The sequence below is a fragment of the Acinetobacter sp. MD2 genome (genome assembly GCF_035615575.1).
In the GTDB taxonomy this organism is placed as follows: domain Bacteria; phylum Pseudomonadota; class Gammaproteobacteria; order Pseudomonadales; family Moraxellaceae; genus Acinetobacter.
This window is the reverse complement of the sequence record NZ_VTDK01000006.1, coordinates 115,344-173,014: the sequence shown is the minus strand read 5'-3', so window position 1 is coordinate 173,014 and position 57,671 is coordinate 115,344. Positions and strand designations below refer to the sequence as shown.

Genomic DNA, 57,671 nt, shown 5'->3' with positions numbered 1-57,671 from the left:
TAAGTTCCAAAACCCATTGCATCAAAATTATAAACATATCAAAGTGCTAGAAAATTTATTGCAAGACGTTATAGCCGCGCAAGACTTGCATTCGATCGTTGTGTTTGTGGGAGAAAGCAGTTTTAAAACGCCCATGCCATATAATGTATTTGAGGGAAAGGCTTGGGTACAATTTGTCAAAACATTTCAAACACAGGTTTTGTCAGAGGTTAAAATGCGGCGGGTAAAACATATCATTGAAAAATATAGTTTAGAGCGTAATCGAGAAACTGAAAAACTACATCTAGCGAATTTGCAAAAGCGACATGGCGTAGATATTTCAAAACAAAACGAGTACTAAAATAGTACTCGGATCAGTTCATATTTTATTGTTGTTCATAACATGCATCTAGTGCTAAAGCATAATAAGCTAAACCTTCTTGTGCCGCCTCAAATGCTTTTTGTTGTAATTCGGGCTGACCATCGCAGAGGCGTTTGATGAGTTCCATCGCTTCATGTGGGTGTAAATCATCGTAGTGTGCATGTGCGCGTAACCAAGCTAACGAGCGTTTATTGATATTAATTTCTGGATGATTAGCATAGCTTTCAATACCTTTGTAGACTTGAATGCTCCAATCGCCTGTTGCCCATTCAATCGCGAGGTTAGTTGCAGCTATCCCTTCAGCGAGTGTACCGCGATAATTGATACTCCATAAGTAATGGTTGATTGCATTTACCGCAGCAGGTGGACGAGTTGTATCTAATGTTTCAACAGATAAGCCAAAACCACCGGCCCAATCTCGATACCAATCTAAATGACGTTCTTCAATTTTAATATTTTGAATGAGCCAATTACGTGCTTCAGTTACGCCAGGTGTTGCAAATTGTGTTGCTTTGGCAAGCGACATTGCCATATAAGAGGGAAAATGGGCCACTAAAGGATAAAAATTTAATAAGGTATTCCGAAAGCAATGTGCGCTGAGCTTTCCATTGGCCATGTCAGTAAATAATGGATGTGAACTGACTTTATCCTTTGCAGGAATTAAATCATCCCAAAATTTTTGTGACCATGTGGTATGTGGGGTCAGTTGTAAGTCAAGTTCATAGGTCTTTGTTTTTGAGTTCATATATCCCCATCCTAGTCCATTGGTTTTGTTGATGATGATTGCTAGATTATGTATATTGATTTTAAAAAAAGCGCGTGATTTTTCATCAAAATATCGTTATTTTGATATAGACACAAGCATTTTTAATTGCCAGTAGATTTTTGATATTTGGGTTAAAAATAGTTTAAATTGATTGTAAAGCTATCTCAAAAAGCTTTTTAAGTAAGGGGGCTTTGCTCTTATTATAATGATATAACGCAAGAGCTCTGACTTCTTTAAAAAATCCAAAATGTAAAACAATGAACTTATAAAAAAAGGGGTATGAAGTGAGATGAAGTTATATGGAACAACAATATTTGATAAAAAATACATCGAGCAAAATGCAAGCCGTTGGCTAGCTAATGTCAAATTTCCGAAACTTCTTGAAGCTGATTATCAAACTAAATACTGCAAAGCCGCAACTTATGAATTTCGCTATCGTGCGCCGATTATTTTGGTATTGTATTTATTTTTATGTGTTGGAATAGCGCAAGTTTTACCGAACGATCAAATGCAAAAATGGCTTTACTATTATGCATCGGTTGGAATAATTATTACATCGGCATGGTTACTATCTTTTATCGAACGATTTGAACAATATTTTGATTGGTATGTAGGCATTGGTTCAGGTCTTGGAATTGCGATTAGTTTTATTTTGGTGACACTAACAGACAATGGGCAAAGCAATATTTTATTTCATGTGGCGATGATGTATGCCGTCATTATTACCTATGCTTTTGTTGGTTTGCGTGTTTATACCATTACCTTTGCCGGTTGGTTTGGTGGTGCGATTGCAATTTTAGTTGTGCTTCATCTGCAACATTCAATTGAATGGACGGTACTCAATCGGACTTATACTTTTAGTAGTTTTTTAGGGATGGCAATTGCATATGCAATTGATCGCCAACATCGAGAAAGTTATCTACAAAATTGTATTATTGCTTTAAACAACTTAGAGTTGATTGAGCAGGCACAACGCTTATCTATTTTGTCACGGCAAGATGCACTTACTGGGCTTGCCAATCGCCGTTATCTTGATGAAGTGCTTGGTTTGGAGTGGAATCGTGCCCTTCGGACGCAAACGTCACTTTGTATTATGATGGTCGATATTGATTTTTTTAAGCGTTATAACGATAGTTTGGGTCATATTGAAGGCGATAAATGTTTAAAACGAATTGCCAATATTATTGCATTAATGACGTCTAGAACAGGTGAGTTGGCTGCACGTTATGGTGGTGAGGAATTTTTTCTATTGTTTCCTACCACAAGTGAAAAAGATGCCAAAGCCTTAATTGAACGTTTAATGAATGCGATTCGTGAACATCATATTGTACATCCTGATAGTGATATTGCTTCATATGTTACGATTAGTGCGGGGATTGCAATTACTACACCAAGCTTAAGTTGTAATATTAGTGATTTTATCTCACAAGCAGATAATGCCTTATATTTGGCGAAAATTAATGGTCGGAATCAATATAATTTAGTCATCAATCAAATAGGTGTAATGAAGCAAAGACGAATTATTTGATTCAACCGCACCTTTTTTAAATTAAAATTATGTTTTAAAAGCGTTTTGGAATTTTTTGTCCACCGCTGACTGGAGATTCAGCTTGCTTAAGTACCGTCCAAAGCCAAGTTTCAGCATGATTGACCGCTTGTTGAATACTATCATTTTGTGCCAAACGTCCAGCGATATAGCTTGCAAGTGAGCAACCTGAACCATGATACTCTCCATCTAAACGACTACAGGTGGTTTCTGAAACTAATTCAGCATGAATGTAGAGTGCATTGCGTATGTAATCGGGGGTAGCCTCATGCCCACCTTTGACCAAAACAGCATTTGCGCCTAGCTCAAAAAGCTTTTGGGTCGCTGCATCTAAGTCATTTATTCCTGTTAAAGCACGTAGTTCAACCGTATTGGGTGTAATGAGTGTTGCAAGCGGAATAAGTTGTTGAAAAGCTGCAACGAGAGTTGCTTGATCACCTAAGCTACCACCACTGTTTGCAACCAATACTGGGTCGAGTACATAGTGATAATCAGGATGGGCAGTTAAAAATTCTGCCAATGCTGTGATATTTTCAGTTGTTCCAAGCATCCCAGATTTAACACATTTAATGGGTAAGTCTTGTACCACAGCCTGTGCTTGTGCCAAAAGTAATTGGCTTGATGTTGCCTCAAAACCAAAAACTTGTTGCGAATTTTGAATGGTAAGTGCTGTGCATGCAATTGCCGCATGTGCGCCACTTTGCCCAATTGCCTCGATATCTGCTTGTAATCCTGCACCGCCAGAAGGGTCTAAACCAGAAAAACATAATACAGTGGCACGCATTCAACACATCCTTTGTTTAAACTCAATTGGCTTTAGTATAGGCAAGATTTATTTAACTTCCGAGTCAATTTTACTTTTCATCTGAGAATTTACCTTTTGGTTAAATACTTACACAGTGTTACCAGATTTAGGTGGAACTGACACACATAAGTTGTCATTTTGACGTATAACTAAAGTTCACAAAAATTTTTTTGTTTATTAAAAATAACGATGAGGAGAAAGGCATGGGTTTTTTTGATTTTATTAAAGGTGTTGGCAAGAAAAATGAAGCGCCAGTAGAACAACCTGCTACACCTAGTGAAACGCCTACAGAACCAAATGCACAACAAATTGCGAATCAACTTTTGTCACATATTCAAGCTTTAGGTTTGCCTGTTGCAGGATTATCGGTAAATTATAATAGTACAACCGATTTGGCTACGCTTAAAGGTCAAGTCAAAAGTCAGGCGGATAAAGAAAAAATTATTCTTGCAGTTGGAAATATTGACCATGTTGCACAGGTTGATGACCAAATGACAGTAGAAGAACCTGCACCTGAAAGTAAATTTTATACGGTTAAATCAGGTGATAATTTGTCAAAAATTGCCAAAGAATTTTATGCTGATGCCAATCAATATCCGAAAATTTTTGACGCCAATAAGCCGATGTTAAAATCTGCTGATGCAATTTTTCCGGGTCAAGTCTTACGTATTCCTGAATAACTTGCGCGATTTGTAAGTTAAAGCTAAATGCTTGCGTTTGAATTTTATCTTTATTAAGTAAAAATTCGTACGCAGGCTTTTTTTATTGTGTTTAAATTTGCACATGATTTATTCGGTTGTTTTGACCGCTTTAAGTCATTATTTATACAGATTCAGCGAAATTTAAACCGATAGGGCAAACTGTGCAAAACATTCAACATATTTTATTAGATTTAGATGGAACACTAACAGACCCTAAAGTAGGTATCCATACTTGTATACGTTATGCACTAGATAAATTAGGTCAGCCGTTGGCGGAAAATGTTGACCTAGATTGGACGATTGGCCCACCATTGAAAGCATCTTTTGCGACTTTATTAAGCAGTGATGATGATGTTTTGACAGAACAAGCTTTAGCTTATTATCGTGAGCGTTTTGCTAGTATTGGGCTGTATGAAAATAAAGTCTATGACACGGTTGCGCAAACTTTGGCGGAACTACAGCAACGTGGTTATCAATTATATTTAGCAACTGCAAAGCCACAGGTGTATGCCGTTAAAATTTTACAACATTTTGATTTATTAAAATATTTCACACAGGCTTATGGTAGTGAATTAACGGGTGAAAGAACCAATAAAGGCGATTTAATTGCTTATATTTTGCAGCAAGAACAGCTCAAAGCCGAAAATTGTGTCATGGTGGGTGATCGTAAATACGATATTTTAGGTGCGCGTCGTCATCATATGCAAAGTATTGCTGTAAACTATGGTTATGGTACAGTTGAGGAGTTATTAGCGGTTCAAGCTCCACAATATATTTCACAATTCTCTGAACTATTAAGCATATTTTTGAAGCGAATATGAGTCATAAAATTGGCGGTTCTCACAGCATATCGGTGTAGATATGCTGTTGCATAGCATTTTTATTTTTGAGTAGGTTTGAAGTTTAAAACCAATGCGACCACAATCCCAAGTAATAATCCCCAAAAAGCGGAACCAACACCAAACAATTGAATGCCTGAGGCACTCATTAAAAAAGTCAGTAACGCAGGCTCACGGTCAGATGGTTGTTGAAAGGCAATTGCAATATTGTGGCTAATGGTGCCAAATAAGGCGATGCCTGCCAATGTCATAATAAAGACTGATGGGAATGCCAGTAAAAGCTGAGTGAGCGTTGTAGCAAAAAGCCCCATTAAAATATAGAAAAGTCCACAACTCATGCCTGCAATATAACGGCGTTTCGGGTCGGGGTGAACTTGATCGTCTAGACTTACTGCCGCAGAAATTGCCGCTAAACAGACTGAAAATGCGCCAAAAGGGGCAAGCGCTGTTTGAGAAATCCCAATCCAACCCACTAAGCTATTGGTGTGTGGTTGGTAGCCATAGCTTTTAATCATGCCAATACCGGGCAAAAACTGTGACGACATGTTGATAATAAATAAGGGAAAGGCAAGTCCTAGACAGGCTGTCCATGAAAATTCAGGTGTGACCCAAACAGGTTTGCTAATACTCCAATTCAAGTTTGGAAATTGAAAGTTTAATAAAATTGGGCATAACAACATGGCAGCAATCACGGTAATGACAATGCTATAACGGGGTAGTAGTCTTTTTGCAACCAAGTAAATCGCCAAAAGGCTGACCACAAATGTCCATTGATGTTGTAATTGCACAAAAAGCTGTAGTCCAAATTTAAGCAAAATACCTGCTAGCATTGCACAGCTTAAACTTAAAGGAATTTTGGCAAGTAAGCGTTGAAAAAGTCCTGAAAAACCTACAATCGCGGTGAGAATTCCGCACAATATAAATGCACCAATCGCTTGCGCTAAGCTGTAATGGCTTCCTGTCGCAATAATGAGTGCAATACCGGGGGTTGACCATGCAGTTGCAACCGGATATTTGTACTTCCACGATAAAATCAGTCCCGTCAAACCAATTGCAAGCCCGAGTGCCCAAAACCACGATGCAATTTGCTCAGGATTCGCCCCTAAACTTTGTGCGCCTTGAATGACTAAAACCGCAGAGACGCTAATGCCAATTAAAAAAGTAATAAAACCTGCAAATACGGCAGGAATAGAAAAATCTTGCAGAAGTTTTGACATAAATCGCTGTTCTTCCATGAAAAATAAAAAAGCAGTGCTGTTGAGAATAGCTGCAATTTAGCAAGATTTTAAAAGAAGGTGCTTCTTAAATTTAATGAATAAATAGATATTTATTTTTTAAAATTTCAAAATTAAGGTAAATTGTTTTAAATATTAATCTATTTTAAGAAGAATATTTATGGGTGAAAATAAGCTTAGCGCCTTGGATTTAAAAATTATGCGTGCGCTGCAACAAGATGGACGTTTAAGCAATGCTGAACTGGCAAAATTGGTCGGTATTAGTAGCACATCGTGTTGGAATCACACCCAACGCTTGTTTAAAATTGGTGCCATTTTAAATATTCGTGCCAGTATTAATCCGCAAATGGTACAGCGCGACACCATTGTGTTGGTGGGGGTGGTGTTAGACCGTTCTACGCCAGAAAGTTTTGCGGCTTTTGAAGTGGCCGCGAAAGCCTTAAACCAAGTATTGGAGTGTTATTTGGTGGCAGGGGAGTTTGATTATTTTTTAAAAATCCGTATTCAAGATTTATCTGCATTTAATCAGTTACATAGTGAAAAATTGATTGCTTTGCCTGGGGTGCGCCAAGTGCGAACGTTCTTTGTCTTAAATGAAATTAAAAGCAATGGGATATTGGTTTTTTAGTCATAAAAAAACCTCAGTTAAAACTGAGGTTTGACCACCACTAAAATCACCACGGCTAATAAAATAATCGTGGGGAACTCATTAAAAAAGCGCCAAAATTTGTGGCTTTTATAATGTGCATTGGTGATGAGCTTTTTGCGGTAATAACCGCAGCTTAAATGATAAATGATTAATACACCAACCAAAGCTACTTTTAGGTAGAACCAATGTGCCTGATGATAATGTTGCGTTGCATCGCCTAAACTCACTAAAAAGTGTGCGCTCACGAGCGTTGCAATCATCGCAGGCCACATAATCCCTCGATACAGTTTACGCTCCATAATTTGAAAGCGTTGATGACTGATCTCATCTTCGCTCATGGCATGGTAAACGTACAGCCGCGGCAAATAAAATAATGCCGCGAACCAACAAATCACTGCAATTAAATGCAGTGCTTTGACCCAAAGAAATGCCTCAGATGGTGTTGTCATCTAAAATCCTAAAGCTTAGCTTGCCCATTTTTTGAAAATAAGACACGCATTCACGCCGCCAAAACCAAAGCTATTGCTCATAATCGCATTCAGTTTAGCATCACGTTTTTCAAGTACAAGATCAAAACCTTTTGCACCTTCATCAAGTTCAGTTACGTTGATGTTTGGTGCAATAAAGTCATTTTGCATCATTAATACAGAATAAATCGCTTCGTGTACACCCGCAGCACCTAAGCTGTGACCCGTCATTGACTTCGTCGAGCTAAATGCAGGTACTTGACCTTCACCAAAAGCACGTTCCATAGCTTTTAATTCGGTAATATCGCCAGCAGGGGTTGATGTACCGTGTGTATTTACGTAATCAATCGCATCTACGCCATGTTGTTTCGCTTCATCAAGCGCCATTAAAATACAACGTGTTGCGCCTTCGCCGCTTGGTGCAACCATGTCTGCACCGTCACTGTTTGCTGCATAACCCACCACTTCAGCTAAAATATTTGCACCACGTGCTTGCGCATGTTCTAGTGATTCTAATACTAAAAAGCCGCCGCCGCCTGCAATGACAAAACCGTCACGGTCTGCTGAATATGGACGAGATGCAGTTTCAGGCGAGTCGTTGTATTTAGAACAAAGCGCACCCATCGCATCAAACAATAAACTTTGTGACCAATGATCTTCTTCACCACCACCTGCAAGCATTAAATCTTGTTTGCCTAATTGAATCAGGTTATACGCATAACCAATCGCGTCCGCAGAGGTTGCACAAGCACTGGTAATTGAATGTGCTACACCTTGTAATTTAAATGCCACGCCCACGTTTGCAGTAATCGTATTGGTCATGTTGCGTGGAACAAAGAATGGCCCAACTTTACGTGCGCCTTTGTTTTCCAAAATGTCATTCATTTCAACGACAGACGCAGTTGAACCGCCACCGCTACCACCTGCGATACCGTAACGAGGGTTGCCTTCTAAGTCGGCAGCAGTTAAACCTGCGTGTTCAACAGCAGCAACGGCAGCGTTATAAGCATACATCGCACAAACGCCCATGAAGCGTTTTAATTTGCGGTCGATATTATCAAATTCTTGTTCTGCTGCGGCACTGACATGGCTTTTGAAGTTAAGGTCAGCATATGTTTGATTGAAGCGAGTGCCTGAAACGCCATTTTTTAATGATTCAGTGACTTGTTCTAAAGAGTTACCAATGCATGAGTTAATACCCATACCAGTGATTACAACACGTTTCATCTAAAGATCCCTTAATATGGTGATAATGTCGAGCCAGAGCAGATTAAAAATGCGGACAATCGCTTAAAATATAAGGATGAATGAGCGCACTACTCGTATCGAGAATGCGTTTTATCATAACAGAAAGCGCTTTTAAATCTTATGGCAAATCATATAAGGCTAAGCTGCTTGATAATAATCTCGGCAAAATGCCAATCACTTAACCAAATGATACACAATGCAGTTGAGATAAATGTCGGCTACTTCTAGTATCTACAATAGATTGAAGAAAAAATAACGGAGCGATGTGAATGCCAAAACAGCAGAATGAACATCCACACAGTATGCTAAACCAGACGTTTGGGGTGGCTAAAAAGCTCAGTGGTGCAGGGCAAAAATTTTTAAAGCAACTAAATGCGAGCCAAACTCGCCCAAACTTAAACCCACAAGTAATTGAGGGCTTTGCACAAACACCTGATGCAAATGCGATGTTTAGGCAGGCGGATATACAGCAAATTTTAGGATTATATCTACCGCAACTTTCTCAGCGAATGTTAGGTCGAAATTATGGTCGAGTTTCATTGCTTACAGCAAAATTTTCACCGATTTCAATTTCAGATATTACGGATTATTTGTCGCAGCGCTTAAGTCATTGTGCTGAACAGCTAAGTACGGTAGATCAAGTTTTAGCACAAGCAGGCGCGAAAAATTTAGATGAATTACGTCAAGATTTTGCTCGTTCAGGGCGTTTGAGTCAGGCGTTGCTTGAGCAAAATAAGTGGTTTGCGGCAACACAAGGCGCATTTGCAGCAGTGACGGGTGTGGTGGGTGTTGCGATTGATGTTCCAAGTGTTTTGTTGTTGGCGTTACGTGTAATCTATCAAACAGGGCGTGCCTATGGTTTTGAGCTAAATCAGCAAGAGCGTGACGTGGTGGATGCCATTTTTAAACAAGTCCGCTTCGATTTACTGGCAGAAAAGCAAACTTTATTATTGGGAATGAGCACTTTTGATAAAATGTTGCAACATAACGATATTGTTGAATTACAGCGATTAGCAGGTTCAAGTGCCAATAGTGAATGGCTGAAGAATCTGTTTATAAATGAAGATGGACAGGCAAAATGGTCATGGCTGAATCAACTCCCACGTGTTTCGGTGCTGTCACGGTTGACCCCGCTCATTGCTGCTGGTATTGGTGGCGGATATAATGGACGTTTCATTCAAGATGTTGGGCAAAAGTCACAACATATCTTTTCGGTGGCGCGGGATTATCTGACGCAACATCCTGAACAGAACTTATCAATTTTGGCGGCGTATCAACAAGCTGTGCATGCGGTTGAAGTGCAAACGCCTTTAATTGCCGTACAAACACTTGTACCTGAGCATGATGTAGCACACATAAACAAAGACGTGCCACAGCCAAATAGCGTGGATGATGCTGAAGGTGTAACGACTACATCTTTACGGCAGCTCACGGCAGAGGATGAAACCTTGCCAATGAGCTTGGATGCTGCGAATATTAATGTTGAAAAAGATATCGTCACTCCAACGCAAAAGGTAAAATCAAATAAGCCTCGGACACGTCGTGTTGCTGCGAAAACAACATTATCTAAGTCAAGTTTTACAAAAAATAAAGGGCAAACTGAATCTTAATTTTGTGGTGTGCGGTTGAGAAAACCAAAATTAAGCCCATCTAATCATTTATTCGGGCTATTTTGTTGGTAGAAAGCCGTTGAATATTGACCAATCAAGACTTTTTGCTTACAATTGTTTGCCCTCAAAAAGCGGTAATTTCTTTTTGAGGTTTTTTATTAACGGGAGAATTGCCAAATGGCAACAACGAATCAGTTGATCCGTAAGGGTCGTACAACTTTGATTGAAAAATCAAAAGTTCCTGCGTTGAAGGCTTGTCCACAACGTCGTGGTGTTTGTACACGTGTTTACACAACTACACCTAAAAAACCTAACTCAGCAATGCGTAAAGTTTGCCGTGTTCGCTTAACTTCTGGCTTTGAAGTATCAAGCTATATCGGTGGTGAAGGCCATAACTTACAAGAGCACAGTGTTGTTCTTATCCGTGGTGGTCGTGTTAAAGACTTACCAGGTGTACGTTACCATACCGTTCGTGGTTCATTAGACTGTGCTGGTGTTAAAGATCGTAACCAGTCACGTTCTAAATACGGTACTAAACGTCCTAAGAAATAACCTTAGCCGTTTAAACCAAGCAATCCTTTAGCGTTTCGCTTGTTTGAATTCGTAACAGATTTGTAATTCAAGCGACGTATAGTAAGGCCAGCGTACAGTACATGACACTTGTACAATCTGCTGGATTATCCTGAAGTGTCATATTATTAGGTGTATTAAAATGCCAAGACGTCGCGTAGTCGCTGCTCGTGAGATCCTTCCGGATCCAAAATTCAGTAGCCAAACAATCGCTAAATTCATGAACCACGTAATGCAAGATGGTAAAAAATCTGTTGCTGAAGGTATCGTTTACGGTGCTTTAGAACGTGTTCAAGAAAAAAATAAAGTAGACCCAGTTGAATTTTTCGAGACTACTCTTGAAAAAGTTCGTCCTATGGTCGAAGTAAAAGCACGCCGTGTTGGTGGTGCTACTTATCAAGTTCCTATGGAAGTACGCCCATCCCGTCGTACTGCTTTAGCGATGCGTTGGTTAGTAGATGCTGCTGCTAAGCGTTCTGAGAAAACTATGGCTTTACGTCTTGCTGGCGAGTTGCTTGATGCAGCTGAAGGCAAAGGCTCTGCGATCAAAAAACGTGAAGACGTGCATCGTATGGCTGAAGCGAACAAAGCCTTCTCTCATTACCGTTTCTAAGCGGATAAAACAGTCCCTGATCAGGAGAATACTCATGTGTACAGTTGTTCGATTTAATATCGCACTTTATCCCAACGGGGGCTGTGCGGGTATTTAACCCAGATCTGAGTATTCTTGCGCATCAATTTCATATTGGTGCGTCCTGTTTTAAACATCATATTTAGGAATGTAAGTCATCATGGCTCGTCAAACTCCGATTACTAGTTACCGTAACATCGGTATCTCTGCGCACATCGACGCAGGTAAAACGACAACAACTGAACGTATTTTGTTCTACACAGGTGTATCTCACAAAATTGGTGAAGTACACGATGGTGCAGCAACAATGGACTGGATGGAACAAGAGCAAGAACGTGGTATTACCATTACTTCTGCTGCTACAACTTGTTTCTGGTCTGGTATGGCGAATCAGTTTGGTCAACACCGTATCAACGTAATTGACACCCCAGGACACGTAGACTTCACAATCGAAGTTGAACGTTCTATGCGTGTTCTTGATGGTGCGTGCATGGTTTACTGTGCAGTTGGTGGTGTTCAACCGCAGTCAGAAACTGTATGGCGTCAAGCAAACAAATATAAAGTGCCTCGTTTAGCATTCGTAAACAAGATGGACCGTACTGGTGCCAACTTCTTCCGTGCTGTTGAACAAGTTAAAACTCGTTTAGGTGGTAACCCAGTTCCTATCGTTGTACCAATCGGTGCAGAAGATACTTTCGCTGGTGTTGTTGACTTAATCGAAATGAAAGCGATTATCTGGGATGAAGCATCTCAAGGTATGAAGTTTGAATACGGCGACATTCCTGCTGACCTAGTTGATACTGCTAACGAATGGCGTACTAACATGGTTGAAGCAGCGGCTGAAGCTTCAGAAGAGTTAATGGACAAGTACCTAGAAGAAGGTGATCTTTCTAAAGAAGACATCATCGCAGGTTTACGTGCGCGTACATTAGCATCTGAAATTCAAGTCATGCTTTGTGGTTCTGCGTTCAAAAACAAAGGTGTTCAACGTATGTTGGATGCTGTGATTGAATTCTTACCATCGCCTACAGAAGTTAAAGCAATCGAAGGTATTCTTGACGATAAAGATGAAACTAAAGCATCTCGTGAAGCATCTGACGAAGCTCCGTTCTCTGCGCTTGCGTTCAAAATCATGAACGACAAATTCGTAGGTAACTTAACTTTCGTACGTGTTTATTCTGGTGTACTTAAACAAGGTGACCCAGTATATAACCCTGTGAAATCTAAGCGTGAACGTATCGGCCGTATCGTGCAAATGCACGCGAACGAACGTCAAGATCTTGATGAAATCCGTGCAGGTGATATCGCAGCGTGTGTAGGTCTTAAAGACGTTACTACTGGTGATACATTGTGTGATGAGAAAAACATCATTACGCTTGAGCGTATGGAATTCCCAGAGCCAGTAATTTCATTGGCTGTTGAACCAAAAACTAAAGCTGACCAAGAAAAAATGTCAATCGCTTTAGGTCGTTTGGCGAAAGAAGATCCATCATTCCGCGTTCGTACAGATGAAGAATCTGGTCAAACGATTATTGCGGGTATGGGCGAGCTTCACCTTGACATCATCGTTGACCGTATGAAACGTGAATTCGGTGTTGAAGCGAACATTGGTAAACCAATGGTTGCTTACCGCGAAACAATCAAAAAGACTGTTGAGCAAGAAGGTAAATTCGTACGTCAAACTGGTGGTAAAGGTAAGTTTGGTCACGTATACGTTCGCCTTGAGCCTATGGATGTTGACGAATCTGGTAAAGAATACCAATTCGCTGAAGAAGTTGTTGGTGGTGTTGTACCAAAAGAATTCTTCGGTGCGGTTGATAAGGGTATTCAAGAACGTATGAAGAATGGTGTCTTGGCTGGTTACCCTGTTGTGGGTATCAAAGCGACATTATTCGACGGTTCTTACCACGATGTCGACTCTGACGAATTATCGTTCAAAATGGCAGGTTCTTACGCGTTCCGTGATGGTTTCATGAAAGCAGATCCAATCTTGCTTGAACCAATCATGAAAGTTGAAGTAGAAACTCCAGAAGACTACATGGGCGATATCATGGGTGACTTAAACCGTCGTCGTGGTATGGTTCAAGGTATGGACGATTTACCTGGTGGTACTAAAGCAATTAAAGCAGAAGTTCCATTGGCTGAGATGTTTGGTTACGCGACTCAAATGCGTTCTATGTCTCAAGGTCGTGCGACATACTCTATGGAATTTGCTAAATATGCTGAAACTCCACGTAACGTGGCTGAAGGCATCATTTCTAAGTTCCAGTCTGGCGGTAAAAAAGGTGACGACGAGTAATCTTTCGATTACTATATTGCCTAACTAATTTTTAGTTTAAAACCTATTGCTCATGAGCGATCCTCATGAGCAGTTTAAAAAGGAAGATCTCATGGCTAAGGCTAAGTTTGAACGTAATAAACCACACGTAAACGTGGGCACAATTGGTCACGTTGACCATGGTAAAACAACTTTAACAGCTGCAATTGCAACAATCTGTGCAAAACACCACGGTGGTGAAGCGAAAGATTACTCGCAAATCGACTCAGCTCCAGAAGAAAAAGCACGTGGTATTACAATTAATACTTCACACGTAGAATACGATTCTCCAATCCGTCACTACGCTCACGTAGACTGCCCGGGCCACGCCGATTATGTTAAAAACATGATTACTGGTGCTGCTCAAATGGACGGCGCGATCCTTGTATGTGCTGCGACCGATGGTCCAATGCCACAAACTCGTGAACACATCCTACTTTCTCGTCAGGTTGGTGTACCGTACATCGTTGTATTCTTAAACAAATGTGACCTTGTAGACGACGAAGAATTACTTGAATTAGTAGAAATGGAAGTTCGTGAACTTCTTTCTACTTATGACTTCCCAGGTGATGACACTCCAATCATCCGTGGTTCAGCTTTACAAGCATTGAACGGCAGCGCTGACCAATATGGCGAGCCAGCAGTTCTTGCACTTGTAGAAGCGCTTGACTCTTACATTCCAGAGCCAGAACGTGCAATCGACAAAGCATTCTTAATGCCAATCGAAGACGTATTCTCTATTTCTGGTCGTGGTACAGTTGTAACTGGCCGTGTAGAATCAGGTATCGTTAAAGTTGGTGAATCAGTTGAAATCGTGGGTATCCGTGATACTCAAACTACAACTGTTACTGGCGTTGAAATGTTCCGTAAACTTCTTGACGAAGGTCGTGCGGGCGAGAACTGTGGTGTTCTTCTTCGTGGTACTAAGCGTGAAGACGTACAACGTGGTCAAGTACTTGCTAAACCAGGTACAATCAAGCCGCATACTAAATTCGACGCAGAAGTATATGTACTTTCTAAAGACGAAGGTGGTCGTCATACTCCGTTCCTTAACGGTTACCGTCCACAATTCTATTTCCGTACAACTGACGTAACTGGTGCGATCCAGTTGAAAGAAGGCGTTGAAATGGTAATGCCAGGTGACAACGTTGAAATGTCAGTAGAATTAATCCACCCAATCGCAATGGACCCAGGTCTACGTTTTGCGATCCGTGAAGGTGGTCGTACTGTAGGTGCTGGTGTTGTTGCGAAAGTAATTGCATAATCACTGAAAAGTAAAAAAACGCTCCTTACGGGGCGTTTTTTTATAGCAAAAATTATTTTTTGAATGAAACTAGGTAAGTAATTTATGTCTCTTATTCGTTTGATGCAAAATGCAGATGTCCAGCGAGTACATCAAATTGAAGTACAGGCACAGACGCACCCATGGACTTATCAGCAATTTGCTGATGCTGTTGAAAGCTATCAAAGTACAGTGGTTGAAATGGCGGGTCAGGTGGTGGGCTTTTGTATTTTACAGCCTGTTGTAGACGAAGCAAATTTATTATTGATGGCAATTGATCCGAGTCAGCAGGGCAAAGGCTTAGGTTTTTTATTATTAGAACAATCGATTGCATTGCTCAAAAATAATCCCGTACAGATTTTTTTAGAAGTCCGTGAAAGTAATCTTGCTGCAATTGCGTTGTATGAAAAGTCGGGTTTTCATCAAATTGATGTGCGTAAAAATTATTACCCACAGCAAAATGGTGGTCGTGAGCACGCCATTATTATGGTGAAAGCTTGTAGTGATGATTTTGCAGCATTATTTGCCAAGTAAATGCTGCAAAACTTATTTAATAATGTTTTTCCATTCCGTAGGTAAAATAGTCATAAACGATTCACCCAATTGTTGAATTTGTGTTGTTGATAGTGCTTGATTGAGTCGTCGCCATTGCCCATCAATAAGTAATTCAAATGGAATGTATTGGCATTTGTAATTCATTTTTTTAGCATGGGGAACCCAATAGCCTAAATAAACAAAATCTAGACCAAGTTCTTGAGCATATTCAATTTGTTTGAGTACCGCAAATACACCTAAAGAACGGCGCTCGAAGTCGGGATCGAAAAAGGTATAAACGGCAGATAAGCCATCATCTAAATGGTCGCAAGTGGAAACACAAATCAGTTGATCCTCTTGCCAAAGTTCTAAAAAGAAACTGTCAGTGCAGCTATGCATTAAAAACTTTTCGAACTGTTCTTGGCTTGGTGGATACATATCGCCATCATGGTGGCGTAAGCAAATATAGCGCTCGTAGAGTTGGTAATGTATAGCACTTGCATCTTCTGGGCGGGTGATTTTAACCGTGAGGTTTTGATTACGCTTCCATGCTTTTTTTTGCTGACTATTCATTTTGAAATGATCAACAGGAACACGGCAGGATAAACATTGGCGACATAAATGACATTCGGGGCGATAAACAAAATCACCACTACGTCGAAAACCATTGCGTGATAATTCTGACAAGGTGAGTACATCAATTCGCTGTGCGGGGTCTAAAAAGACCATTCGTGCAGAACGATGATCAAGATAACTACAATTGTGTGGTGGGGTAATATAGTATTGCAAGTCGTTCAAAAGGGGTGCTGGACGATATGAATTCATGTTTTTCCCTCCTGAATTTTAGATTTATGCGAAAATTTGTTGATTTATTGCAAGCTGTTTAGAAAAAAATACACTGTCTTGATACTTTTTCCAATCTATATTTGGCTGTTTTATTACATTAGATAAAGAATTTAAGTATTCGGCACGGGAAATGCAGCTTGCACCAAGACTAAGTAAATGATCGTTTTCAAGCTGACAGTCAATCCATGGCAATTTTTCATGTTGCGCCAGTAGCATAAGCGTATAAAAAGCCATTTTAGAAACATCAGTAGCATGACTAAACATAGACTCGCCAAAGCAACCGTGTCCAAGACTTACCCCATATAAGCCACCAATCAAGTTTTGCTGATGATCCCAAACTTCAACACTATAAGCATAACCTTGCTTAAATAACTGTGTATAACCTTGAATGATATCTTCGCTAATCCATGTTTCATCTGCATAAACACGGGGCAAAGCACAATTGCGAATAACTTTTTCAAAAGCATGATTAATCGTGATTCTATAATCGTGCTTTTTCATATTTCGGACTAATGACTTACTCGGCTGAAATTGTTCAGGGTAAATCACACAGCGCGGTTCGGGACACCACCAACAAATGGGTTCACCTTCGTTAAACCATGGAAATAAGCCTTGGCTATAGGCTTGAAGTAAGGTCGAGGGCTGTAAATCTCCACCGATGCAAATCAGCCCTTGTCCGTCAGGATCTGTAAGTTTGGGGTTAGGGAAATCATAATGACTTAAAAACATAAAGATACACATGTTGATTTAACATTTAAATCTATCATAACTGAAAAAAAACCAATGCAGACAATCGTTTGTTGTTTAAAAAAGAGTCGGTTATGGCATGTATTCTGCATAACAAAACCAAGTTCTCCCAGTCTTAGGTTTTTTATCATGCATGTCATCAAAAAATCATTATTTTTACAGGTCGTCATTGCACTCATTTTGGGTGGTTTGGTTGGTTTTTTCTTTCCGCAGTTTGCTAAAGATTTCCAAATTTTGGGCGATGCCTTTGTTAAATTAGTCAAAATGTTGATTGCGCCATTGGTTTTTTGTGTGGTGGTATTGGGTATTTATGGGGCAGGCGACTTAAAAAAAGCAGGCAAAGTGGGGTTAAAAACCATCATTTATTTTGAAGTGATGACATCTATTGCACTGTTGCTGGGCATTGCAGTGGCTTATATTTTTAAACCAGGCGAAGGTATGCATATTGATGTGCACAGTTTAGATGCAGCAAGTTTAAGTAAATATAATGAAAATACCCATATTATTACCAGTTTTTCTGATTTCTTATTAAATTTGATTCCTCAGACCGCTGTTGGTGCATTTACGGGGGCGGAAGTTCTGCAGGTGGTGGTATTTGCGATTATTTTTGGTATTGCGTTATCGCATTTGCCAAAAGAAGTCAAAGACCCTGTTGCATCAGCCATTGATAAAGTTTCACAAGTAATTTTCAAGATGATGGGGCTAATTGTGAAGCTTGCACCGATTGGCGTGTTTGGTGCAGTGGCATTTACCGTGGGTAAATATGGTGTCGCATCGTTAATGAACCTCGGTTATTTGGTGGTGTTGTATTATGCCTGTGTGATTTTCTTTGTCGTGGTCATTTTAGGCGGCATTTTACGCTTATTTGGTTTTAATATTTTTAAACTGATGCGTTATTTAAAAGAAGAAGTTTTAGTGGTGTGTGGCACAGCATCATCAGATTCAGTTTTGCCACAAGTGATGGAGAAATTGACCAAACTTGGCATTAAAAATACCACAGTTAGCTTGGTTGTGCCATCTGGTTATTCATTTAACTTAGATGGTTTTTCTATTTATTTAACTCTTGCTGTGGTGTTTATTGCACAGGCAACGGGTACACCATTATCTTTTCACGATTTGATTGTGATTTTGCTGATTACTTTATTTACTTCAAAAGGGGCACATGGCATTCCTGCATCGGCGATTGTGGTCTTAGCTGCGACTTTAAATAGTTTCCCTGCAATTCCTGCGGTGGGTTTGGTACTTATTTTGTCGATTGATTGGATTATTGGGATTATTCGTGCCGTGAGTAATCTCATTGGTAACTGTGTTGCAGCAGTGGTAATTGGTGCATGGGAAAAAGATTTAGACATTGAGCAAGCACATCAAATGTTAAATCATCCTGAATTGGCTAAACAATCGGCTGTTTTAGATTCTGAGCTAGTTTTGCCTTTTCCTGTGGCAAAAGATTTAAACTAATGCTGAAAAATTGAATAAAAAAAGCAGCCAAAGCTGCTTTTTTTATGGTTTAAAATAAACTTATTTTTTAAGGTCTAAATAAGCATCGGCATCTAATGCTGCCATACAGCCTGCGGCGGCTGATGTAATGGCTTGACGGTAAACTTGGTCGGCAACGTCACCGGCGGCAAATACACCTTCAATAGAAGTTGCGGTTGCATTGCCTTTAATGCCACTGTTTACCACAATGTAGCCATCTTTAAGTTCAAGTTGACCTTGGAAAATTTCAGTATTTGGTTTGTGGCCAATTGCAATAAATAAACCTTGGGCATCAATTTGTTGAGTTGAATCATCTTGGGTTGATTTTAAGCGAACGCCTGTAACACCAGTAGTGTCACCCAAAACTTCATCGACCTGATGATTCCAAACAATTGAAATTTTGCCTTCTTTTTCTTTGGCAAATAAATGGTCTTGCAAGATTTTTTCAGAACGTAGGCTGTCGCGGCGATGTACTAAAGTTACATGTGCAGCAATGTTTGAAAGATATAGTGCTTCTTCAACTGCGGTGTTACCACCACCGACAACGACTACATTTTGGTTCTTATAGAAGAAGCCATCACAGGTTGCGCAGGCACTTACGCCTTGACCCATAAATTTTTGTTCAGACTCAAGCCCTAAATATTGTGCTGTTGCACCTGTTGCAATAATCAGCGCATCACAGCTATATTCGCCCATGTCGCCTTTTAGCACAAATGGACGCGTGTTTAAATCAACGGCATTAATATAGTCATAAACCAATTCTGTGCCAAAACGTTCTGCATGGGCTTGCATTTGCTCCATAAGTGCAGGGCCAGTTAAACCTTCCGCACCGCCTGGCCAGTTGTCGACTTCTGTGGTGGTGGTGAGCTGGCCACCTAATTGTAAGCCTGCAATTAAGGTTGGCTTTAAATTGGCACGTGCTGCGTAAACTGCTGCACTATAACCCGCAGGGCCAGAACCTAAAATAATTAAACGTGAATGACGCGCAGTCATACAGATTTCCTTTTATAATCGAAATTGAGAAAAATTATACGTGAAATAGGGAGAGTTTTGGATAGATTCGATGTCGGTATTATTGATCATCTAAATCGAATTCAACTATATAAAACACTAACAAACATTCAGCATTCTACTGCATCTTTTTTTATAGAACAGGTGCATAATATAAAGATTTATTGATTGAAAGAAGTAAATGTGCTTATTTCAATATTTTCCATTGGTTAAATTAAGACAGGACAGTATATGACTGCGGTGTCGAGTGTATATGCACAGCGCTTACTCATCACATTATTTTTGGTGTCGTTCGGAATTTATCTGTTTTTAGCGACAGTGACGTATACACCATTTGATCCGGGTTGGATGCATATTTCAAGTGATACCCAACAAGTCTCGAATGCCAGTGGTGTTGCCGGTGCATGGATTGCCGATCTATTATTTGGCTTTTTAGGCTGGGCAAGTTTGTTATTGCCGCTGTTCTTTTTTATTGAAGCGATTCAAGTATGGTGGCCACGTAGTTTTTTAAGTCGTCCGTTTCGTTATGCCGCACAATTTTTTATTGTTTTGGCGACTGCAAGCATTCTGTATTTATTTTGGAACGTCCCTAGTGATGCGTTAGAGAATGCTTCAGGGGGGATTATTGGCTATGAACTTGGCGGTAGTCTTGCCGCTTTAGCCACAATCTATGGTGCAAGTGCATTTTTATTGTTGCTACTTGTGACGTTGGTTACCCTTGCATTTGGGATCCAATGGAATAAAACATGGGCAACCTTAAAAGTTACGCCTAAATATTTACAAGATTTATTTTATAAAAATGTGCCTGAAAGCGAGGCAGATTACGATTTAACCACAAAATCATCAACACCACAGGTGGTCGTTGAACAGGTTGCAACTGCGCCAACACAAACAGAGCCGACAACTGAAACGCAGAAAACCAATACCAAAGCACCACAAAATTCGGCAGCCGCAGAACATTTATTTGATCGCTTGGTCAATGAATCATCCGGTCAAGCTCAAGCTGTTACGCCATTAAGAGCAATTGATGATGCTGAATTTGAAAAGACCTTAGAAAAAGCCCATCGTTTAACGCAAACACCGCCACAAACACAAAATATTGCGACAGGTGAGGTGTGGCGTGCGCTTGACCATCAAAAGGTTGAATTACAAGAACAAGAAATTGATGCTTTATTAAAAGCTGCGCAAGATCAGCAATTAGAATCTAATACACCACATCATGTGAAAACGGTACAAGACTTATCTCACGCTGAAGCAAATGGCACATATAAGTCCGATTTAGATTGGGATGATGATCAAGTTTTTGACGACTTATTGGCTGCTGTTCCGAATACGAAAATTGCAACCGATGTGCATCAGCCTTTTGTTACCGAAGCTGAAGAAATTAGCAAAGCATCTCGCACAACGACTGTACATGACGAGCCAATTGCTGATATTGAAAAGTTATTGGCGATGGACCGAAATACGCCTGAACCATCGCAGGGATTAGAGATTGAACTTGAGCCTGAGCAGAATCAAGCTACAGCACCACGTGTTGCGAGCAGTTATGCGCAGTCGAGTTCTTTTGTGAATGCGCAAATTCAAACTAATATTGTAAAACCTGAATTATCTAAAGAACAATTTATTGAAGCTTGGCAGGAAACTGCAGGTAAGCCAGAGCCAGAAGATGAATTTGATTTTGATGCACCTTTAACCGATGCCTCAGGTCGACCAATGTCACGCGCGATGCAAATTGCAAATAAGCGCCGTGATTTACCGACTCTACCTTCAACCGATTTGCTCGATAACGTTGATCCAAATAAAAAGGTTAACTTTACCGCAGAACAATTGTCCCGCCTGTCAGAATTACTTGAAATTAAACTACAAGAATTTAATGTGAAAGCCAAAGTTGTTGAGGCACAGCCGGGGCCTGTGGTAACGCGTTTTGAACTTGATTTGGCACCAGGGGTAAAAGCCTCAAAAGTCACCAATATTTCTCGTGATTTAGCCCGTTCAATGTCGATGGCATCGGTGCGTGTGGTTGAGGTTATTCCGGGTAAACCCTATATTGGTATTGAAGTCCCAAATAGTTCGCGTGAAATGGTGCGCTTAATTGAATTGTTAGATACACCAAGTTACCGTGACCCGAATAATTTAATTAGCATGGCGATGGGTAAAGACATTTCGGGGAATCCTGTATTAACTGATCTTGCCAAAGCACCGCATATGTTGGTGGCAGGAACCACAGGTTCGGGTAAGTCGGTTGCAGTAAACTCGATGATTCTGTCGATGTTACTTAAATATACCCCCGACCAATTACGTTTAATCTTAATTGATCCTAAACAGCTTGAATTGGCAAACTATAACGATATTCCTCATCTATTGACACCTGTCGTAACCGACATGAAAGATGCTGTGAGCGCATTAAATTGGTGTGTGAACGAAATGGAACGCCGTTATAAGCTGATGTCTTTTTTAAAAATTCGTAAACTGAGCGATTACAACCGTAAAGTTGAAGAAGCACAGGCCAATGGCGAGGACTTAATTGATCCAACATGGAAGCCAAGCGATTCTGCGGTGCAAGAACGTGCACCACGCTTGCAGCCATTACCATCGATTGTGATTGTGGCAGATGAATTTGCCGATATGATCATGCAAGTGGGCAAAAAAGCCGAAGAAATGATTACCCGTTTGGCACAAAAATCGCGTGCGGCGGGCATTCATTTGTTACTTGCTACCCAACGTCCATCGGTCGATGTCATCACAGGTTTAATTAAAGCCAATATTCCAACTCGTGTGGCATTACGCGTAAACAGTAAAATTGATTCGCGGACGATTTTAGATGCGGGCGGGGCAGAGGACTTACTGGGTCATGGTGATATGCTGTTTTTAGGCCCAGGTAAAATTGAACCTGAACGTGTGCATGGCGCATTTATTGGCGATGACGAAGTCAATCGTATTTGTGACGCATGGCGTGAACGTGGTGAACCCAATTATGTCGATGAAATTTTAACGCCGTATGATGAAGAACCGACATCGCGTGGTTTCGAAGAAGGCGATGCCGATCCAAGTCGCGATGCACTGTATGACCAATGTGTCTCTTTTGTGCTTGATACACGAAAAGTTTCAGTATCATCTTTACAACGTAAATTTAGTTTGGGCTATAACCGTGCTGCGCGAATTGTTGACCAAATGGAAGAAAATGGCATTGTGAGTAGTATGGGTGCAAATGGTAAACGTGATATTTTAGTTTAACTCATACTGATTTGAAAAAGCCTGATGAATGATCAGGCTTTTTCAAATTGACTTAAAGCTTAAAATGAATTTTTGTTATAAGAATAGCAGAGGGAAAAATGATTACTGCATTGTTAACATTGGTTTTTATCCATTTTTGTGCCTTGATTACCCCTGGGCCAGATTTTTTTCTGGTATCACAAACGGCAATTAGTCGTTCACGTCGTCAGGCTGTATTGGTTGTGATTGGTATTACCGTTGCTGTGATGACATGGGCAACGTTGGCATTGTTAGGTTTGAATATCATTTTTGAAAAAATGGTATGGCTTAAACAAGTGCTATTGGTTGTTGGTGGGCTTTATTTATGTTGGTTAGGTCTACAAATGTTACGTTCTGCTTTTGCTAAAAAAACCGAAGCAACTGAAGTGGTAGTGCTTGAACTACCACAAAGCGATATGAAATTTTTCTTAAAAGGCTTGTTAACGAACTTATCTAATCCGAAAGCTGTGATTTATTTTGGTAGCGTATTTTCATTATTTTTAGCGAATCCTGCTTTAGATCATTTACATTGGTTATTGTTTATTATCATATCCGTTGAAACCTTGTTGTGGTTTTTGTTTGTGGTTTTTATTTTTTCATTACCAAGTTTCAAAATGGCATATCAGAATGCAGCCAAATGGATTGATGGTATTTCAGGTGGGATTTTTACCACATTTGGCTTGTATTTAATTACTCATCGTTAAAAATAATCCAATTAAAATAGCCTGCAATTGCAGGCTATTTAAAAATTTGATGCATGTTCAAATATATTTAAGCCAACTTTTGTAGCACCGCTAAAAATTCAGTACTTTGTCGAGGATATTCAGCAATCACATCAGTGATCGTTTGACCTTCTACATTTTTTGCATTGATGTCACGTCCATCTGCTTTAAATTGTGTGAGTAGACGTTCAAAATCGAAAGCACGCATGTGTTTAAAGGCATTATAAAGAACGTGAAAATCGGTATTTACGCCTTGTGGTGGTAAATGATTCAAGTAGGCAAATACACGCTCATCTGACCATTCTTCATTGAAAGTTGCAGGTTGTGATACAGCCATTGCTTGATCCTCACGGGCGATAATAAAATGGGGGAAATCTTAGCGATTTCAATTTACGTAGCTAGATGCTTTGTCGTATGACGAAGTAAAGCTTTATTGCTAAATGAGCTGACTTTAAATATGGCGATGCATCTTGAAGTTGAGCAAAGCATTATGTCGATTTTCAGTCATTCAAAGCACAGCTTATGATCTTGCGGCTGGATAAAGCATTAAGTTTATTCCAGCCACTCGAAGCATAGCTTCTCATCTTGCGGCTGGGCAAAGCGTTGCTTTGCTGATCCAGCCTCATATTTTGCCTTGAATTATGTCTGTTGGCTAATCAGAATTGAAATTAATGCTCTTCAGGTAAATTGATATTCATTTCAAGCATTTCAATATTTGCTTCAGAACGAACTTGCATTTGAATATGCTTTTCATCAACACCACTCACGTAGCGCCCAACAACCTGCATAATTTCTGTTTTCATTTGATTAATTTTGTCTTGGCTTAAACGACGACCAAGTCCTTGTTCCGAGGCAACAATAACTTTTAAACGGTCTTTTGCAACCTGTGCGCTTGATGTTTTATCATCGCTACCAAAGAGTTTGCTCCAGAATCCTGCCATGATTATGCTCCAAATAAACGGGCTAGCCAGCCTTTTTGTTTGACCGTAATGTGACGATAAGGACGATCTTCACCTAAGAAACGCGCAACAAGGTCATCATATGCCTGACCTGCATTTGTTTCTGTATATAAAACAACAGGCTTACCTTCATTTGATGCTTGTAATACGCTTGGGCATTCAGGAATAACGCCGAGTGTTGGAATCCTTAAAATATCTTTCGAGATATCATCAATCGTCAACATTTCTTGTTTATCGGCACGTTCAGGGTTGAAACGAGTAATACACAAATGTTTGCGAATGCGACCTTCATTTTGTTCTACTTTTTTGGTTTTGCTATCAAGCATACCAATAATACGGTCTGAGTCACGTACAGATGAAATTTCAGGGTTAGTCACAATAATGGCTTCATCAGCATGGTACATGGCTAAAATTGCACCACGCTCAATCCCTGCAGGTGAGTCACAAACAATATAATCAAACTCTTGTGCAAGTTCATTCATAACCCGTTCTACACCTTCATCGCTTAACGCATCTTTGTCGCGTGTTTGCGAAGCAGGTAGAATGTATAAGTTTTCAATATCTTTATCGCGAATTAATGCTTGTTGCAAACGTGCTTCGTTATTAATCACATTCACAAAATCATAAACTACGCGGCGTTCACAGCCCATGATTAAATCTAGGTTACGTAAACCCACATCAAAATCAATGACCACAGTTTTGTGGCCACGTAAGGCTAAGCCTGTAGCAAACGATGCACTTGTTGTAGTTTTACCTACACCACCTTTGCCTGAAGTTACGACAACAATTTTGGCCACCGAATCCGCTCCTATTTGGTCATCTGTTTTTCAAAATATTTAACGACATTTAAAATTTAGAGTGTTGTGTGCGCTTAAATTTCTAATGTTTCAAATTTGAGTTCATGCTGTTCATTTAAGTAAATTTGCACGGGTTTTTTTAGTACATGTGTTGGAATATCATCTGCCACACAATATGTACCTGCAATAGAAACAAGCTCTGCATTTAACACTTGGCAAAAAATACGTGCAGAAGTGTCACCGCTTGCGCCTGCAATCATTCGTCCACTACTTGCACCATAAACGTGAATATTCCCTGATGCAATAATTTCTGCGCCGCTATTCATGCTTGCATTTAAAATTACATCGCCATTATCTTGTACTAGGCACTGACCCGTACGCAACATCTCATTATGATAGGAGGTTGCATGGCTTACAGCGTTTGATTTTTGTTTATGGTCGCTTGTATTTTGAGCATCATCTTCAACTTTTTCAACTCTTTGTTCAGTTGTTGGCTTAATTCGTTGTAAAGGACGGTCGGCTGCTAAAACAGGAAATTGAATCGCACGGGCTTTATCGCCTAAAAGCCCATCAACAACTGCCATGGGCTGTAAATCTAAGCTGACCAAAAGTTGAATCAGTGCAATCAGTTCTTGTTCTACGCTACTGTCTAAAATCACCAATGCACCATGAAAAGCGGTGTCATCTAACATTTGGGTGAGCTGTTGGCGAATAGCATCATGATCATTTGTGTCGAAGGTTAAACGGGAAAAATTAACCATTCTGCCTGTAATGCGTATATCAGCCATAATGCTTCCTTAAAAGGCGCTTGCCCTGTGACTTCAGCTGAAGTCAACGATTATCGAATAAAGTGTAAATGTCATGACACGAATAGCTCGAACATGGCATTAAGCGTAAAATAGAATGTGGCTTAGGGTGGCACAATTTTGCAGAAAAATTCAAGCCAATTTAACGCTTATCTTCTCGAGACTTCGCTAAAATTTGTTGCCACTGTTTCACTTTCACTTGTTTGCGGATCGATTCTAAACTTTCATAAACTGTAGATTCAATAAAAGATTCAAGAGATGGTTGCGCAATGTCCACTTGGCTTAGCTTTAAAGCAATTTGTTGATAAATTACATTCGGTTGTCCTGAATTTTCAGTAGTAAAAGGTTCAAGTAGACCCTGACTAATATTTTCACCAAGCCGCTTACCAATGTTTTTGAGTTGATTTTCAATATGACTACCTACAATTGGAAAGGGGCGTAGCAATTGATGAATTTCTGGTGTATCTGTAACGGCTTGTTGTACCACACGCCCAACATGTTGAACTAAATATTGTTGTTGCTGCTGTAATGCAGTAGCTAAGTTTTCTTGCAAGAGTTCGGCTAATGCTTTGGCAAAAGCATCGCGATGATGATCGACCAAATCATGAATAATTTTTTTGTGGCTCGAACTGGTGTTCAGTTCGTGTCGAATGCCATCAATCACGGTAATGACCACACGATCCGATAATTCTTCCATTAAGACTTGATAATAAAAATAACCTCGTTTTTGCCAAGCGTCCGGAATGACTTGATAACCAATTTCATGTAAACGATAAGCAATAATTCCTGCACGAAATAAACGTAAAAAACGCAACATCGGAATGATGGCTAAAATTTCATACCAATGCACAAAAGGAAAGAAAAACCAACGCTGATGATGGCGCTGTATAATGGCAATCGCCCAGCGAATTAAAAGCTCGGCAATAAGAAAACTGATGAACCAACCTTCAGTTTTATTCACCCATGGGTGTAAATGTTGCTTATAAAATTCAAGCAAGGTAACGATATGCAGGTGTTCAGTCAGCCATGTGGCAAAGTTGCTCATTAACAGGGCATTTGCCCCTAAGCAAAATAAATTAACGACAATTAAAATCATCATTAAAATGTCATACAGCAAATACAGTTTCCAACGCAGCGAATTATGATGCACTTGATTAAACTTATTGGCACGTTTTTCGGCATTTCGACTCATGCAATAGACTCTTGGGTGATAGGCTGAGCAAGACGCGTTTTGATTTGGGTAATTAACTGATCTTTTTCATGCCAAATTTGGCTAAGCCATTGATGGAATTGCACCCGATATTCACGGTCAGTTTCATAGTCGCCTTGTAGTATCCATGTTGGCAATTCTATTTTTCTTAAATGGACTGCAACTCGTGGTACTTCGCCTAGCCAAAAATTGCCATATTTAGGAACACCATCAGGATAAACAATAGTCATATCTACCAATGCGTCAACTTGGTCACCCAAAATATTCAGTGCTAATGCTAATCCACCCGATTTGGGTTTGAGTAAATGCTGATAAGACGATTTTTGTTGTCGATGTTTTTCGGGGGTAAAGCGTGTGCCTTCAACGTAATTAAGCAAAGTAAAAGGCTGACTCAGCAATTGTTCACAGGCTTTACGTGCTTCGGCAATATCCCGATTTTTAAGTTCAGGACGCTTAGCAATTTGTGACTTACTGTGCCGCTTCATCATCGGGAAGCCCAAAATTTTAAAGGCTTGCCCAATAAATGGAATAAAGATAAGTTCCCATTTCGTGAAAAAGCGGGTCAGTGGCATACGACTAACCCCAAAATATTGATTGACGGTGGTATCGACCCAACTTTGATGATTACAGGTTAGAATATAACGGCCCTGTAAGTTTAAATTGAGCTGTTCATCAACCTGAATATCCCATTGGGTTTGTGGTAAAACATGGTCTATCAGCCAATTGTTGATGCTAAGCCAACGGTTAGTCAGTTCAATATTGGTTTGATCGACTTTGGCCGATTTCTTAAAGAGTTTGGTTAAACCCAAAGCGAGTACAGGTGGGCCAAACAATAAAGTACTGCCTGTAACCACTGAAGCAACGGTTAAGCCTGTGCTCACTTTTTTGAAGAGACCTTGTTTTTTATCTGTACTCATTGTGATTCCTCAAACCCGTCTTGCAGAGTAAAGATAACGATGTCAGCGACAAAAATCAAAAAAATTAACGATTAAAATTATCTAAAATGGCATAGATAAATCTGAGAGAAAAATTGAATTTATTATTGCTCAAATGTTAATAAGTCAGCTTTTTTTAACAAAAAACGTATGTTAAGCCAGTTTGATTTATTTCATAATCTAAACATACGATTAAAACATTATAAAGGAGGCATGCAATGCGTGCAGTCGTTATCTCTACACTTACCGCAACAGCTTTAGTTCTTTCAGGCTGTCAAAGCATGGATGGTGGTGCAACCACAGGCGTGCGTCAATACGATAAAGCTGCAATTGGTACTTTAATCGGTGCTGCTGCGGGTTATGGTCTTTCTCGTTCACATGCGAACTCATCTGCACAAAATAACCGTGCTGCTGCAATTGGTGCAATTGTGGGTGCTGCAAGTGGTTTATATCTAGATAACAAAGAGAAAAAATTACGCCAACAAATGGCGGGTACAGGCGTGGAAGTTAACCGTAATGCCGATGGTTCGGTAGGCTTAGTAATGCCGGGTAATATTACTTTTGATACGAACCAATCAAGTATTAAATCAAACTTCTATTCAACGTTAAACAAAGTTGCACAAACTTTAGCTGAAGATAACAAAAGTGCAATTTTAGTGACGGGTTATACCGACAACACGGGTAATGATTCAATCAATATTCCATTGTCACAAGCACGTGCGCAAGCGGTTGCGAACTATTTAAGTGGTCAGGGCGTATCGTCTAGCCGTATTAATGCACAAGGTAATGGTGCATCAAATCCAATTGCGTCTAACAGTACTGCATCTGGTCGTGAACAAAATCGCCGTGTCGAAATTAGCATTTATGAGCGTCAATCTTAATTGTTGCTTGAATGTTGATAAAACCACCTTCGGGTGGTTTTTTATTTTTAAACAATCAAATACAAGATTTGCACGACAAGTCATGGCGCGTGGAATCCTTATTTGTACTTTATTAAAGCAGATGGGGTTAGGAATCTAAAACCAAGGTGTCTATAATCAGGCTCCAATTACCATGAGGATCTGCCATGTCAGCAAGTCAACTCAATGACAAACAATATGAGGCCATGAAATATATTCAAGGACCTTTATTGGTACTTGCAGGCGCAGGTTCAGGTAAAACTTCGGTGATTACGCAAAAAATTGCCTATTTGGTACAGCAATGCGGTATTCCTGCACATCGTATTACTGCAATGACCTTTACCAATAAAGCGGCACGTGAAATGAAAGAGCGTGTTGGGAAGCTATTAAATAAAGAGCAATCTAAAGGTTTATCAGTTTCGACCTTCCATACCTTTGGTTTGAACTTGTTACGCTTAGAACTGAAACATTTACCGCTTAAAAATAACTTTTCAATTTTAGATGCCGACGATTGCAAACGAATTTTGATGGATTTAATGCATCAAGACAATTTGTCGGGTGCAGAAAGTAAAGAGTTAATTGCCAAAGCGATGAAGAAAATTTCAGATTGGAAGAACGATCTGATTATTCCAGAGCAAGCACATTCCACTTGTGAAACTGAAGAGGATGTACGTTTTGCCCATTTGTATCAACTATATGAACGTAATTTACGTGCCTATAACGCGGTCGATTTTGATGATTTAATTGTTTTGCCTACTCGGTTATTACAAGAAAATGCCGAAGTGCGCGACAAATGGCAAAATCGGGTGCGTTATTTATTGGTCGATGAATATCAAGACACCAATACTGCACAGTATATTTTAGTCAAATTATTGGTTGGCGTAATGGGCGGCTTTACTGCCGTGGGCGATGACGACCAATCGATTTATGCATGGCGTGGCGCAAAACCTGAAAATATGGGCCTGTTACAGCAAGATTTTCCAACGTTAAAAGTCATTAAGTTAGAACAAAATTATCGTTCCACCAGTCGTATTTTAAAAGCTGCCAACTGTGTTATTGCCAATAACCCACATATTTTTGATAAAAAATTGTGGAGTGATAAGGGGCATGGCGATGTTATTCGCGTCATTACTTGTCGTAATGATGATGATGAAGCCGAGCGCGTCGTCAAAGATTTAATGACCCATAAGCTGATGAATGGAAAAAGCTGGAAAGATTATGCAGTGCTGTATCGTGGTAATTTTCAGGCACGAGTGTTAGAAACACAGCTTCGCCAACTGCAAATTCCGTATAAGCTTTCGGGTGGTCAGTCCTTTTTCGCCCGCAGCGAAATTAAAGACATTATGAGCTATTTGCGCTTAATTATTAATCCTGAAGATGACAGCGCATTACTGCGGATTATTAATACCCCAAAACGCTCGATTGGCCCTGTTACACTAGAAAAACTTGGTTTATTTGCCCAAGAAAATCATTTGTCTTTGCTTGCGGCTGCAGGCGATCAACGCTTGTCGATGGTGGTGAGCAAAAAAATTAGCTCACAATTGAATGAATTTGCACAATTTATTGCAGATTATACCCGTAATATGTTGGAAGATGATGAGCCAGTGCCAATCATCCGTCAGATGATTACTGAAACAGGCTATATCGACTATATTCGTGAGCAAGCAGCGACGCCTGCCCAAGAAAAGTCGAAGCTTGATAACATTGAAACGCTGTATACCAGTATTCAGAGTTTGATTAATCGTGCTGAAAATGTTGATGAAAAAAATATTGAAAGCGTGATTCGTAAAATGGTTTTGCTTGACTTACTTGAGCAGCAGCAAGAAGAAGACGATGTCGATAAAGTCAATTTGCTGACCTTACATGCAGCCAAAGGCTTAGAGTTTCCATTTGTTTACATTATGGGGCTAGAAGAAGAATTGCTGCCGCATAAAAACTCGATTGCTAGCGATACCATTGAAGAAGAGCGCCGTTTAATGTACGTGGGAATCACTCGAGCGCGTCAAGGTTTGACTTTAACCCTTGCCGAGCAACGTAAAGCCGGTGGGCAAATGAAACAGATGACCCCAAGCCGCTTTTTAGATGAATTACCACAAGATGAACTGGATTGGCTAGGGCGTAAAAAGAAAGCCCAAGCCTCAGTTGATCCGAAAGAACAAGCCAAAGTCTATTTGGAAAATTTACGTGCCATGTTAAAGCACAAACATAAATAAATCTCCTGAAGGAAAACTTATGAAAGTTCAAGTGAAAGTTTTAGATGCACGTTTAGGTCAAGAATGGCCATTACCGACCTATGCAACCTCAGGTTCAGCAGGTTTAGACCTACGGGCGTGTTTAGATGAAGCTATTCAAATTGAGCCGGGTCAAACTGTATTGGTAAAAACAGGCTTAGCGATTTACATTGAAGATGTTAATTTTGCAGGACTTATTTTGCCTCGTTCAGGTTTAGGTCATAAACACGGTATTGTTTTAGGTAACTTGGTTGGTTTAATCGATTCAGATTATCAAGGTGAATTGATGGTTTCGGTGTGGAACCGTAGCCAACAAGCATTTAGCCTAGAGCCGGGTGAGCGCTTGGCACAATATGTTTTAGTGCCTGTGGTACAAGCAGAATTTGAACAGGTGACTGAATTTGCGGCAACTGAACGTGGTGCAGGTGGGTTTGGTCATACAGGCAAGCAATAAAAATTGTAAATTAAGTGAAAAAGGCACAATTTGTGCCTTTTTTTGCATCTAAAAGGTCTGATTCTTACAAAATATAGCGCAGGTCGTATTTACAAAATTTGTGATTGTCCACACAATTTGTTCATGATAAGGCTGAAACAAGTACATGACTGGATTGGACAATACAAATTTTCCCGCACATATTTTTCGTGCTTATGACATTCGGGGCAACTTAAATGATTTTAGCCCAACTGTTGTAGCGGCAATTGCTACAGCTTTGTCACGTTTATATTTAAGTCATCATGTTAAGCAAGTGGTTTTAGGTTATGACGCGCGTTTAACTAGCCCAAGCTATGCTGTAATTTGTGCCACTATATTAGCGCAGCAAGGAATTGAGGTGGTTGAGTTGGGCTGTTGTTCAACCCCAATGATGTATTTTTGTGCCGCGCAAACCGCAGGAAATGGGATTATGATCACAGCAAGTCATAATCCTAAAACTGACAATGGTGTGAAATGGCTCTGCCAAGGTATGCCACCTTCTCCTGAGCAAATACAGGCAGTTGCACGTGACGCGAAACAGGTACCGTCATTCAATACCGATTTAGCACGACCACAAATAACGGATCATGTTCAAACTCATTTCAGTCAGCACTATTTAAATTATTTACAGCAAGATATTCAAATTAAACGACCTTTGCATATTGTAGTCGATGGTTTACATGGTTCGGCAGGGCAATATGCCATTGAAATTCTTACCCGTTTGGGCTGCAAAATGACTGCACTGCGCTGTGAAGCTAATGGAAATTTTCCTGAACATGCACCAGATCCATCGCAAGATATGCATCTAAACACGTTACAGCAACAGGTACTTTCCACGCAGGCCGATCTCGGTTTTGCTTTAGATGGTGATGGAGACCGTGTGGTGATGGTAGATGAAACAGGACAAATCATTCGTGCCGATCGTTTATTGTGTTTGTTCGCTCAAATGTGTTTGCAGCAACAGCCTGAGCATGAAATTGTCTTTGATGTGAAATGTTCAAGTCAGGTGCGTGAGTGGGTGGAACAGCATCATGGTATTGCCACCATGATTCGTACAGGCAGCACTTTTTTGCGTCAATACATTGCTCAATCAAAAAAAGCAATTTTTGGCGGTGAATATGCTGGGCATTATGTGTTTAATGACGGGCGTGGGCGTGGCTATGATGATGGCCTATATGCAGCGTTACGCGTGATTGAATTTGTTTCTGAACAATCGCAGTCTTTTTCGGCATTTATGCAGCAAATTCCGCAGCGCTATTCAACACAAGACTGTTATATTTCGACCCATCACTATCCATCACGTGCCTTATTAAGCTTGATTGAGCAAAATTGCCAACATTTGCAAGCGAGCTTAAGCAAAATTGATGGGATTCGACTTGATTTTAAAGATGGCTTTGGCATTATTCGCGCATCGAATACGGGTGAATATCTAACGGTTCGTTTTGATGCCGATACGCCCGCACGTTTAGCGCAAATTCGCCAAGACTTTGCACAAATTTTTACTTTACAATATCCAGAGATTGCCACAGAAATTCGTCAGGCACACTAAGGAGAGGCACATGCCATTTCAACACCAAGGTTTAGATAAAGCACAAGTTCTCACAGAAGCGTTGCCCTATATTCAACGCTTTTCGGGTAAAACATTGGTGGTTAAATATGGTGGAAATGCCATGACTGATCCTGAGCTTGAAAGCTCATTTGCACGCGATATTGTTTTGCTTAAAACAGTGGGCTTAAACCCGATTGTAGTGCATGGCGGGGGGCCACAGGTCGACTCATTACTTAAACGCCTTGGTCAAGAATCTGACCGTATTGATGGCATGCGTGTGACTGACCAAGCAACCATGGAAGTGGTTGAAATGGTGCTAGGTGGTAGCGTGAATAAATCGATTGTCAATCTGATTAACCAACATGGTGGTCGTGCTATTGGTTTAACTGGTAAAGATGGTAATTTATTGCGTGCGCGTAAATTGTTGATGGAAAAGCAAAGTGAAACGGGTGAAGTCCAGCACATTGATTTAGGCATGGTGGGCGAAGTGGTTGGGGTAAAAACCGACGTACTTGAAATGTTTACCCAAGGCGACTTTATTCCTGTCATTGCACCTTTAGGTGTAGATGAAGAGGGCAATACTTATAATATTAATGCTGATTTAGTGGCAGGCAAAGTCGCTGAAGCTTTAGGTGCAGAAAAACTGATTTTACTGACCAATATTTCAGGTGTATTGGATGAAAACAAACAGCTTTTAACGGGTTTAAGCACCCAAGAAGTTGATCGTTTGATTGAAACAGGCGTGATTTATGGTGGAATGATTCCAAAAGTCAGTTGCGCGTTAGATGCAGTCAAAGGTGGTGTGGTCAGCGCACATATTGTTGATGGTCGTGTGCCACATGCCACCTTACTTGAAATCTTTACCGACCACGGTGTCGGAACGCTCATTACCAACCGCAATAAGCACGCGCATTAAGAAAAAATCAACACGCTTGCTTCATGTAAGCGTGTTTTAAGTCTGATTGGTTGTGGTAAAGATATTTTTCTCTCTATTATCTTTTTTTCTGCTAAAGACAGTGGAAAAAGCCATTTGCCTCTGATTTAGAGATCGATTACATTCAATCTTCGTTTAAATCCTTCATCAAAAGAAGTATCACCAATGTGCCAATTGCTTGGAATGAACTGTGCAACACCCACCGATATTACCTTCTCTTTTCGAGGGTTCTCACAGCGTGCAGGTGTTACATCAGACCACTGTGATGGCTTTGGAATTGCTTTTTTTGAAGATAAATCATGTCGTTTATTTGTCGATAATCAATCGGCAATTGAGTCACCTTTGGCTGATTTTGTTCGTAATTATCCAATCAAATCACGTAATGTCATTGCCCATATTCGTAAAGCGACACAAGGTAAAATTACCTTAGAGAACTCACATCCTTTTGTGCGTGAATTGTGGGGTCGACATTGGGTATTTGCGCATAATGGCGATTTGCATGGTTTTACGCCTGAATTGACCGGACAATTTACCCCTGTGGGTAATACCGACAGTGAATATGCATTTTGTTATTTACTTGACCAATTGGTAAAGCATTTTGGTTATAAAGCACCGTCTATTTTAGAAATTGCTCAAGTGCTTGAAAAAATTGCGCCAAGCATTGCAGAGCATGGCACTTTTAATTTTTGTTTATCCAATGGTCAGGCTTTATTTAGTTATGCCACCACCAAATTGCATTGGCTAGTTCGTGGTTATCCATTTAAACCTGCACAATTAATAGACTTAGATGTTGAAGTGGATTTTAGTGTCGTCACAACACCACATGACCGAGTTGCAGTCATTACGACTGAGCCATTGACGCAAAATGAAGTGTGGACAGCCTTTAAGCCTGGGCAATTGATTGTATTTCAAGATGGTCAAGATGTTTATCAAGCTCAGACTGAAGTTGAGCGTTTAAAACGAGAAGCACTTGATCCTTCCTTACGCCGTGTTACCCAAGCTGATATTTATTAAATTATAAAATCAATAGGGCGCTATAGGCGCTCTTTTTTATTTAATATTTTAAACAAGTGGTCAAAAAAATTAAGGGTTGGTTAAAAAATACTTGACTCTTTTAGTTGTGTTAAAATAATTTATTATTATTTATTAGTGTCTTATGTATTTTTGATCTAATCCCGACTAGCCCGCTTGATTTTTTGTTGCTGATGACTCGTATATGATTTGCTTTAACTTATGGGGGAATGATTCAGCAATGAAATTGAATTGGCGTGCAGAATACAATACTGGAATTGATGTCATCGATGATCAACATAAACGGATTTTAGATTATATTAATGCGATTGAAGATGTACGTTTAACGCACGATAAAATTAAAATTAAAGAAGTTTTAGATAATATTATTGATTATACCCAGTCCCATTTTACCTTTGAAGAAAGTTTACAAGAAGAAGCTGGGTATAAATATCGTGTACCACACAAACGTGTACATGACTTGTTTATTAAGAAAATTGAAAGCTATCGTGACCAATTTTTAATGGGACACCATATTGAAGAAGAATTACATCAGGTCTTGACCAAATGGTTAATTAACCATATTCATCATGATGATGCAGATTATGTCGGCGCTGTAAAAGACAATATGCAAGGCATTATTCGAGAAAATGAAAAGAAAAAAGGCAAGAATTGGTTTGCACGTTTTTTCTCATAATAAAAGATAACAACAAGAAAAAAGAATAACGATATATTTGCGCTCAAAATCATTGCCTAGGCAATGATTCTTTTTTTTGACTAAACTTTGATTTTCACGAGTGACAAAGGCAAAATAGCGCATCATTCTTAAGCTTCGGATACAGGACAGACCTATGTCACGATGGTTGTCGCCGCTGATGGCGTTTTGTTTATCTTTTATGTTGGTGGTGACGCTTGCACCAAGCTTAAATATTCAGTTTGATCGCCAACTGAATTTTTGGGCATTATGGCTGTTGAGTTTACTCGTGCTTGCCTTGCCGCTTGGCTATTTAGAAATTGCTTTGGTACGCCGTGCGAAGACAACAGCATTAAATGCGATGATGAGCCTGACACGTGATGCCGATGCTTCACCACGTTGGCGTTTGGTCGGTTGGCTTGCTGTTGGCTTCATGCCATTTTTAGCAGGTGCAATTTTAGCGAATGCTGAGCATACAGTGAGCAGTAATGGTATAACTCTGGGTCTAGACGCGATTGCGGTTGCTATTTTTGCGGTGCTTAGCATTGTCGGCTCTTTTATTCCACGTATGTGGCTGACTGTGGTGTTGTTGCTTGGTGTTGTTGCCTCTTTAATCTTAAGTCACCTCTTTCCATTACAGCTACATGAATGGCATGTTACGCCGCTTTCATTTAATGAGTGGGGCAATGCAACGGTATTGGCACTTGTTGCAAGTGGTTTAGGTATTGGGGTTTATTCACAAAGTAGTTTGTCTGAACTAAAACAAGCAGAAGGTATTTCTGCAATTCAATTGCCAATTTGGATTGCACAATTATTGGCAGTTGTGGCATTTGGATTCTTTGCGGTACAAAGTCAGATTCCTGCACTTGGTGTTTTAGTCAGTGCAATTGCTGCTGCGGCATTATTATTACAGCTTGCGCGTGAACAGTTACAGCAGCGTCAAGTCGTAATCACAGTACAATGGCTTATTTTGTTACTGCCTTTGCTCATTTGGGCAACACCTGCAATGCTGAATTTGTTTAATCTTATGCTCATGTTATGGGGTTTAAGTATTTGCTTGATTTATGCGGTGTTTGTTGGTTGGATCATGAAAATTAGTCATTTGCGTAAAGCATTGAGCTTCTCGAATGAAGCAATTTACAATATATGGCGTATAGCGATTCGGATTGTATTGCCTATCGCTATTCTTACTGCAATGGTTGCCATTGTGATGGGGCAGCTTTAATGCAGCAATATGTATGGGTCGCCTATGCAACGCAACAGCAGCAATTTCATTTAAAAGTTGCATTTCAAACGGGGATGACTGCCGCAGATGCAATTGCCCAAAGTGGTTTAAGCCAACAAACCCAATTGCCTGAACCTTTGAGTTTGGGCATTTGGGGGGTGAAAATTGAAAGTGCTGAACAGGTATTAAACGTCGGCGATCGGGTGGAGATTTATTTACCTCTTATCATTAATCCAAAGGATATTCGGCGTAATCGCGCAGAAAAAAATCCAGTCGGACGTTATCAAAGCAGTCATCGCTTAAAACGATCAATCTGATAAAAATAATCCCAATCATTTGATTGGGATTATCATTGTTGTCTGTTTTAAGATGCGCTTATAATGACGGTGCAGTCAAAATGGCATCTTTTGAAGGTGGTAAACCTGGTTGAGCATTTGGAATGCTATCTAAGCCTTCAATTTTGGTCACAACACCTGTACTATCGAAATAGATTCTTAAATGCTGTCCGTGTGCCGCAGGAATTTTTGCCTTTTTGGCATAAGTTCCTGGAATGTAGTTGTAGATATAATCCCAACGTTCAGGATTCACAGGATCTGCAATGGTTGGGCTGCCAAGTAAAAAACGCACTTGTTGGTAATTCATACCAGTTTGTACTTGTGAAGCTTGTGCTTTGGTTAAAGGCGTCCCTTGAGGGATATCGATTTTATATACACAACCTGCGAGCAAGGTACTGACGAGTAAGCTCGTCAACATTATTTTTTGCATTTTGCTACACTATCCAAATCAATTATGATGCATTTAATCTAGGCATAGATCATACTGCATCTAAACTCTGTTGCATATTCCAATTTAAAAATTGTTGAGAGACTTTTTAATGCCAATTTCAAACCAAGATTTACGTAAAGCTGGACTTAAAGTAACCCTTCCAAGAATTAAAATATTGGAACTACTTGAAAACTCAAAACAGCATCACTTGAGTGCTGAAGATATTTATAAAACATTACTCGATCAAGGTGAAGATGTCGGTTTAGCGACTGTATACCGTGTATTAACACAATTTGAAGCAGCAGGCATTATTCAACGTCATCATTTTGAAAACAACCATTCAGTTTTTGAGATCATGCAAGAAGATCATCATGATCATCTTGTTTGTCAAAACTGTAACAAAGTGATTGAATTTACAAATGATATTATTGAGCAAGAGCAACATCAAGTGGCTGAAAAATTTGGTTTTGCTTTAACTGGGCATGCTTTAAATTTATATGGCTATTGTGCTGAACAAGAATGTCAGGATGCATTTCGTAAGAAATAAGTCTACATAAAATAACAATAAAAAGGCGTTTTTTAAAACGCCTTTTTATTTATTCAAAAGTTCAATCTCTTTCAATGGATCTGCGCTTATTATTCGCTATCAATGGTCATGTGTGGGCGTACCTCATTGGATTCTTCACCACCTCCAGATAACTTGATTTTAAGACGCAAGTCATTTGGTGAATCTGCATGGCGTAAAGCGTCTTTATAACTAATTTGTCCAGATTGATGTAAATCAAATAACGCTTGGTCAAAGGTTTGCATGCCCAATTCGCGCGAGCGTGTCATTAGGGCTTTAAGTTCGGTAATTTCACCTTTGCGAATCAAGTCTGATGCGAGTGGGCTATTAATTAAAATTTCAATCGCTGCGCGGCGAGATTTACCGTCAGGCGTTGGAACAAGTTGCTGTGCCACAATACCACGTAAATTTAGGGATAAATCCATGTGGATTTGATCATGGCGTTCATTTTCAAAAAAGTGGACAATTCGTTCAACCGCTTGGTTGGCATTGTTGGCATGCAATGTTGCTAAAACCAAATGTCCTGTTTCGGCAAAGGCAATTGCATAGTCCATCACTTCTTTGGTGCGAATTTCACCAATTAAGATGACATCGGGTGCTTGGCGTAAGGTGTTTTTGAGTGCAACCTCAAAGGAATCGGTATCAATTCCGACCTCACGTTGGGTAATAATACACCCTGCATGTTGATGAATAAACTCAATGGGGTCTTCAATGGTAATAATATGACCACGAGAAGTATGGTTACGATGGCTAAGTAATGCGGCTAAAGAGGTCGATTTACCTGTTCCTGTTGCACCGACAAAAATGAGAATTCCACGTTTAGACATCACCAAATCTTTGAGTACTTGGGGAAGTCTTAGCTCATCTGCTGTGGGAATTTTATGTTCAATACGACGCAGTACCATACCTGGTAAGTCGCGTTGATAAAATGCACTTACACGAAAACGTTTGTCTTGTTCACGGTTGGTAATCGCAAAGTTACATTCACGTGTTTGTTGGAATTCTTCACGCTGTTTATCATTCATAATTGAATGAATCAGGTGTTGAATAATTTCACCTGTCAATTTACTACTTGAAACAGGAAGAAGCTCTCCATTCATTTTCATTGAAGGCTCAACGCCCGCAGTAATAAACAAATCTGAGGCTTTTTTCTCACTCATTAAATTGAGTAAATCATTAAAATCCATTGCCATTTTGACTTGCCTCTAATTAGAACGCTTCAGGGGTTTTTGCTGCAGTACGTGCAACTTCTGCTGAAATCGTGCCTTTAGAAACTAAATTTTTCAGGCTTTGGTCGAGTGTAATCATGCCTTGAGCTGCACCTGTTTGAATCGCTGAATACATTTGAGCAATTTTGTTTTCACGAATCAGGTTACGAATAGCGGGCACACCGAGCATGATTTCATGGGCTGCAACACGGCCACCACCATTTTTCTTGAGCAGGGTTTGTGAAATAACCGCCTGTAATGATTCTGATAACATGGCACGTACCATGTCTTTTTCTTCGGCAGGGAATACATCCACCACACGGTCAATGGTTTTTGCGGCAGATGTGGTATGTAGTGTACCAAAAACTAAGTGACCCGTTTCAGCCGCAGTCAGTGCTAAGCGAATGGTTTCTAAGTCACGCATCTCACCCACCAAAATAATATCGGGGTCTTCACGCAAAGCAGAGCGGAGTGCTTCATTAAAGCCATGAGTGTCACGATGCACTTCACGCTGATTAATCAAGCATTTTTTAGATTGATGCACAAATTCAATTGGGTCTTCAACGGTTAAGATATGGTCATAACGATTATCGTTGATATAGTCGAGCATCGCAGCAAGGGTAGTGGATTTACCCGAACCTGTTGGGCCAGTCACTAAAACGATACCGCGTGGGAAATCACAAATCTGTTTAAAAATATTGCCGAGACCCAAATCTTCCATGCTTAAAATTTTTGAAGGAATGGTACGAAAAACAGCACCTGCACCACGATTTTGATTAAATGCATTGACACGAAACCGCGCTAAATTAGGGACTTCAAATGAAAAATCGGTTTCTAATTTTTCTTCATAATCACGACGTTGTTTATCATTCATAATTTCATAAATGAGTCGGTGGACTTCTTTATGTTCAAGCGCAGGTAAATTAATTCTGCGGACTTCACCATCAATACGAATCATTGGTGGCAGACCTGCGGATAAATGTAAGTCTGATGCCCCATTTTTAGCCGAAAAGGCCAATAGTTCTGTAATATCCATTGTTTCCCCAAGTACATGCATTCATGTCGTTATTTTTGTAAAATAATAACCGATTTTACGAACATCAAACCAAAACTTCACTGTGAAAAGTGAAAAAATTGTGAAGAGTGATTGATTTTATGAATTCGTTTCAACAGGCATATCAAACTGTATTACAACAAATTCAAAATGCGTGTGAAAAAGGGCAGCGTAATTTGAATGATGTCCAGTTGTTGGCAGTGTCGAAAACCCATCCAAGTACCGCATTACGCGAAATGTATACTTTGGGGCAACATGCTTTTGGTGAAAATTATTTACAAGAAGCATTGGATAAAATTGAAAGCTTACAAGACCTTGAAATTGAGTGGCATTTTATTGGGCATGTACAGCGCAATAAAACCAAGCATTTGGCGGAAAAGTTTGCATGGGTGCATGGGGTAGATCGGTTTATTATTGCGGAGCGCTTATCTGCACAGCGTTTAAGTACACACGCGCCGTTAAATATTTGCTTGCAAGTGAATATTGATGGGCAAGAGAGCAAAGATGGTTGTCAGCCTGCTGAGGTGGCTGAATTGGTTGCGAAAATCAGTCAACTGCCAAATTTACGTTTACGTGGGCTAATGGTGATTCCTGCACCTAATCATACTCAAGCGTTTAGTGATGCAAAAACGTTATTTGAGCAAGTTAAAGCACAACATGCGCATCCTGATGATTGGGATACGCTAAGTATGGGTATGTCGAGCGATTTAGATGCTGCGATTGCTGCGGGTTCAACCATGGTTCGGATTGGTACGGCCTTGTTTGGAGCACGAGATTATTCGCAAACTTAATGTGCAACTATCCAACCACTTCAATTCTACTTGAACCTGAGCCAAGTGGTTGCACTTGAATTTGCACAGGAATACGTTCGTGCATTTCTTGAATGTGTGAAATTAACACAACTTTGCGTCCTTGGCTTTGTAGTTGATCAAGCGCATTCATGACCATATGTAAAGATGATGCATCGAGCGTTCCAAAACCTTCATCAATAAATAAAGACTCAATTTTCATTGAACCCGATGCCATATTTGCAATTGCCAATGAAATAGCAAGCGCGGTCAGAAATGACTCTCCGCCTGAAAGTGATGCAACCGAACGGATTTCACCATCCATATCGTGGTCAATAATCGCAAGGCTTAAGGAATTGTCTAAACGCTTGAGTGTGTAACGCTGTGACAACAAAGCCAATTGTTGGTTGGCATATTCGAGCAAAATATCCAAATTATATTGTTGGGCGTAATCACGGAATTTTTTACCTTCCTTATCACCTAATAATCCTGAAATCTTACTCCAGCGATGTTCCTGCACCTGAATGGTTTGAATCTGCTCGGAAAACTGTTGTTGCTTGGCTAAATTTTGCTGATGTAATTCGAGTTTAAGCTTGTAGTGATCACGTTGTTCGCTACAGTGTTGCCAAGCGGTTTGGGTCGTTTGGATGTGTTGTTGTAGCGCCGAAAAATCGATTTCAGGTTGCGTGTGTAAATGTTCGTTATGCTGTGCTTGTAAGGTATTGAGCGAAGCGATTATATCGTTGAGTGTGCGCTCAACTTGCTGTAATTGTTGGCGAATTTGTTGCTGTTGTTGGGTCGAAACAGCCAATAAGGTTAGAAATTCAGAGGGTGAAATTTGAGAATGCTGTACCGACCATGCATCAATTTCTGTTTGGATTTGGTGTAGTGTGGCTTGCGTGTCTTGCAGCTTGGTCTTAACTTGTTCTAAGTCATTGCGTTGCTGTTCAAAATGTTGCCGAGCTTGTTCAAAGGTAGTTTTAATTTGTTGATATTGTTGCTGTAAGTATTGATGTTGCTGTTCATGTGCAATCAGCCATTCGTTGGCTTTTTGCCCAATTAATCCTGTCATGTGTTGAATGAGTTGTGCTGCATGCTCACTATTTTGTTTGCCTGTTTGTTCAACTTCAGTTAGGTGGTGGTTTAACTCGGTGAGTTGTTGCTTAATATGTTGCAGCGTTGCTTGAATTAGTTGTTGCTGTTGTTGATTTTGTTCAATTTGTTTTGACGTTAATTCATCGTGTTGCAAGAGTTGCATACGTGTTTGTAAACAAACCAGTAACTGCTGTGCAGTTTTTAAACGTGTGTTATTCCAGTGTTGCTGTTCATCGGTATTTAAACACATTAGAATTGGTTCAAGTTGCTGTTTTCGCTGTTGTAAACTGTGTAATTGCTGCGTGATGTCTTGGATGTTTTTTTGCAGTTTGAGTTGCTGCATTTGTGCGTGTTGTAGCAGTTTTAAATGATCTTCAGTTTGTTGTTTAAGCTGAATATTTTGCTCAGTCTGTTGTTGTAATTGTATGTTGAACTGATTGATGTTTTGATTAAAATCTAAGGTTAAATCAACAGCATGCAAGGCATCTGTTAATTGAGTTTGTTGGTGCTGATATTTCTCCTGTTGTTGTGTGAGTGTTGTTGTTAACTGGGCCAATTTTGCTTGTAATTGGGTCAATTGTTGCTGCAAATTTTGCCATGTTTCAAATTGCTGTTGTTCTGCTTGAATGGCTTGATTTTCTTGCTGTTGTTGTAGTATATGCAAGCTTTCAGACAGCGCATTTGTATCATCACGATAAGGATGTGAAGTGCTGCCACACACCAAACAAGGTTGATTTTCCTGTAAATTGTCTCGTAATTGCGTGATATTTTCACTGTGCAATAAACGTTGTTGCTGTAAAAATTGTTGTAATTGTGCGCTGGCTTGCTTGGCTTTTAAGTAGTCTTGTTCGCTATTTTTCGTTTGTGCCAATAAGATTGTTTCAGCTTCAAATGTCTGTTGTTGCTGAATTTGGATGTTTTCAATCTCTTGCGCTAAGCCGAGACAATCAAGCCACTGTTGTTGTAGTTTTTCAAACTGATACTGTCGATTCCGTTGTTGCTCATTTAAGCGTTGTTGCTGTTCAATTTTTGCATGTAATTGGGGTAAGTCACCAAACTGCTGTGTTAAATCGTCTAGTTGTGACTGGTCTTGGTGTAGCGTATGTTCAGCCTGCGCAATATCCCCAATACGATTTTCGATGTGCTGATAGCTTTCAATAAACTGTTGTAGTTGCTGTAAATGTAGGTGTAAAGCAGGGTCTAAACTTGAAAATGCATTGCTTTGTTCAAGTTGAAACTGGCTGTTTTTGTGTTGCTGGCTAAGTTGTTGGGCTTGATGTGCAAGTTGTTGTTGCTCAATTAAAATAGGTTGCAGCTGTTCTTCAAGCTGTTGAATTTTTTGCTTAGTTTGCTTGTATTGTGTGGCGATATAGTCACGATCTTGCACATATTTTGCCACTTGTTTAAGTTCAGTGTGATGTTGTTGTCTGAATGTTTGTAGTTGTTGCAATGCTTGCTCAGCTTGATTGTACTGCTGTGTTTCTTGGTCAAAATTTTGTTTTAACGCATCAAAAAGCGTTTGTTGTTGGTTTAACTTTGGTTCAAGTTGTTGCTGTATTTTGAGTAATTGTTGCTGTTGAAATACTTGCGGGCGAATTTCAGCAAAAATTTCTAACTGTGCTAATAATTGTTGATCTGTACCTAAATCATCATAAATCTTACGTTGTTCAAGCTGTTGTTGTTGTTTAAGTTGAATATCATGTTCAAGTTTTTGCTTACGTTCAAACCATTGGTGTGTTAGTTGCAGTTGTTGTTTTTTTTCTTCAAGTTGTTGATATTTATGTTGTTCTTGTGCAAAACTCTCACCTAATTGCTGTAATTCTTCATCAGACAATAACTCAATATGCCCTAAAACACTTTCAATTTGCTTGCGTTGTAAGGTCATTTCTTTGGTCTTTTCAAATGCTAATTGTCCAATTTTGGCAAAAATTGCCGAATTGGTAAGGTACTCTAATAGTTCACCTCGTTCATTGTCTCGTGCTTTTAAAAAAGCCGTGACTTCCGACTGTGCCAACAAAACTGCACGTGTAAATTGCTCAAAACTCAGTTGGGTGATGTGTTGAATATGCTGTTCAACGGCTTTAGGTTTATCGGCAATCACGACACCATCAGTTAAACATTTTAAACTACGTTGTATGCTTTGCAATTTACCATTGGCATTTTTATTGGCACGTTTTATTTCCCAACGTGCCACATAGCGTTTTTGATCTTGTGCGATAAAACACAGTTCAGCGAAACCATGCGCTGTACCACGACGCAATACGGTCAGTGGTGAGTTGGTTAGAAGTTCTGAGCCATCGACATCTGTAAGCTTACCATCACTTCCTTTTAGCCTTGGCATTTTATTAAATAGGGCAAGGCACATCGCATCTAAAATGGTCGATTTACCGGCACCTGTTTTGCCGACAATCGCCACCAAACCTGCATTTGCCAAAGGCTCAGCTTCAAAATCAATACAATGTTCACCTGCCAAAGATGCCAGATTTTTAAGTCGAATCGATAAAATTTTCATGGCAAACCTTTAGTGCGTGTGTTCATCTTCAAGTTGTTTTTGTGCTTCTGCGACTAAACTTAAAAAGTCTTGAGTGACTGTATCATCGTTGTTATAGCCTTTTTGTGTCCAAATTTGTTGAAATAATTTTTCAGGTGTGGGCGGTTCTAATGCCATATTTTCTGCATGATGAGCTGTATCTAACGATGCGAGATATTGCCGAGAAATACGCACTAAACGATAACGATTTGGTGGCAAAGCATCTTCAAATTGTTGTCTTAAATTAAGCTGAGGTGGGGTTAAGGTGTGATATTCAATATCGACATATTCACGCTGATCAATCGAATCAATTTCGCAATTTGGCAAATTTTTTAATTGCTGCATAACCTCATTTAATTCGCCTTTAATTTTATGTAGTTGGACTGTACGGGGAATTTCGAGCGCAGTAAATTCAAAGCTATTTTTTGTTGGATTGATTGTCACGTCAACCACTTGATGCTTATAGTTAATTTCGCTAAACGAAAGAGGAATAGGCGAGCCACTATAACGAATGTGTGGATGCTGTACTTTTTGTGGTTTATGCAAATGTCCAAGTGCAACATAATCAATTGCATCATCAAATAACGAGGTCGACAGTGCTTCTTCATTACCAATAATAATTGGGCGTTCAGAGTCTGATGTTTCACCACCTTGCATATGTGCATGTGAAATTAAAATTAGGGCTTGATCAGGCGTTTTACGGCGTTTGGCTTCGGCAATCAGTTGCTCATGTAAGTAGTGAATGGCACTTTGGCTGTTGCTTGTTTGTTCATTAAATCCAGTAATTTCTGCCGAACGTAAAAAAGGCAGTGCAATACACCATGCAATTACATTTTGGGCTGCATCGTAAATGGGTAAAATGAGCCGATCTAAATTAAGGCTTTTGTCTTGATTCCAACGCACTACACCAACTGCTTTGGCATTATATTTTTCTAATAAAGGCTCGACTTGTTCAATCCGATAGCCTGAATCATGATTGCCTGCAATCATTAAAGTTTGCATCTCTGGCGCTAATGCATGTGCATCGGCAAGAAATTGATAAAGTTGTTTTTGTGCCTGTGAACTTGGATTAATGACATCAAAAATATCGCCCGCAATGAGTAGAGCATGTGGTTGCTTTTGCTGAATTTTTGTCAATAGCCATGCTAAAAATTGTTCATGTTCATAATGGCGAGAATGGTTGTAAAAAAATTGTCCTAAATGCCAATCTGAAGTGTGAAGAAAATGAACGGTCATGAAGCATGCTATTCCTATTTTGAGTCTAGGATAAGGTAGCACAACTGGCGATGAGTTTTTATATCGATTGTCAAATACAGGTCAGTATTTGTCGTTTGAATGGGCAGCATCCCACATAAAAAAACAGCCATATCTATGCGATATGGCTGTTCAATTTTACCGAAAATTATGCTTTTTTCGGTGCAATATGTTCAGGTTGATGTTTTGGTGGAAGCGGTTTTTTTGCATGTTTTTTCACTTGATGTGGTTTTTTTACATCGTGTTTTACAGCATGTTTTTGTGGTGCAGGTTTATGTTGTTGAGCGACTTGGTGGTGTTCAGTAGGTTTTGGTGCAATGTGATGTTTTTCAGGAGCTGGTTGTTTTTCTGCTGTTGGTGCTGCCATTGCTGTTGCCGCAAAAGCAGTTGCAGATAAGCCAAGAATAAGGGTAGATAATAATTTTTTCATGTGATTTTACTCTTTTGGGTTGTAACTTTGATGTTGCTATCATGCGTCTAAGTTATGGATTTTTTATGAAGACTTTATTGTAACTGCTAGAGTGAAATCTATAGATAAGTAGCATTAAGCCAGTTTTAATAATCTGTGTTTTAATTTAAAAAGATTTTAACAAATAAGACTTTATATTTTTCTATGGGTTTTGATTATTTAGAATAAAAGCCAGTTTATGTAACAGTATTTTAAAATAGTAGCTCTATGTATTCTTTGAATATATCAATGCATGATGTTGTTTTAGCTTGTCTCAATCTTATAGTCAAAAAGAAAGACCAACGATTCGAGTGAGAAAATCGTTGGTCTAAGAACATCATACAACGGGTTGTTTTTATCGGATACCCGAGGAATTACGTCTATTGCTCTAACGTGAAGGTCACCGAAGTTTTTGTGGATGCCGAACAAAAGGCTTCGGTTGCTACTGACCTTATGCTTTTATAACGCTATATAGTTAGAAAAGGTTGACAATAAAATGAAAAAATTTTAATTAAATTTTAAATTTTAAGTAAAAACAAATGCTTGTTGGTTTTTTATAGAGTAATGTTGAATCTGAAAAATTGTATATTCCATTTGTGCTGATTCAAGGTAAGATAAAACATACTTTACTATTTAGAAAATGGGTTGGGCTATGACCTCATTACGTCCATATTTTGGCTGGTTTTTACTGATTAGTTTTATCACCAGTAGTTTAATTAGTTTAATGGGGTTAATTATTCCTCATGGAAGAGCTGGTTTTTTAACGGCATTTCCATATTTAATTGCCATGATTGCCGTATTGTTACATTTTCTTAAAAAGGAAAGACGAGCACCAACCTCTTCTGAAAAATACAAATTCACTTGGGGATTCTTGGCTATTTTTTGGAGTTATAGTTTTCTCGTTTTTTTTGTTGAATTGGTTTGGAACTCGAAAACTGATGAACAAGTATACGCGCATTTAATGGCCTATGTGCAGCACCCAAAATTTTTCTTTTCGACGTTAGGTTTGTTCTTGTTTTTTGGTATTCCTTTATATTTGGTGACCTTATGGTTTTATGGAAAACTTGCACGCCGTATGGTACATCGTATGCATGAAGAAAATGAAATTGAATAAATAATGCTGTAAAAATTTAGATTAAAAACTACAACACTTGAATGCTTATACGCACTTTTCAAGTGACTTTAAGCGTTGCGGTGTATATGCCAAAGGGTCAACAAAGGGTGTCTGCTTGAGTAGCAGTTGGCGTAATAATTGTGCTGATGCAGGGCCCATACATAATCCATTACGAAAATGTCCGATATTCATCCATAAATTATTTAGTTTTGGCACTTGACCAATGTAGGGTACGCCTGTTGGGGAACTTGGTCTGAGTCCTGCCCATTGTTTGAGTATTGGAAATTGATTAAGTTCTGGAATCATGTTGGTGGCGGCTGCAACGATATTGGTATGAATGTCTGTTTTTGTACTTTGATCAAAACCATAATCATTCATGCTTGAGCCACAAACGATATGTCCATCTTGGCGTGGAATGAGATACATCACTTCATTCATACACATGGTGGGCAACCAATTGGGTGGTGTTTTAAATAAAGCCATTTGTCCGTGAACAGGTCGAACAGGAAGCGAGAGTTTGAGCTGAGATTCCCAATGCTGACTCCATGCGCCTGATGCAATTACAAAGTGATCGGCTTGAATTTTATTCCCCGATTGGTCTAGAGCATATTGCACGTGTGGCTGTTGAATTTGTAATTTTACAATCGGGCGATGTTCAAAAAAACTGACGAGAGGATGTTGCTTAAGATAGCTGACGACAGACTGTAAAAGCCGTGGATTTCGAACATTGGCTAACTGTGGAAAATATAACGCTTGGGAAAATTGAGCAGAAACTTGAGGATTAATTGTTGAGATTTGATGTTGTGTGAGGTGTTGGCATATTTGCATGGGGTCTTGAAATTGTTCTGCATATTTTTTTCCAACTTCAAAATCAGTTTCATCAAAAATGAGCATACCTGTGTTGTGAATTTCAAAATCAATATGTGTGATGGGTTTGAGTTTTTTATTCCATTGTTGATACATGGATTTGCCATGTTGGGCGAGTTGATTTACAGCTTGTGGGTAACGCCATGGATACATGGGAGAAAGAATGCCACCACCTGCCCATGAGGCGGCTTGTCCTGCTTGCTGCTGATCATAAATACTGACCTGACAACCGTATTCAATCAGTTCTAGCGCACTCAGTAAACCACTGATTCCCGCACCGATGATGGCAATATGCATAACATCTAAACCCAATTTAGACTGTGTGATGGAATTTGGTGAGTGACTGAGGATGGCACATGGATGTCATCCTCAGGGAGCATTGTTACTTCATTTCTTTGAGTTTTTGTGCGGCTTGTTCGGCAAAGTAAGTCCAAATGCCATCTGCACCCGCACGGCGGCAGCACATTAGTGACTCTAAGATAACGCTTTCAGACAACCAACCATTTTGGATTGCACCTGCCAACATGGCATATTCACCACTCACCTGATAAATAAAGGTTGGAACGCCAAAAGTGTCTTTAACTTCACGTACCACATCTAAGTAGGGCATGCCTGGCTTCACAATCACCATGTCTGCACCTTCTTGTAAATCGAGTGCAATTTCATGTAGTGCTTCGGCACGGTTGCCCACATCCATTTGGTAGGTGTATTTATTGCCACCTTTTAAATTGCTTGCTGAGCCGACCGCATCACGAAATGGCCCATAAAAGCTCGAAGCATATTTGGCTGAATACGCCATAATGCTAGTATTAATATGTCCTTGCGCTTCAAGTGCTTGGCGAATAGCGCCAATCCGACCATCCATCATATCACTTGGTGCAATGACATCTGCACCTGCTTCGGCATGGCTTAAAGCTTGTTTGACTAAGCATTCAACTGTTTCATCATTTAAAACGTAGCCTGTATCATTAATTAATCCATCTTGACCATGCGTGGTGTATGGATCTAAAGCGCCATCGGTGATGAGCACCATATCTGGCAATTCTTTTTTAAGTAAACGACAGGTTTCTTGAACAATACCATCTTCACGCCAAGCTGCTTCTGCTGTCAGGCTTTTATCTTCTTGTGGGGTCACTGGAAAAAGTGCGAGTTTTGAAACCCCAAGTGCTAATAAGTTTTCCGCTTTTTTAAGCAGCAGATCTGCCGATAAACGTTGTACGTTTGGCATACTTGGAATGTCTTGTGCTTGATTTTGCCCTGGCAAGACAAACACAGGGTAAATGAGGTGATCTGCTGTTAGATGAGTTTCACTTACCATCGTGCGAAGTTGATCATTTCTACGGATACGGCGCATGCGAGTCGCAGGAAATGCCGGACGATTGAACGTATAAGTCATAACAATCTCGATGTTCAGTATTAAACTTGGGGGTATTGTAGACCTCTCACTGGTAATTTGCACAAAAAAATGTATTTGAATCGGAGCTTAAGGAATGAGCATGCAGAAATTTTCTGAATGGACAGGGCAGTTAGTGTTAGATGAGCCACATCATTTGCCCAAGGTGTTAGAACAATTATGTGCTGTTTTTAATCAATCGCCTTTTTTTGCACATAATGCAATGTCGATGCAGGTGGTGAATGGAAAAATTGAAGCAAAAATTGAGATGCAGCCATTTTTGGTCGGCAATGTTGCGTACCAAATTTTACACGGCGGGGTTGCGGCAACTTTGCTTGATAGTATTGGTGGGATTCATGCGATGGCTGAACTGTACCAACATGCATCATCAGAACAATATAAAGAAGTTATGCACAAAATTTCCCGTTTAGCGACCTTAGATTTACGGATTGATTATTTGATTGCAGGAAAAGGCACATTTTTTATTGCACAAGCTGAAACGTTAAGAATGGGCAAGAAAAGCTGCACCATGCGTATGAATTTATACAATGATCAGCAATTTTTAATCGCAACTGCGATAGCATCTTATGCCTATTAATTGTTAATCCAATAAAAAATAATTTGGCTGATATTTTACATTTTGATATTAGGAAATTGTTTTTTAATCTTTATTTTAAAAAAATGGCTGCTTTGCTCATAAAATGAGAAAAAAAACAATCTTGTATTTTTACGGCTAACATGTGATGTTTAGCGCATTATTCGCTTATCTTGTATCAGATAAAAAGCAAACGAGAAGCATTGCTGTGATGACACGGCCAAAATTTGCTTTTTTAAAGATCTAAAACATTTAGGAACATGTATGACTGATGTTCAAACTAGCCAAACATCGCCTCAAGAAGATCAAAATTTAAAACAAAAAAGAAAGAAATTATTTTCTTTCTTTTTTATTATTTTATTGATTGCCGCTATTTTATATGCCATTTGGTCGTTTTTCTTAGGTGGTAAAGAAGAAACCGACAATGCGTATGTGGGTGCAGATACCGCTCAAATCACCTCTATGGTGACAGGGCAAGTTGCCAAAGTGTCGGTGCAAGATACCCAACAAGTGCATAAAGGTGATATTCTGGTTGAGATTGATAATCGTGACGCCAAAATTGCCTTGGCACAAGCTGAAGCATCACTGGCTAAAGCAAAGCGTCAATATAAACAAACGTCTGCTAACAGTAGCTCATTAGACTCTCAAATTTTAGTCAGTTCCGATGCAATTAGTAGTGCGCAAGCACAAGTCGCCAAAGCACAGGCTGACTTTAATAAAGCCAATCAAGACTTACAACGCCGTAATACTTTAGCGGCTAGCGGTGCAATTTCAAAAGAGGAATTAAGCACAGCACAAGCGACAGCTCAAACTGCACGTGCCGCTTTGGATGTTGCCAAAGCAGGTTTAGCACAAGCGCAATCGAACCGAAAGGCAGCGCAAAGCAACTTAGCCGCGAATAATGCTTTAATTTTGGGTGCGAATGAAAATTCAACACCAGATGTTTTAGCAGCCGAAGCACAAGTACAGCAAGCTCAATTAGATCTAGAGCGTACGATTATTCGTGCACCTGTAGATGGTGTGATTGCGAGCCGGAATATTCAGATTGGACAGCGTATTGCACCAGGTTCAGTGGTTATGCGGATTGTGCCAATTTCTGAATTATATGTGGATGCTAACTTTAAAGAGAGTCAATTGGCTAAAGTAAAAGTTGGGCAAAAAGCCACATTAACCTCAGACCTTTATGGTAGCAAAGTGGTGTTTCATGGCACTGTGGTTGGTTTTTCGGGTGGTACAGGTGCTGCATTTGCTTTAATTCCTGCTCAAAATGCCACAGGTAACTGGATTAAAGTCGTACAGCGGTTACCTGTGCGTATTGCGCTTGATCCAAAAGAACTTGCGCAACATCCTTTACGTGTTGGGCTGTCTATGAATGCTGAAGTTGAACTAAATTCGAAGAATTAATATGACCAATAAAGGCACTCCTTTTGCTGAGCTTTCGGGTGGTCGCTTACTGCTAGCGGCCTTCGTTATTGCCCTGTCTAACTTTATGGTGGTACTTGATACTACTATTGCCAACGTTTCTGTAACGCATATTAGTGGGAATTTGGCAATTTCAACTTCGCAAGGTACATGGGTTATTACCTCTTATGCGGTTGCTGAAGCGATTTGCGTGCCCTTAACAGGTTGGCTTGCAGGGCGTTTTGGGACAGTACGTGTATTTGTAATGTCACTGATTGGCTTTACCATTTTTTCTTTGCTTTGTGGATTGTCCACCAGTTTGGAAATGTTGGTGTTTTGTCGAATTGGTCAGGGCTTGTTTGGCGGGCCACTCATGCCTATCAGTCAAGCATTATTAATGCGGATTTTCCCACCAGAAAAACATGCACAGGCCATGGGTTTGTGGGCGATGACCACTGTAGTTGGGCCAATTTTAGGGCCGATTTTAGGTGGCTGGATCAGTGATAATCTTTCTTGGCATTGGATTTTCTTTATTAATATTCCAGTTGGGATTATTTGTACGTTAGCTGCGATTCGTTTATTAAAACCAGTGGAAACACCAACGCAGCAAATCAAAATTGATAGTGTGGGACTTGGACTGCTGGTACTTTGGATTGGTGCATTACAGCTCATGCTAGATTTAGGGCATGATCGAGACTGGTTTAATAACAGCTTTGTTTTGGGGCTTGGAATTACTGCGGGACTTGGATTCATTATCTTTTTAATTTGGGAATATACCGAACGGCATCCTGTGGTGGATGTTCGTGTATTTCGGCATCGTGGGTTTACGGTATCGGTGATGACATTGGCCTTTGGTTTTGCTGCATTCTTTGGCAGTATTGTGATTATTCCACAATGGCTACAAACCAATATGGGTTATACCGCAACATGGGCAGGCTATTTAACCGCAACTATGGGCTTGGGTAGTTTAACCATGTCACCTATTGTCGCTAAGCTTGCCACTAAAATGGACGAGCGTATTTTGGCGTCATTTGGTTTTTTACTAATGGCTGTTGTGACCTTAATGCGTGCCTTTTGGAATAACGAAGCTGATTTTATGGCATTGGCATGGCCGCAGATTTTACAGGGTTTTGCTGTGCCATTTTTCTTTATTCCATTGTCAAATATTGCCTTAGGCTCGGTGTTGCCACAGGAAATTGCATCTGCTGCGGGCTTAATGAATTTCATGCGGACAATGGCAGGCGCAATTGGTACGTCTTTGGCAGTGACGATTTGGAGTGATCATTCTAAAATTTCACGTAGTGAGCTGGTTTCAAATTTACATGCGACAACGACCGAGCAAGCTTTAACCCAAAATGGTTTTAGCAGTGGTGAAGCATTAGGAACAATTGCGAATTTAGTTGATAAAGAAGCGTTAACTATGTCGGTCAATCATGTATTTTTGATTTTTAGTTTGATTTTTATTTTTGGGGCGCTGATTATTTGGCTGAGCCCTAAACCGAAGAAAAATGCCGCCGCAGGGCATGCCGTCCATTAATTTAAAAGCCACATCTTGTATGTGGCTTTTTTTGTACAGCACATATGAAAAGAAGCATATTGTATGCTGAATGAAAGGTGTATTTTGTTAATGGTTAAAAGAGTGTGATGAGGTGTAGAAAACTAATTTAAAAAAATCAGTAAATAAGATTCGTTCATATTTTGTTTTTTAATTGGAGTGTTAATATTTTTAATGCTTGTGAAAAAATGAAGCGAAACAGCATTGCGTTTTAGAAAAGAATTGGTATATAACAATAAAAAACCTATCCTAATTGAAAAAAAAGTGGTTTAAGTTTTTCACTATTGTATAAAACGATAAGTAGTATCTATCAAAGCTATAGCATAGTTTATTTGTATTTTAGTTTTAAAAATAATCAAAAATCCTCTCTGCATATGCTGTGTACAACTAGCTATGGAAATTAGAAATCGGGTACAATTAGCCTGTTTAATTTTATGTTTGGTGTATTTTTAGGCCAATACATACATTCAGTTAAAATAGGCCTGCCAGGAGTTTTCCCCGCATGAGTGCCATTACTCCATACGATTGGGCAATTATTGCCTTCGTGATCGGCGTTACATTCCTTTGTGTCTTTATGCTTACAGTACCATTACTCCTTGGTGGTAAGTCATGGGGACGTGCTAAACAAGAACAGTTTGAATCCGGCGTTGTCGGTGCAGGCGGGGCGCGTATTCGCTTGTCTGCAAAATTCTATCTTGTTGCAATCTTTTTTGTTGTTTTCGATGTGGAAGCACTTTATCTATATGCTTGGTCGACTTCGGTTCGTGAAGTGGGCTGGTTCGGTTATGCAACCGTAACTGTATTTGTGGTCGAACTCTTAATTGGTTTAGTTTATGCCTTATCTGTTGGTGCTTTAACTTGGTCACCATACGATCGCCGTAAGGCAGCAGGAACATTACCAAAAATTGGCTCGCCAAATATGGATATTGCTGAAATCACTCGATTCAATTCAATTGAAGAATTGGTATGTGACCCAACAGGAAACATTCCTGCCCAATCTCGCGTAAAAAAAACCACAGTCATGGCTGACAACAAGGAGTAATACGGGATGAAATATACACTTACCCGTGCTAATCCAGAGGCGGATCAATATCCGTTACAAGAACGACAAATCGTTAATGACCCTCTTCAGGAAGAAGTGAATAAAAACGTATTCATGACTCGATTGGAAGATGTGATGCATAACGTTGTCAACTGGGGTCGTAAAAACTCCGTTTGGCCGTTTAACTTTGGTACATCATGTTGCTATGTTGAATATGCAACGACTTTAACTGGCGTACATGACTTGTCACGCTTTGGCGCAGAAGTGATTCGAGCTTCACCGCGTCAGGCAGATTTAATGATTGTTGCTGGAACTTGCTTTGTAAAAATGGCACCAGTTATTCAGCGTTTGTATGAACAAATGCTTGAACCGAAATGGGTCATTTCTATGGGTGCATGTGCCAATTCTGGCGGTATGTACGACATTTATTCGGTGGTACAAGGCGTGGATAAAATTATCCCTGTCGATGTATACGTTCCGGGGTGTCCACCACGTCCAGAAGCTTTAATTCAAGCGTTAATGTTGTTACAAGACCAAATTCAACTTGAGCGCAGACCGCTTTCTGCTGTGATTGGTGATGATCTTAAGCCAGTATATAAGCCAAAGATGATGCCAGAACGTGACCGCAAAAATGCCGAACGTATCGCAGTGAAAAACTTACGCTCTATGGATGAGATCGAATAATCTAAGCGAAGGATTGTGTTCCGCCAATCATGGGCGGAATTTTCGTTAGGATTTAAAAGAATTTGTATTAAAAAGGAAGCCAAGCCAATGGCTGAAACTGAAATTGCTATGCCAGAAGAATCGAGCCAAGCTGATTCGCGCCCAGCATTTGCAATTGTAGAAGAGATCAAAACCAAATTTGGTGATAGCTTCTATGTGCAACCGACTTGTGAAGATTTTCCAACGGTCTGGGTTGAGCGTGCGCGCGTACACGAAGTTTTAATGTTCTTGCGTACGGTGTCACGTCCATATGTCATGTTGTTTGACTTATCTGCGGTGGATGAGCGCATGCGCCAACATCGTGAAGGCTTACCAGCATCTGACTTTACTGTGTTTTATCACCTTCTTTCTTTAGAGCGCAATGCCGATATTCGCATTAAAATTGCGCTGAATGAAAGTGACTTAAACGTTCCAACAGTATCGAATATTTGGCCAAATGCCAACTGGTATGAGCGTGAAGCTTATGACATGTTTGGGATTCATTTCGACGGGCATCCAATGCTGCGTCGTATTTTGTTGCCAACCTATTGGGAAGGTCATCCATTACGTAAAGAATATTCTGCACGTGCTACCGAATATACCCCATACATGCAAAACCAAGCCAAACAGGACTTCGAGCAAGAACACTTGCGCTTTGTACCTGAAGATTGGGGCTTAAAACGCGGCAATAAAGACGAAGACTTCATGTTCTTGAACTTAGGTCCGAACCATCCATCTGCGCACGGTGCATTCCGTATTATCTTGCAGCTTGATGGTGAGGAAGTGAAAGACTGTGTGCCAGATATTGGTTATCACCACCGTGGTGTGGAAAAGATGGCTGAACGTCAAACATGGCATTCATTCATTCCGTATACAGACCGTGTCGACTACTTAGGTGGTTGTGCACAGAACATGCCGTATGTAATGGGTGTTGAAAAATTGGCAGGCATTACTGTGCCAGATCGTGCACAATGTATTCGTGTCATGATGTCGGAATTGTTCCGTATCAACAACCACTTACTGTTTATTGGTACTGCAATCCAAGATACAGGCGGTATGACCCCAGTATTCTACATGTTTGCTGACCGTCAAAAAATCTATGATGCGATTGAAGCGATTACAGGTTTCCGTATGCATCCAGCGTGGTTCCGTATTGGTGGAACAGCGCATGACCTTCCAAACAACTGGCAAAAACTGATTCGCGAAATCTTAGAGTGGATGCCTAAACGTTTGGACGAGTACTACACTGCGGCACTGAAAAACTCGGTATTTATTGCTCGTACCCGTAATGTGGCTCAGTACGATGCAAAATCTGCATTGGCTTGGGGCGTAACCGGTACAGGTTTGCGTGCCACAGGTATTGACTTCGACGTACGTAAATATCGTCCGTACTCTGGTTACGAAAATTACGACTTCGATGTACCACTTGAGTACGAAGGCGATGCGTATGCGCGTGTCATGGTGCATTTCCATGAAATTCGTGAATCGCTCAAAATTATCAAGCAATGCTTAGATAACATGCCGTCTGGTGCGTACAAAGCCGATCATCCTTTGGCTGTTCCACCACCAAAAGACAAGACCTTACAAGACATTGAAACCTTGATTACGCACTTCTTAAGCGTATCTTGGGGTCCTGTAATGCCTGCGGGCGAATCGTCTGTGATGGCGGAAGTGGTGAAGGGCGCAAGTAACTATTATTTGACTTCAGATAAGTCAACCATGAGTTACCGTACCCGTATTCGTACGCCAACCTTCACCCATTTGCAGCAAATGCCTTCGGTCATTAACGGCAGTTTGGTTTCTGACTTGATCATTTACTTGGCAACCATTGACGTGGTTATGGCCGACGTGGATCGTTAAGGACAACAGATTATGATGATTTTGACTGATAAAAAACCACGTGTGAATGTTGAGGGGATTTTGACTGCGGACGAAATCCACGAAATTGAACATCACAT

Annotated in this window: 55 protein-coding genes (2 of these 55 cut by a window edge); 33 read left to right on the top strand and 22 right to left on the bottom strand. The window is 40.0% G+C overall.

Going from position 1 to position 57,671, the window contains the following annotated elements:
• A protein-coding gene (locus FXN70_RS10120; RefSeq protein WP_324647335.1) for a nuclease-related domain-containing protein crosses the window boundary here: on the top strand, positions 1-340 show its 3' portion. 308 nt of this gene lie to the left of the window's left edge; the window shows 340 of its 648 coding nt (coding positions 309-648); the start codon falls outside the window, past its left edge; it ends in the stop codon at positions 338-340.
• 25 nt (positions 341-365) lie between these two features.
• Here the strand turns inward: FXN70_RS10120 and FXN70_RS10115 are convergent, their stop codons facing one another.
• Positions 366-1,106 (bottom strand): TenA family transcriptional regulator, encoded by a 741-nt coding sequence (locus tag FXN70_RS10115; protein ID WP_324647334.1) that lies wholly within the window; start codon positions 1,104-1,106, stop codon positions 366-368.
• A gap of 310 nt (positions 1,107-1,416) precedes the next feature.
• Here FXN70_RS10115 and FXN70_RS10110 point away from each other — a divergent pair, with 310 nt between their 5' ends.
• Positions 1,417-2,655, top strand: a complete 1,239-nt coding sequence (locus tag FXN70_RS10110) for a GGDEF domain-containing protein (RefSeq protein WP_324647333.1) — start codon at positions 1,417-1,419, stop codon at positions 2,653-2,655.
• 34 nt (positions 2,656-2,689) lie between these two features.
• Here FXN70_RS10110 and FXN70_RS10105 read toward each other — a convergent pair whose 3' ends face one another.
• Positions 2,690-3,457 carry a hydroxymethylpyrimidine/phosphomethylpyrimidine kinase gene (locus FXN70_RS10105; RefSeq protein WP_324647332.1) on the bottom strand — a complete coding sequence of 256 codons (768 nt, stop codon included), beginning with the start codon at positions 3,455-3,457 and terminating at the stop codon, positions 2,690-2,692.
• A 224-nt stretch (positions 3,458-3,681) separates the two neighbouring features.
• On the opposite strand from FXN70_RS10105, the gene lysM reads away from it, so the two are divergent.
• Positions 3,682-4,158: a peptidoglycan-binding protein LysM gene (gene lysM / locus FXN70_RS10100; protein ID WP_324647331.1), complete on the top strand. Its 477-nt coding sequence runs from the start codon at positions 3,682-3,684 to the stop codon at positions 4,156-4,158.
• Positions 4,159-4,349: 191 nt separating this feature from the next.
• Complete coding sequence (locus FXN70_RS10095; protein ID WP_324647369.1) at positions 4,350-5,000, top strand: HAD-IA family hydrolase; 651 nt, start codon at positions 4,350-4,352, stop codon at positions 4,998-5,000.
• 59 nt (positions 5,001-5,059) lie between these two features.
• On the opposite strand, the gene FXN70_RS10090 is transcribed toward FXN70_RS10095, so the two are convergent.
• Positions 5,060-6,235, bottom strand: coding sequence for a benzoate/H(+) symporter BenE family transporter (locus FXN70_RS10090; protein ID WP_324647329.1), 1,176 nt, complete (start codon positions 6,233-6,235; stop codon positions 5,060-5,062).
• A gap of 178 nt (positions 6,236-6,413) precedes the next feature.
• Here FXN70_RS10090 and FXN70_RS10085 point away from each other — a divergent pair, with 178 nt between their 5' ends.
• Complete coding sequence (locus tag FXN70_RS10085) at positions 6,414-6,881, top strand: Lrp/AsnC family transcriptional regulator (RefSeq protein ID WP_324647328.1); 468 nt, start codon at positions 6,414-6,416, stop codon at positions 6,879-6,881.
• A 17-nt stretch (positions 6,882-6,898) separates the two neighbouring features.
• Here FXN70_RS10085 and hemJ read toward each other — a convergent pair whose 3' ends face one another.
• Both hemJ and FXN70_RS10075 read right to left on the bottom strand, forming a co-directional pair.
• Entirely contained in the window at positions 6,899-7,351 is a 453-nt protein-coding gene (gene hemJ, locus FXN70_RS10080) for a protoporphyrinogen oxidase HemJ (protein ID WP_324647327.1), read from the bottom strand.
• Positions 7,352-7,366: 15 nt separating this feature from the next.
• Positions 7,367-8,596 (bottom strand): beta-ketoacyl synthase N-terminal-like domain-containing protein, encoded by a 1,230-nt coding sequence (locus FXN70_RS10075; protein WP_324647326.1) that lies wholly within the window; start codon positions 8,594-8,596, stop codon positions 7,367-7,369.
• Between the two features lie 290 nt (positions 8,597-8,886).
• Between FXN70_RS10075 and FXN70_RS10070 the strand changes: the two genes are divergently transcribed.
• From FXN70_RS10070 to rimI, 6 genes are all read left to right on the top strand, one after another.
• On the top strand, positions 8,887-10,227 hold the full coding sequence (locus FXN70_RS10070) for an EcsC family protein (RefSeq protein WP_324647325.1): 1,341 nt from the start codon (positions 8,887-8,889) through the stop codon (positions 10,225-10,227).
• A 177-nt stretch (positions 10,228-10,404) separates the two neighbouring features.
• The gene (gene rpsL, locus FXN70_RS10065) at positions 10,405-10,779 is read left to right on the top strand and encodes a 30S ribosomal protein S12 (protein WP_004648013.1); all 375 of its coding nucleotides are present in this window, start codon (positions 10,405-10,407) and stop codon (positions 10,777-10,779) included.
• A 160-nt stretch (positions 10,780-10,939) separates the two neighbouring features.
• Positions 10,940-11,410 carry a 30S ribosomal protein S7 gene (gene rpsG / locus FXN70_RS10060; RefSeq protein ID WP_003653285.1) on the top strand — a complete coding sequence of 157 codons (471 nt, stop codon included), beginning with the start codon at positions 10,940-10,942 and terminating at the stop codon, positions 11,408-11,410.
• A 178-nt stretch (positions 11,411-11,588) separates the two neighbouring features.
• Positions 11,589-13,727, top strand: a complete 2,139-nt coding sequence (gene fusA, locus FXN70_RS10055; protein WP_324647324.1) for an elongation factor G — start codon at positions 11,589-11,591, stop codon at positions 13,725-13,727.
• A 91-nt stretch (positions 13,728-13,818) separates the two neighbouring features.
• A complete protein-coding gene (gene tuf, locus FXN70_RS10050) occupies positions 13,819-15,009 on the top strand; it encodes an elongation factor Tu (RefSeq protein WP_324647323.1) in 1,191 nt (396 codons plus the stop codon).
• A gap of 84 nt (positions 15,010-15,093) precedes the next feature.
• Complete coding sequence (gene rimI, locus FXN70_RS10045; protein ID WP_324647322.1) at positions 15,094-15,561, top strand: ribosomal protein S18-alanine N-acetyltransferase; 468 nt, start codon at positions 15,094-15,096, stop codon at positions 15,559-15,561.
• Between the two features lie 12 nt (positions 15,562-15,573).
• On the opposite strand, the gene FXN70_RS10040 is transcribed toward rimI, so the two are convergent.
• Together FXN70_RS10040 and aat are read right to left on the bottom strand one after the other, a co-directional pair.
• Positions 15,574-16,386, bottom strand: a complete 813-nt coding sequence (locus tag FXN70_RS10040; RefSeq protein WP_324647321.1) for an arginyltransferase — start codon at positions 16,384-16,386, stop codon at positions 15,574-15,576.
• A gap of 24 nt (positions 16,387-16,410) precedes the next feature.
• Positions 16,411-17,136 (bottom strand): leucyl/phenylalanyl-tRNA--protein transferase, encoded by a 726-nt coding sequence (aat, locus tag FXN70_RS10035; RefSeq protein WP_324647320.1) that lies wholly within the window; start codon positions 17,134-17,136, stop codon positions 16,411-16,413.
• Between the two features lie 147 nt (positions 17,137-17,283).
• On the opposite strand from aat, the gene dctA reads away from it, so the two are divergent.
• Positions 17,284-18,612 (top strand): C4-dicarboxylate transporter DctA, encoded by a 1,329-nt coding sequence (dctA, locus tag FXN70_RS10030; RefSeq protein ID WP_420714405.1) that lies wholly within the window; start codon positions 17,284-17,286, stop codon positions 18,610-18,612.
• A 60-nt stretch (positions 18,613-18,672) separates the two neighbouring features.
• Here dctA and trxB read toward each other — a convergent pair whose 3' ends face one another.
• Positions 18,673-19,623: a thioredoxin-disulfide reductase gene (gene trxB / locus FXN70_RS10025; RefSeq protein WP_324647319.1), complete on the bottom strand. Its 951-nt coding sequence runs from the start codon at positions 19,621-19,623 to the stop codon at positions 18,673-18,675.
• 249 nt (positions 19,624-19,872) lie between these two features.
• On the opposite strand from trxB, the gene FXN70_RS10020 reads away from it, so the two are divergent.
• Complete coding sequence (locus tag FXN70_RS10020) at positions 19,873-22,875, top strand: DNA translocase FtsK (RefSeq protein WP_324647318.1); 3,003 nt, start codon at positions 19,873-19,875, stop codon at positions 22,873-22,875.
• A 98-nt stretch (positions 22,876-22,973) separates the two neighbouring features.
• On the top strand, positions 22,974-23,597 hold the full coding sequence (gene rhtC, locus FXN70_RS10015) for a threonine export protein RhtC (protein WP_324647317.1): 624 nt from the start codon (positions 22,974-22,976) through the stop codon (positions 23,595-23,597).
• A gap of 67 nt (positions 23,598-23,664) precedes the next feature.
• Here the strand turns inward: rhtC and FXN70_RS10010 are convergent, their stop codons facing one another.
• From FXN70_RS10010 to FXN70_RS09985, 6 genes are all read right to left on the bottom strand, one after another.
• Positions 23,665-23,952, bottom strand: a complete 288-nt coding sequence (locus FXN70_RS10010; RefSeq protein WP_324647316.1) for a PA4642 family protein — start codon at positions 23,950-23,952, stop codon at positions 23,665-23,667.
• Between the two features lie 331 nt (positions 23,953-24,283).
• On the bottom strand, positions 24,284-24,556 hold the full coding sequence (gene minE / locus FXN70_RS10005; RefSeq protein ID WP_324647315.1) for a cell division topological specificity factor MinE: 273 nt from the start codon (positions 24,554-24,556) through the stop codon (positions 24,284-24,286).
• A 2-nt stretch (positions 24,557-24,558) separates the two neighbouring features.
• The gene (gene minD / locus FXN70_RS10000; RefSeq protein ID WP_324647314.1) at positions 24,559-25,371 is read right to left on the bottom strand and encodes a septum site-determining protein MinD; all 813 of its coding nucleotides are present in this window, start codon (positions 25,369-25,371) and stop codon (positions 24,559-24,561) included.
• A gap of 74 nt (positions 25,372-25,445) precedes the next feature.
• Positions 25,446-26,159 (bottom strand): septum site-determining protein MinC, encoded by a 714-nt coding sequence (gene minC, locus FXN70_RS09995; protein WP_324647313.1) that lies wholly within the window; start codon positions 26,157-26,159, stop codon positions 25,446-25,448.
• Between the two features lie 160 nt (positions 26,160-26,319).
• A complete protein-coding gene (locus tag FXN70_RS09990; RefSeq protein WP_324647312.1) occupies positions 26,320-27,369 on the bottom strand; it encodes a preprotein translocase subunit SecA in 1,050 nt (349 codons plus the stop codon).
• A complete protein-coding gene (locus FXN70_RS09985) occupies positions 27,366-28,304 on the bottom strand; it encodes an acyltransferase (protein WP_324647311.1) in 939 nt (312 codons plus the stop codon). The genes FXN70_RS09990 and FXN70_RS09985 overlap by 4 nt, the downstream gene beginning before the upstream one ends.
• A gap of 236 nt (positions 28,305-28,540) precedes the next feature.
• On the opposite strand from FXN70_RS09985, the gene FXN70_RS09980 reads away from it, so the two are divergent.
• The 9 genes from FXN70_RS09980 (at position 28,541) to FXN70_RS09940 (ending at position 37,654) form a co-directional block, all read left to right on the top strand.
• A complete protein-coding gene (locus FXN70_RS09980) occupies positions 28,541-29,203 on the top strand; it encodes an OmpA family protein (protein WP_324647310.1) in 663 nt (220 codons plus the stop codon).
• A gap of 185 nt (positions 29,204-29,388) precedes the next feature.
• Entirely contained in the window at positions 29,389-31,434 is a 2,046-nt protein-coding gene (locus FXN70_RS09975; protein ID WP_324647309.1) for a UvrD-helicase domain-containing protein, read from the top strand.
• A 19-nt stretch (positions 31,435-31,453) separates the two neighbouring features.
• Complete coding sequence (dut, locus tag FXN70_RS09970) at positions 31,454-31,906, top strand: dUTP diphosphatase (RefSeq protein WP_324647308.1); 453 nt, start codon at positions 31,454-31,456, stop codon at positions 31,904-31,906.
• Positions 31,907-32,051: 145 nt separating this feature from the next.
• Positions 32,052-33,473: a phosphomannomutase/phosphoglucomutase gene (locus tag FXN70_RS09965; protein WP_324647307.1), complete on the top strand. Its 1,422-nt coding sequence runs from the start codon at positions 32,052-32,054 to the stop codon at positions 33,471-33,473.
• Between the two features lie 10 nt (positions 33,474-33,483).
• Entirely contained in the window at positions 33,484-34,389 is a 906-nt protein-coding gene (argB, locus tag FXN70_RS09960; protein ID WP_324647306.1) for an acetylglutamate kinase, read from the top strand.
• A 183-nt stretch (positions 34,390-34,572) separates the two neighbouring features.
• On the top strand, positions 34,573-35,421 hold the full coding sequence (locus tag FXN70_RS09955; protein ID WP_324647305.1) for a class II glutamine amidotransferase: 849 nt from the start codon (positions 34,573-34,575) through the stop codon (positions 35,419-35,421).
• 238 nt (positions 35,422-35,659) lie between these two features.
• Positions 35,660-36,115 carry a bacteriohemerythrin gene (locus FXN70_RS09950; protein ID WP_324647304.1) on the top strand — a complete coding sequence of 152 codons (456 nt, stop codon included), beginning with the start codon at positions 35,660-35,662 and terminating at the stop codon, positions 36,113-36,115.
• 139 nt (positions 36,116-36,254) lie between these two features.
• Positions 36,255-37,337, top strand: coding sequence for a hypothetical protein (locus FXN70_RS09945; protein WP_324647367.1), 1,083 nt, complete (start codon positions 36,255-36,257; stop codon positions 37,335-37,337).
• Positions 37,337-37,654: an RnfH family protein gene (locus FXN70_RS09940; protein WP_324647303.1), complete on the top strand. Its 318-nt coding sequence runs from the start codon at positions 37,337-37,339 to the stop codon at positions 37,652-37,654. Before FXN70_RS09945 ends, FXN70_RS09940 begins: the two co-directional genes overlap by 1 nt.
• Before the next feature lie 58 nt (positions 37,655-37,712).
• Here the strand turns inward: FXN70_RS09940 and FXN70_RS09935 are convergent, their stop codons facing one another.
• Positions 37,713-38,102, bottom strand: coding sequence for an outer membrane protein assembly factor BamE (locus FXN70_RS09935; protein ID WP_324647302.1), 390 nt, complete (start codon positions 38,100-38,102; stop codon positions 37,713-37,715).
• Positions 38,103-38,211: 109 nt separating this feature from the next.
• Here FXN70_RS09935 and fur point away from each other — a divergent pair, with 109 nt between their 5' ends.
• On the top strand, positions 38,212-38,649 hold the full coding sequence (gene fur / locus FXN70_RS09930) for a ferric iron uptake transcriptional regulator (RefSeq protein WP_324647301.1): 438 nt from the start codon (positions 38,212-38,214) through the stop codon (positions 38,647-38,649).
• Positions 38,650-38,738: 89 nt separating this feature from the next.
• Here the strand turns inward: fur and FXN70_RS09925 are convergent, their stop codons facing one another.
• A complete protein-coding gene (locus FXN70_RS09925; protein ID WP_324647366.1) occupies positions 38,739-39,854 on the bottom strand; it encodes a PilT/PilU family type 4a pilus ATPase in 1,116 nt (371 codons plus the stop codon).
• A gap of 22 nt (positions 39,855-39,876) precedes the next feature.
• On the bottom strand, positions 39,877-40,911 hold the full coding sequence (locus FXN70_RS09920) for a type IV pilus twitching motility protein PilT (protein WP_324647300.1): 1,035 nt from the start codon (positions 40,909-40,911) through the stop codon (positions 39,877-39,879).
• A 119-nt stretch (positions 40,912-41,030) separates the two neighbouring features.
• Between FXN70_RS09920 and FXN70_RS09915 the strand changes: the two genes are divergently transcribed.
• Positions 41,031-41,720: a YggS family pyridoxal phosphate-dependent enzyme gene (locus FXN70_RS09915; protein WP_324647299.1), complete on the top strand. Its 690-nt coding sequence runs from the start codon at positions 41,031-41,033 to the stop codon at positions 41,718-41,720.
• 7 nt (positions 41,721-41,727) lie between these two features.
• Here FXN70_RS09915 and FXN70_RS09910 read toward each other — a convergent pair whose 3' ends face one another.
• The 3 genes from FXN70_RS09910 to FXN70_RS09900 all read right to left on the bottom strand — a co-directional run bounded on the left by FXN70_RS09910 (position 41,728) and on the right by FXN70_RS09900 (position 47,026).
• The gene (locus tag FXN70_RS09910) at positions 41,728-45,324 is read right to left on the bottom strand and encodes an AAA family ATPase (protein ID WP_324647298.1); all 3,597 of its coding nucleotides are present in this window, start codon (positions 45,322-45,324) and stop codon (positions 41,728-41,730) included.
• 9 nt (positions 45,325-45,333) lie between these two features.
• Positions 45,334-46,578: an exonuclease SbcCD subunit D C-terminal domain-containing protein gene (locus FXN70_RS09905; protein ID WP_420714404.1), complete on the bottom strand. Its 1,245-nt coding sequence runs from the start codon at positions 46,576-46,578 to the stop codon at positions 45,334-45,336.
• Positions 46,579-46,744: 166 nt separating this feature from the next.
• Positions 46,745-47,026, bottom strand: a complete 282-nt coding sequence (locus FXN70_RS09900; RefSeq protein WP_324647297.1) for a hypothetical protein — start codon at positions 47,024-47,026, stop codon at positions 46,745-46,747.
• Positions 47,027-47,696: 670 nt separating this feature from the next.
• Here FXN70_RS09900 and FXN70_RS09895 point away from each other — a divergent pair.
• Positions 47,697-48,158, top strand: a complete 462-nt coding sequence (locus FXN70_RS09895) for an ABZJ_00895 family protein (protein ID WP_324647296.1) — start codon at positions 47,697-47,699, stop codon at positions 48,156-48,158.
• A gap of 45 nt (positions 48,159-48,203) precedes the next feature.
• On the opposite strand, the gene FXN70_RS09890 is transcribed toward FXN70_RS09895, so the two are convergent.
• Together FXN70_RS09890 and hemB are read right to left on the bottom strand one after the other, a co-directional pair.
• On the bottom strand, positions 48,204-49,322 hold the full coding sequence (locus tag FXN70_RS09890; protein ID WP_324647295.1) for an NAD(P)/FAD-dependent oxidoreductase: 1,119 nt from the start codon (positions 49,320-49,322) through the stop codon (positions 48,204-48,206).
• An 85-nt stretch (positions 49,323-49,407) separates the two neighbouring features.
• On the bottom strand, positions 49,408-50,421 hold the full coding sequence (hemB, locus tag FXN70_RS09885) for a porphobilinogen synthase (RefSeq protein ID WP_324647294.1): 1,014 nt from the start codon (positions 50,419-50,421) through the stop codon (positions 49,408-49,410).
• A 100-nt stretch (positions 50,422-50,521) separates the two neighbouring features.
• On the opposite strand from hemB, the gene FXN70_RS09880 reads away from it, so the two are divergent.
• From FXN70_RS09880 to nuoE, 7 genes are all read left to right on the top strand, one after another.
• Positions 50,522-51,016, top strand: coding sequence for a thioesterase family protein (locus FXN70_RS09880; protein ID WP_324647293.1), 495 nt, complete (start codon positions 50,522-50,524; stop codon positions 51,014-51,016).
• A 261-nt stretch (positions 51,017-51,277) separates the two neighbouring features.
• Positions 51,278-52,417: an HlyD family efflux transporter periplasmic adaptor subunit gene (locus FXN70_RS09875; protein WP_324647292.1), complete on the top strand. Its 1,140-nt coding sequence runs from the start codon at positions 51,278-51,280 to the stop codon at positions 52,415-52,417.
• Position 52,418: 1 nt separating this feature from the next.
• Positions 52,419-53,951 carry a DHA2 family efflux MFS transporter permease subunit gene (locus FXN70_RS09870; protein ID WP_324647291.1) on the top strand — a complete coding sequence of 511 codons (1,533 nt, stop codon included), beginning with the start codon at positions 52,419-52,421 and terminating at the stop codon, positions 53,949-53,951.
• 520 nt (positions 53,952-54,471) lie between these two features.
• Positions 54,472-55,011: an NADH-quinone oxidoreductase subunit A gene (gene ndhC, locus FXN70_RS09865; RefSeq protein WP_324647290.1), complete on the top strand. Its 540-nt coding sequence runs from the start codon at positions 54,472-54,474 to the stop codon at positions 55,009-55,011.
• Positions 55,012-55,017: 6 nt separating this feature from the next.
• Positions 55,018-55,695 carry an NADH-quinone oxidoreductase subunit B family protein gene (locus tag FXN70_RS09860; RefSeq protein ID WP_324647289.1) on the top strand — a complete coding sequence of 226 codons (678 nt, stop codon included), beginning with the start codon at positions 55,018-55,020 and terminating at the stop codon, positions 55,693-55,695.
• 87 nt (positions 55,696-55,782) lie between these two features.
• A complete protein-coding gene (gene nuoC / locus FXN70_RS09855) occupies positions 55,783-57,573 on the top strand; it encodes an NADH-quinone oxidoreductase subunit C/D (protein ID WP_324647288.1) in 1,791 nt (596 codons plus the stop codon).
• Positions 57,574-57,585: 12 nt separating this feature from the next.
• Positions 57,586-57,671 carry the 5' portion of an NADH-quinone oxidoreductase subunit NuoE gene (nuoE, locus tag FXN70_RS09850; protein ID WP_324626924.1) on the top strand. Its footprint extends 424 nt past the window's final position, so only the first 86 of its 510 coding nucleotides appear in the window; the start codon lies at positions 57,586-57,588; its stop codon lies beyond the right edge, outside the window.

Bases quoted from the DNA above. Each gene is read 5' to 3' on its own strand.
- FXN70_RS10115 (WP_324647334.1), bottom strand. From the start codon at position 1,106: ATGAACTCAAAAACAAAGACCTATGAACTTGACTTACAACTGACCCCA.
- FXN70_RS10110 (WP_324647333.1), top strand. From the start codon at position 1,417: ATGAAGTTATATGGAACAACAATATTTGATAAAAAATACATCGAGCAA.
- FXN70_RS10105 (WP_324647332.1), bottom strand. From the start codon at position 3,457: ATGCGTGCCACTGTATTATGTTTTTCTGGTTTAGACCCTTCTGGCGGT.
- lysM (WP_324647331.1), top strand. From the start codon at position 3,682: ATGGGTTTTTTTGATTTTATTAAAGGTGTTGGCAAGAAAAATGAAGCG.
- FXN70_RS10090 (WP_324647329.1), bottom strand. From the start codon at position 6,235: ATGTCAAAACTTCTGCAAGATTTTTCTATTCCTGCCGTATTTGCAGGT.
- FXN70_RS10085 (WP_324647328.1), top strand. From the start codon at position 6,414: ATGGGTGAAAATAAGCTTAGCGCCTTGGATTTAAAAATTATGCGTGCG.
- hemJ (WP_324647327.1), bottom strand. From the start codon at position 7,351: ATGACAACACCATCTGAGGCATTTCTTTGGGTCAAAGCACTGCATTTA.
- FXN70_RS10075 (WP_324647326.1), bottom strand. From the start codon at position 8,596: ATGAAACGTGTTGTAATCACTGGTATGGGTATTAACTCATGCATTGGT.
- FXN70_RS10070 (WP_324647325.1), top strand. From the start codon at position 8,887: ATGCCAAAACAGCAGAATGAACATCCACACAGTATGCTAAACCAGACG.
- rpsL (WP_004648013.1), top strand. From the start codon at position 10,405: ATGGCAACAACGAATCAGTTGATCCGTAAGGGTCGTACAACTTTGATT.
- rpsG (WP_003653285.1), top strand. From the start codon at position 10,940: ATGCCAAGACGTCGCGTAGTCGCTGCTCGTGAGATCCTTCCGGATCCA.
- fusA (WP_324647324.1), top strand. From the start codon at position 11,589: ATGGCTCGTCAAACTCCGATTACTAGTTACCGTAACATCGGTATCTCT.
- tuf (WP_324647323.1), top strand. From the start codon at position 13,819: ATGGCTAAGGCTAAGTTTGAACGTAATAAACCACACGTAAACGTGGGC.
- rimI (WP_324647322.1), top strand. From the start codon at position 15,094: ATGTCTCTTATTCGTTTGATGCAAAATGCAGATGTCCAGCGAGTACAT.
- FXN70_RS10040 (WP_324647321.1), bottom strand. From the start codon at position 16,386: ATGAATTCATATCGTCCAGCACCCCTTTTGAACGACTTGCAATACTAT.
- aat (WP_324647320.1), bottom strand. From the start codon at position 17,136: ATGTTTTTAAGTCATTATGATTTCCCTAACCCCAAACTTACAGATCCT.
- dctA (WP_420714405.1), top strand. From the start codon at position 17,284: ATGCATGTCATCAAAAAATCATTATTTTTACAGGTCGTCATTGCACTC.
- trxB (WP_324647319.1), bottom strand. From the start codon at position 19,623: ATGACTGCGCGTCATTCACGTTTAATTATTTTAGGTTCTGGCCCTGCG.
- FXN70_RS10020 (WP_324647318.1), top strand. From the start codon at position 19,873: ATGACTGCGGTGTCGAGTGTATATGCACAGCGCTTACTCATCACATTA.
- rhtC (WP_324647317.1), top strand. From the start codon at position 22,974: ATGATTACTGCATTGTTAACATTGGTTTTTATCCATTTTTGTGCCTTG.
- FXN70_RS10010 (WP_324647316.1), bottom strand. From the start codon at position 23,952: ATGGCTGTATCACAACCTGCAACTTTCAATGAAGAATGGTCAGATGAG.
- minE (WP_324647315.1), bottom strand. From the start codon at position 24,556: ATGGCAGGATTCTGGAGCAAACTCTTTGGTAGCGATGATAAAACATCA.
- minC (WP_324647313.1), bottom strand. From the start codon at position 26,159: ATGGCTGATATACGCATTACAGGCAGAATGGTTAATTTTTCCCGTTTA.
- FXN70_RS09990 (WP_324647312.1), bottom strand. From the start codon at position 27,369: ATGAGTCGAAATGCCGAAAAACGTGCCAATAAGTTTAATCAAGTGCAT.
- FXN70_RS09985 (WP_324647311.1), bottom strand. From the start codon at position 28,304: ATGAGTACAGATAAAAAACAAGGTCTCTTCAAAAAAGTGAGCACAGGC.
- FXN70_RS09980 (WP_324647310.1), top strand. From the start codon at position 28,541: ATGCGTGCAGTCGTTATCTCTACACTTACCGCAACAGCTTTAGTTCTT.
- FXN70_RS09975 (WP_324647309.1), top strand. From the start codon at position 29,389: ATGTCAGCAAGTCAACTCAATGACAAACAATATGAGGCCATGAAATAT.
- dut (WP_324647308.1), top strand. From the start codon at position 31,454: ATGAAAGTTCAAGTGAAAGTTTTAGATGCACGTTTAGGTCAAGAATGG.
- FXN70_RS09965 (WP_324647307.1), top strand. From the start codon at position 32,052: ATGACTGGATTGGACAATACAAATTTTCCCGCACATATTTTTCGTGCT.
- argB (WP_324647306.1), top strand. From the start codon at position 33,484: ATGCCATTTCAACACCAAGGTTTAGATAAAGCACAAGTTCTCACAGAA.
- FXN70_RS09955 (WP_324647305.1), top strand. From the start codon at position 34,573: ATGTGCCAATTGCTTGGAATGAACTGTGCAACACCCACCGATATTACC.
- FXN70_RS09950 (WP_324647304.1), top strand. From the start codon at position 35,660: ATGAAATTGAATTGGCGTGCAGAATACAATACTGGAATTGATGTCATC.
- FXN70_RS09940 (WP_324647303.1), top strand. From the start codon at position 37,337: ATGCAGCAATATGTATGGGTCGCCTATGCAACGCAACAGCAGCAATTT.
- FXN70_RS09935 (WP_324647302.1), bottom strand. From the start codon at position 38,102: ATGCAAAAAATAATGTTGACGAGCTTACTCGTCAGTACCTTGCTCGCA.
- fur (WP_324647301.1), top strand. From the start codon at position 38,212: ATGCCAATTTCAAACCAAGATTTACGTAAAGCTGGACTTAAAGTAACC.
- FXN70_RS09925 (WP_324647366.1), bottom strand. From the start codon at position 39,854: ATGGATTTTAATGATTTACTCAATTTAATGAGTGAGAAAAAAGCCTCA.
- FXN70_RS09920 (WP_324647300.1), bottom strand. From the start codon at position 40,911: ATGGATATTACAGAACTATTGGCCTTTTCGGCTAAAAATGGGGCATCA.
- FXN70_RS09915 (WP_324647299.1), top strand. From the start codon at position 41,031: ATGAATTCGTTTCAACAGGCATATCAAACTGTATTACAACAAATTCAA.
- FXN70_RS09910 (WP_324647298.1), bottom strand. From the start codon at position 45,324: ATGAAAATTTTATCGATTCGACTTAAAAATCTGGCATCTTTGGCAGGT.
- FXN70_RS09905 (WP_420714404.1), bottom strand. From the start codon at position 46,578: ATGACCGTTCATTTTCTTCACACTTCAGATTGGCATTTAGGACAATTT.
- FXN70_RS09900 (WP_324647297.1), bottom strand. From the start codon at position 47,026: ATGAAAAAATTATTATCTACCCTTATTCTTGGCTTATCTGCAACTGCT.
- FXN70_RS09895 (WP_324647296.1), top strand. From the start codon at position 47,697: ATGACCTCATTACGTCCATATTTTGGCTGGTTTTTACTGATTAGTTTT.
- FXN70_RS09890 (WP_324647295.1), bottom strand. From the start codon at position 49,322: ATGCATATTGCCATCATCGGTGCGGGAATCAGTGGTTTACTGAGTGCG.
- hemB (WP_324647294.1), bottom strand. From the start codon at position 50,421: ATGACTTATACGTTCAATCGTCCGGCATTTCCTGCGACTCGCATGCGC.
- FXN70_RS09880 (WP_324647293.1), top strand. From the start codon at position 50,522: ATGCAGAAATTTTCTGAATGGACAGGGCAGTTAGTGTTAGATGAGCCA.
- FXN70_RS09875 (WP_324647292.1), top strand. From the start codon at position 51,278: ATGACTGATGTTCAAACTAGCCAAACATCGCCTCAAGAAGATCAAAAT.
- FXN70_RS09870 (WP_324647291.1), top strand. From the start codon at position 52,419: ATGACCAATAAAGGCACTCCTTTTGCTGAGCTTTCGGGTGGTCGCTTA.
- ndhC (WP_324647290.1), top strand. From the start codon at position 54,472: ATGAGTGCCATTACTCCATACGATTGGGCAATTATTGCCTTCGTGATC.
- FXN70_RS09860 (WP_324647289.1), top strand. From the start codon at position 55,018: ATGAAATATACACTTACCCGTGCTAATCCAGAGGCGGATCAATATCCG.
- nuoC (WP_324647288.1), top strand. From the start codon at position 55,783: ATGGCTGAAACTGAAATTGCTATGCCAGAAGAATCGAGCCAAGCTGAT.